This window comes from Streptomyces sp. NPDC048142, from assembly GCF_043202835.1.
GTDB lineage: Bacteria > Actinomycetota > Actinomycetes > Streptomycetales > Streptomycetaceae > Streptomyces.
Genome location: NZ_JBIDBC010000024.1, coordinates 57,449 through 113,010 on the forward strand (window position 1 = coordinate 57,449; position 55,562 = coordinate 113,010).

Sequence of the window (55,562 nt, forward strand, 5' to 3'; positions counted from 1 at the left end):
GGCTTCGAGGGCGGAGGCGGCGGGGGCCTGGTCCCAGGAGTCCATGGAGGGGTTGAGGGCGCTGGCGGCGAGGTCGGCGGCGGCGGCCAGGGCGAGGGGCGGGGTGTGGAGGTGCGCGGCGCAGTGGGGGTGGGCGGGGTCGGCGGCGCCTGCGGTGAGGGCGGTGACGAGGGAGCGCAGGGCTTGGTGGGCGCCGGTGCCGTGGTCGGGGATGAGGGGGTGGGCGGCGGTGCGGGTGCGGGGGGTGACGGTGTCGGGTCCGCCGGCGGGGAGGGGGCCGCCGCGGAGGGCCGCGCCGTCGTGGAGTGCGGTGAGGACGGTGTCGATGAGGGGGCGCAGTGCGGCGGGGCCTGCGGTGCCTCCGGCGAGGGGCGGGGTGGGCATGGGTGGGGTGGTCCTTCGGGTGCGCGGGGGTGGACATGCCAGCTTGTCCCGGGTTTCGGGTGGCGCGGCCGAAGAGCCCAACGATCTGAACTCGAAAGGGGTACTGGCGGCCGGTGTGGCCCGGCCGGGGAGGCTGGGGATGGTAGGGGTGTGCGGTTGTTGGATGGGTGTACGGAGGGGGCGGGGGCGGACCCGGAGCCGTACCCGGGGCCGGGTCGAAGGCGTGGGCGGGGCCAGGTCGAAGACGCGGGGCCGGGGCCGGAAGGCGTAGTCGAAGGCGTGGGCGGGGCCGGGGCCAGGTCGAAGACACAGCCGGGGCCGGGGCCGAGTCGGAGGCGTACCCGAAGGCCGGGGCGGCCTCTCCCGTTGTTGCTCAGCGGTCTCCCGCCGGCGGCCTCTCCCGCTGTCGCCCGAGCGGTGTCCCGCTACCACTCAAGCGCTCCCCCACCGCCACCCAATGAGTGAATTGCGAATTTCTGCAATTCACTACATGCTGTGAGGGTCATTCCGTGCCGAGGAGAGGCCCCGCCGTGCCGGTCCCCCTGCATCAGGCCCAGGCAGAGTTCTTCCGGATGCTCGGGCATCCGGTGCGCATCAAGGGCCTGGAGTTGCTTCGGGCGCGGCCATGACCCGCGCTCCGCGCCGTGACCTGCCCGCCGGTCCGATGGTGGCGGCCGTGGCGCTCCTGGCCGGGGAGCCCGCCCGATGATCACACCGCCGGACTCGTTTCCGTACCGGCATGTGGTGACGCTGCCCGCGATGGGGGCGGCCGTGCGCATCGCCCGGGAGACCGCCGAGCAGGTGCTGGCGGAGTGGGGGGTGGGGCCGCAGGATCCATGCCGGAATCCGGCGCTGCTGATCCTCAGCGAGCTGGTGGCCAACAGTGTGCGCCACGCGGCGGTGCTCTCGCCGAACGTGACGGTCCTGTTCGCGGGCGGTCCTGACACGTTCGCGTTCGGTGTGCACGACCGCCATCCGTACCGGCCGGCCCTGTTCGCGTCCGCCGGAATAGCGCCGGGCCGGGGTCTGGCGACCGTGATGGAGCTGACCCATGGTCTGGGCGGCAGCGCGGTGGTGCGGGGCGATGTCGACGAGGGCGGCAAGAGTATCTGGATAACGCTTCCGCTGCGGCGGGGCGGCGGGTCCCGTGATCGTTGAGGAATGTCCGGTGCAAGAGCTGTACCGGGTGGAGAAGGGCAGGAACGCACCATGAGCGACATCGTCGTGAAGGACAGTAACGGGACCGTACTGGCGGACGGTGACTCCGTGACCACGGTCAAGGATCTGAAGGTCAAGGGAACGTCGGAGACGCTCAAGCGCGGCACGCTGGTGAAGAACATCCGGCTCACCGGTCGTGCCGGTGAGATCGAGTGCAACACGAAGAAGGTCAAGGGGCTCGTGCTGCGGACCGAGTTCCTGAAGAAGGCCTGACCCGGCCGGTCCCCGGGTTCATCCTCGTGGTGCGAAGGCGCGAGGATGAACCCATGGAGAAGAGTTCTGGTCAGCTGTGGTGTGCCGGGTTCCCGGCGTGCGGAACGGGGCCCCGCCGGTGAGTACGCCGCTGTACCGATTGAAGGCGGAGTTCTTCAAGACGCTGGGGCATCCGGTCCGGATCAGGGTGCTCGAACTGCTCAGTGAGCGTGAGCGCGCGGTCTCGGAGATGCTGAACGAGGTGGGGGTCGAGGCCGCCCATCTCTCGCAGCAGCTGGCCGTGCTGCGCCGCGCCGGTCTGGTGACGGCCCGGCGGGAGGGCTCGGCGGTCCATTACACGCTGGCCGATCCTGGAGTGGCTGAGCTGCTGCGCGTCGCGCGGAAGATTCTGTCCGGAGTGCTGGCGGGCCAGGCGGAACTGCTCGCCGACCTGCGGGCGACGGGCGGCTCCGGGGACGACGCCCCGGACGACGACATCGACGGCGGGGCGGGCGGCAGCGGCTGATCCGCCTCCGTACGGTGCCGGGTTCCGCTACGGCCGCCCGGCGGGACCGGCCGGCCCCCCTGCCGTGTTCCGTACGGTCGCGGGGCGGGGAGCGGTCCTCGCCCCGCGACCGTACGCGTACGGGTCAGTCGGCGAGGGCGACGGCCGATCGTACGGCGAGGGCGCGGCGCAGGTCGTCGAGCTGGTCGACGAGCTTGCGGCGCAGGGCCGGGATGAGGTCCGGGTCCTCCAGGGCGCGGATGCCGGTGCCGAGGCTCATGGGGTCGATGGCGTACGCGGGGAAGGCGTGGCGTCCGGCGGCCTCGGCGATGGCGGGGCCCCGGCGGGCGGCGAGGGCGATGGCTTCCGGATAGAAGCGGGACACGTACGGGCCGAGGAGTTCTTCCTGGCCGGGCTGCCAGAAGCCCTGGGCGGTGGCGGTGAAGAGGTAGTTGGACAGGGTGTCGTCGGTGAACAGGGCGTCCCAGGCGGCGGCCTTGGCCTCGGCGGTGGGCAGCGCGGCTCGGCAGCGGGCGGCGCCCTCGCGGCCGGTGGCGCTGGGGTCGGCTTCGAGCGCGGCGGCGATGGCGGTCTCGTCGGTGGCGCCGAGGGCGGCGAGCCGGGTGAGGATGCGCCAGCGCAGTTCGGGGTCGAGTTCGGGTCCGCCGTGGACGGTGCCTTCGTCGAGCCAGCTGCGGAGCGTGTCGGGCTGGGTGGCGGCGTCGATGAAGTGGCGTACGGCGATGAGGCGCAGGCCCGGCTGTGAGCCGTCCTCGGTGCGGCGGATGAGGTCGCGGCAGAGGTCGGTGAGGGTGGCGCGGGCGGCGGGCAGGTCCTCGGGAACGACGTAACGGTCGACGACCTGGCCGGCGGCGAAGGACAGGACGCCCTGGACGAGCGCGAGGTCGGTCTCGTGCGGGAGGTGCGTGCGGACGGTCGCGAGGTAGGTGGCGGGAGGGAGCTGCGCGTCGCGGACCATGTCGCGCGCGGTGTTCCAGAGGACGGCCCGGGTGAGTGCGTCGGGGATGCCGGAGAGACCGGTCAGGACGGTGTCCCAGGAGGCGGTGTCCAGGCGGATCTTGGCGTAGGTGAGGTCGCCGTCGTTGAGGACGACGAGGGCGGGGCGGCGGCCGGGGCGGACCGTGGGCGTCCCGTCGCCGGGCAGGTCGATGTCAAAGCGGTCGCGCAGGGCGAGGTGGCCGGGGCCGGCCTGGGTGTTGAGGGCGTGGTCGTAGGCGCCGACGGTGACGCGGTGGGGGCGGGAGCCGTCGCGGGTGACGGCGAGGGACCAGGACTGTCCACTGCCGCTGCCGTCACCTCTTCCGTTGCCGCTGCCGTTCGCTGCGAGCTCGGCGGGCGAGGAGGGCTCGGGGGTGCCGGTCTCGGCGGTGAGGGTGTCGATGCCGGTGGTGCGCAGCCACTGCTCGGCCCAGGCGTGGACGTCGCGGTCGGTGGCGGAGGCCAGGTTGTCGATGAAGTCGGCGAGGGTGGCGTTGGCGAACCTGTGGCGGGCGAAGTGGGTGTTGATGCCGGCCAGGAAGTCCTTCTCGCCGAGCCAGGCGACGAGTTGGCGCAGTGCGGAGGCGCCCTTGGCGTAGCTGATGCCGTCGAAGTTGAGGAGGGCGGAGGCGGTGTCGGGGACGGCGTCGGGGTCCGGGGCGACGGGGTGGGTGGAGGGTCGCTGGTCGGCGTCGTAGCCCCAGCCCTTGCGGGTGACGCCGAAGTCGACCCAGGTGTCGGGGAACGGGGACTTCCCTGCTCGGCCGGAGTCGAGAGCTCGGGGAAGGGTCACTTCGGTGAGCGTCTGGTAGCCCATGTACTCGGCGAAGGACTCGTTGAGCCAGATGTCGTCCCACCAGGTCAGGGTGACGAGGTCGCCGAACCACATGTGGGCCATCTCGTGGGCGATGACCATGGCGCGGGTCTGGCGCTCGGTGTGGGTGACGGCGGAGCGGTAGACGAACTCGTCGCGGAAGGTGACGAGTCCGGGGTTCTCCATGGCGCCCGCGTTGAACTCGGGGACGAAGGCCTGGTCGTAGGAGTCGAACGGGTAGGGCTCGTCGAACTTCTCGTGGTAGCGGTCGTAGCAGGCACGGGTGATGTCGAGGATCTCGTCGGCGTCGGCGTCCAGGTACGGCGCGAGGGAGCGGCGGCAGTGGATGCCGAAGGGCAGTCCGGCGTGTTCGGTGGTGACCGAGTGCCAGGGTCCTGCGGCGACCGCGACGAGGTAGGTGGAGACGAGGGGCGTGGGGGCGATGCTCCAGTGCCCCTCCCCCGTGTGTTCGGCGACGCCGTTGCCGAGGACGGTCCAGCCCTCGGGGGCGGTGACGTCGATGGCGAAGACGGACTTGAGGTCGGGCTGGTCGAAGGCGGCGAAGACGCGCTGTACGTCCTCCATGAACAGCTGGGTGTAGACGTAGGTCTCGCCGTCGGTGGGGTCGGTGAAGCGGTGCATGCCCTCGCCGGTGCGGGAGTAGTGCATCGTGGCGTCGATGCGCAGCTCGTGGGGGCCGGCGGCGAGTCCGGTGAGGGGGTAGCGGTTGCCGTCGAGGAGGGCGGGGTCCAGGGATTGTCCGTCGAGGCTGACCGAGCGCAGGGTGGCGGGCTTGACCTCGACGAAGGTGTCTCCGGCCGCGCGGGCGGTGAACCGGATGGCGGTGCGGGAGTCGAAGGTCTCCTCGCCGGTGGTGAGGTCGAGGGCGATCGTGTACCGCTCCACGTCGAGGGTCTGGGCTCGGGTCTGCGCTTCGTCGCGCGTCAGTACGGACATGGCCCCATGCTGCCGTACGGGGCGCGGCGGGCGCAGTGGGGTTCTCCCTGGGCGGACGGGGCCGGTCTGCGGTGGGCGGGGTGGAGGGGTGGTGCTCGCTGCGCTGGGGGCGGCGGCCGGTGGGAGGCGCGAAGGTGGTGGAGGGAGGGGCTGCGTTCGGGGGTGGGCGCGGGGCCCTGGGGGGCTCGGCGGGTGGCCCCCAGGGCGGTTCAGGCTCCGGAATCCGTAGCGCGTCGGCCGGTGCCGCCGTCTCCCGCTTCGTCGGCGATGCGCTCGTGGTGGCGGATCACCTCGGCGATGATGAAGGTCAGCAGCTTCTCGGCGAACGCCGGGTCCAGGTTCGCGCTCTGCGCCAGCTGCCGGAGCCGGGCGATCTGGCGGGTCTCGCGGGCGGGGTCGGCGGGCGGCAGTTTGTGGTCCGCCTTGAGGCGGCCGACCTGCTGGGTGGCCTTGAAGCGCTCGGCCAGCATGTGGACGACGGCGGCGTCGATGTTGTCGATGCTCTCGCGCAGCCGGTTCAGCTCGGTCTGGACGGACGCGTCGATTTCGCTCGTACTCATGGTCAGCGAGCTTAGACCCACCGGCGATTGGGGGGTGGGAGAAGGAGCGGGGCTGGGTGCGTGCAGCTGCAAGGCGGAGGATTGAGGCAGATGGGGTCTCCCCTGGTCGAGCGGAGCCGAGAGCTTGGGGAAGGAGCCATGGTGATTGACGACAACGCCGGAGGGGGCCCCTCCCTGCTCGAGCGAAGCCGAGAGCTTGGGGGAGGGCGTGCCCAGCCCCGTGACGCCGCCCCTCAATCGCCGGTGGGTCTTGGACCGCCGTTGTCAGGTGGTGATCGTCGGCGGGTCATCGGGGTCGGGCACCCGGTCGCTCCAGCCGCCGGGCACGCTGCGGCCCTGCTGTTCACGGAAGCGGACAGGGGCGGTGCCGACGCGGCGGGCGAAGAGCCGGGAGAAGTAGGCGGGGTCGTCGTAGCCGACGCGGCGGGCCACGGCGGCGACGGGGAGGTCGGTGGCGGCGAGGAGTTCCTTGGCCCGGCCCAGGCGGATGCCGAGCAGGTAGTCCTTGGGGCTGCATCCGGCGCCGCGCCGTACGGCGGTGCGCAGTTCGGCGGGGGTCATGCCGTGCCGGGAGGCGTGCTCGGCGACGGTGAGCGGCTGGTACGCGTCGCGGGCCAGCGCCTGGAGCACCGGGTCGCCGTCGGGGCCGATGCCGGCGCGGGCACGGCGCAGGGAGACGAGGAGTTCGTGGACGGCGGCCCCGGTCTCCACCTCCAGGAGGGGGTTGCCGCGCCGGGCGGCGCGCACGATGCGTCCGACCGCCGCGCGGGGGGCGGCGGTGTCGGAGAGCGGGACGAGGGGGCGGGTGGGCTCGATGTAGCCGAGTTCGGTGTACGTGGCGGTGGTGGGGCCGGTGAAGTCGACGAAGCTCTCGTCCCAGCCGGTGCCGGGGTCGGCGCCGTAGTGGTGGGGGGTTCCGGGGGTCAGCCAGATGAGGCTGGGGCCGGTGACGGGGGTGCGGCGGCCGTCGGGGCTCTTGAACCAGCCGGTGCCGGAGTTGACGATGACGGCGACGTGGTGGTCGAGGGTGCGGGGTCCGACGGTGGGCAGCGCGCCGTGCTGGAGGCCGACGCCGAGGCAGACGAGGCCCAGGCGGTGGTGGAGCGGGCTCGGGGTGAAGAAGCGCATCCAGGTGTGGTACATCGCGGTCCTTCCTCTCCCGGCCGGTCCGTCGCGTACGTCCCGGCTGGTCCGTTGTGTCCGTTAACCGGCTGGTCCGTCGCATCCGGGGACCGGCTGGTCCGTCGCGTCCGTCAACCGGCTGGTCCGTTGGGTCCAATCAACGGCGATCTTTGTCCATGGACCCGGTGCGCGCCAGAGGTGAAGGTGGTCGGACCAATTCACCCGAGGGCCGCGGGTGCCGCCGAGCACAGGAGCGTACGAGCACCATGACCGACTTCACCGTGGAGGACGACTGCTTCCGGCTCGACGGGAAGCCCGTACGGCTGCTGTCGGGCGCCCTGCACTACTTCCGGGTGCACGAGGAGCAGTGGGAGCACCGGCTCGCGATGCTCGCCGCGATGGGGCTGAACTGCGTCGAGACGTACGTACCGTGGAATCTGCACGAACCCCGGGAGGGCGACTGCCGGGATGTGGGGGCGCTCGGCCGGTTCCTGGACGCGGCTCGGCGGGCTGGGTTGTGGGCGATCGTGCGGCCGGGTCCGTACATCTGCGCCGAGTGGGAGAACGGCGGGCTTCCGGTGTGGGTGACGGGCCGGTTCGGGCGGCGGGTGCGTACCCGGGACGCGGCGTACCGGGCGGTGGTGGAGCGGTGGTTCCGGGAGCTGCTGCCGCAGGTGGTGCAGCGGCAGGTGTCCCGGGGCGGCCCGGTGATCCTCGTGCAGTCGGAGAACGAGTACGGGAGTTACGGCAGCGACGCGGCGTATCTGGAGTGGCTGGCAGGGCTGTTGCGGCAGTGCGGGGTGACGGTCCCCCTGTTCACGTCGGACGGCCCGGAGGACCACATGCTGACCGGCGGCTCGATGCCGGGTCTCCTCGCGACGGCGAACTTCGGTTCGGGGGCGCGGGAGGGCTTCGAGGTGCTGCGCCGGCATCAGCCGAGGGGCCCGTTGATGTGCATGGAGTTCTGGTGCGGCTGGTTCGACCACTGGGGGGCCGGGCCGGTGCTGCGGGATCCGGAGCAGGCGGCCGGGGCGCTGCGGGAGATCCTGGAGTGCGGGGCGTCGGTGAACATCTACATGGCGCACGGGGGGACGAACTTCGCGGGCTGGGCGGGGGCGAACCGGTCCGGTCCGCTGCAGGACGAGTCGTTCCAGCCGACGGTGACGTCGTACGACTACGACGCGCCGGTCGACGAGTACGGGCGGGCCACGGAGAAGTTCTGGCTGTTCCGGCGGGTCCTGGAGGGTTACGCCGAGGGTCCGTTGCCCGCGCTGCCGCCGGAGCCGGCCGGGCTCGCCGGGCCGGTGCGGGTGGAGCTGGACGGGTGGGCCGGGCTCGGGGACGTACTGGAGACGCTGGGCGGTCCGGAGACGGAGTCGGGGGTGCCGCCGACCTTCGAGGAGCTGGGCGTGGACCGGGGCCTGGTGCGCTACCGGGTGGCGGTGCCGGGGCCGCGCCAGGCGTATCCGCTGGGGGCCTCGGGTCTGCGGGACCGGGCGGTGGTGTACGTGGACGGGGTACGGGCCGGGGTGCTGACCGAGGAGTCCGGCACGCTGCCGGAGCCGGTGGCGGGCCCGGCGGAGGTCGAGCTGTGGGTGGAGTCACTGGGCCGGGTCAACTACGGGCCGCGCCTGGGCGAGCCGAAGGGCGTCACGGGCGGGGTGCTGCACGAGCGGCAGTATCTGCACGGGGTACGGGCCCGGGGGCTGCGGCTGGATGCCTTCGAGGCGGCGGACGCGGTGGCGGCGGTCCCGTTCGGGCCGGTGGCGGCCGCTGCGGGGGCGGGGGACGCGGGGCGGACGGGCCTGTTCCGGGGGACGTTCACCATCGAGGGCGCGGTAGGCACGGCGGGTACTTCGGGCGTGGCGGGCGCGGCAGACACTTCCGGCGCGGCGGGGATCGCTCACGCGGGTCTCGAACTGCCGGGCTGGACGCGCGGGTTCGTCTGGGTGAACGGCTTCTGCCTGGGCCGGTACTGGTCGGCGGGCCCGCAGCGGACCCTGTACGTGCCGGGTCCGGTGCTCCGCGCGGGCGCCAACGAGGTGTGGGTGCTGGAGCTGGAGGACGCGGGCGAGCCGCAGGTGGAACTGGGTCCGGGGGCGCCCGTACGAACGGACACCCCCGGGGTGGTTCAGCCGTGATCACCGGCCGGACATGCGGTGAACCGGTGTCCGGGCCGGTGTCCCGGTCCGGGTCCGGGCCGGTATCCGGATCCAGGCCGGGTCCAGGCCGGTCGCCCGGCCGGGTCCAGGCCGGGTCCAGGCCGGTCGCCCGGCCGTGGGCGGTGCGAGCTACCCGGCCGGGGCCAGAGCGAGTCGGCCGGGGTCAGAGCGAGTCGGCCGCGGAGGCGATGCCGGCCGCGAAGTGCGAGACCTCGGTGTAGACGCCCGGGTAGTCCGGGCGGGCGCAGCCCCGGCCCCAGCTGACGATGCCGACCTGGATCCACTCGTCGGCGTCGTCCTTGCGGAACATCGGGCCGCCGGAGTCGCCCTGGCAGCTGTCGACGCCGCCGGTGTCGAGGAAGCCGGCGCACAGCTCCTCTCCGGGGACGAGGTCCCAGTACGCGCTCCGGCAGTCGGCGTCGGAGACGAACGGGACGTCGGCCTTCAGCAGGTGGCGCTGCTGCCTGCCGCCCTCGCGGTCGGCGCCCCAGCCGGCGACGGTGAAGATGCCCTCGTCGTAGGTGCTGTCGGTGGCGATCTTCAGGGTGGGCTGGTCGATCGGCCGGGCGAGCTTGATCAGCGCCCAGTCCTTACCGGTGCCGTTGTAGCCCGGGGCCTGGAGGACCTTGGTGGACTTCACCCTGATGGCGTCGGGCGACCGGAGGTCGGCGACACCGCCGGTGACCGTGATCGAGGTGTCGTTGCCCGAACCGTCCACACAGTGGGCGGCGGTGAGGACGATGTCCTGGGCGTAGAGCGATCCGCCACAGCCCATGGAGAGCCGGACCATGAAGGGGAACTCGCCCTGTTCGGCGCGTTCGCCGCCGACGATCGGCTGGGGGGCCGCGGAGGCGGGCTGGAGACTGACGGTCGCGAGGGCGACGGCGGCTATGGCGACGGAACACCTTTTCAGCGCGCTCAGAAGCTTCACGGATGCCTTCTTTCGTGGGGGGATTTCGTGGGGGGTGGGGGAAATTCGCGTGGGGGGCGTGGGGGCAGTTCGCGTGGGGGCGGGTGCGGATTCGTGGGGGGAATCCGTGTGGGGGTCGCTGTGGGAGGTTGCCGTGCAGCGTCGTTGCGCAGGAATCCCCGTACAGCTGTGGGGTTGCGTGGTCCGGCACACACGTCCCGGCGGGGTGACGTCCTCCGACGCCGAAGCCAAATTAGTCATGTACCCGTCAAGACGATCTGATTATCGGCACCGGTGACCGCTGCCACAAGGCGCACTTTTCAGCCAGGACCACCGGAGGCTTTCAGGACCCTTCCGGGCCCGCCGCCCGGCCCGGCATACAGTGGAGGTCCGTCGACCGTCGTGGATGGGGTTCCGACGTGGATGGGGGTTCCGACGTGGCGAACGGCCCTCCGGGCGCACCCGTCGTCCATGGCTTTCCGCATCTGGACACGGTCCGCTCCGCCATCACCGCGCTCTACCGGAGGCTCTCCGCGGACGGCGTCCACACCTACGCCACGAGCCTCGCGCCCGCCGACGCCGCGTTCGCGGACCAGGACGATCTGCACCTGGGGGCCCAGCGGGTGGCACGCTCCCTGGTCCAGCACCTCCATCTGCCCGAGGCCCGCATGATCGTCGGCTTCCGGGCGATGGAGCACGCGGCGAGCGTGGAACTCGCCGCGGGCCCCGAGTACTTCATCGAGCTCAACGACCGCTTCCGCACCCACCGCAGGGACATCGGGGCGGCGCTCGCGCACGAGATCACCCATGTGCTGCTGCACCGGCTCGGCCTGGAGTTCCCCGGGACCCCCGCCAACGAGATCCTCACCGACACGACGACGGCCTACCTCGGCGCGGGCTGGCTGCTGCTGGACGCGTTCCGGGAGGACGCCGTGTCCCGGCAGAAGCTCGGCTATCTCACCCCGGAGGAGTTCGGATACGTCCTGGCCAAGCGGGCGTTCGCCTTCGGCGAGGACCCCTCCCCGTGGTTCACCAGCCCCCAGGCGTACACCGCGTACACCAAGGGGCGGGAGCGGGCACTACAGGATCTGCGCAGACCCCCGCTGACCGCCGCCGGCTGGGCGGGCCGCCGCCGCTACGCCAAGGACCGCCGCTACACCCAGGACCATCCCGGCGCCGGCCCGGATCCGAACGTCGCGTACGCCTTCGAGACCGGCGGCCAGGGACTGCGCGTCTCCTTCCCCTGCCCCACCTGCCACCAGCGCATCCGGGTCCCCGTCCGGGGCCGGCTCACCGCGCGCTGCGGGCTGTGCCGGACCGCCCTGGAATGCGACACCTGAGCACGGGCGTTGTCAGCGGCCCACCGTAGGATCGAAGCATGACGAACGAGCCGATCAGGGACGAACCACGCCTGTTCGACGCGCTGTACGAGGACGAGAACGCGGTCGTACGGGCGCTGCGCGCGGGGGCGCGCGCCGAGACGAGCGACGAGGAGGGCACGACCGCGCTCTATCTGGCATCGGTCCAGGACCGCGTGGGAGCGGTGCGCTTGCTGCTCGTCGCGGGGGCCGACCCCGACCGGGCGAGCGGCCCCGGGGCGAGCGATCTGCCGCTGTGCGGGGCGGCGTGCGGCGGGCACACCGAGGTGGTGGAGGCGCTGCTGTCCGCCGGGGCCCGGCCGGATCTGCGCGAGGAGTTCGGCTTCACGGCGCTGCGGTGGGCGGTCGGCCTGGGGCACGCCCCGACGGTGGAACTGCTCCTCGCCCGGGGCGCGGACCCGCTGCTGCCTGGCCCTCAGGGGGAGGCGATGCTGGTGTCGGCGGCGCGGCGCGGATCCCTGCGGACGGTATGGGCGCTGCTCGCGCACGGCGCGGGTGGCGAGGGACAGGAGCCCGTGGTCGCCCTCGCGCTGGCGGAGGCGCGGCGCATCGCCGCACTCGATCCGGAGCGGGAGTTGCGGCGGCAGCTGGAGGAGGCGTACGGCTCCGGCATCGAGACGGTGACGCTCCGCGACCGGAGGGACGGTGAGGAGACGATGGCGGTGGAGGTGCTCCGGGACGGGGTGGCGTCGGCGGGCATGGACCAGCACCTGGGACACGGGGAGATCGCGTCCCTGCTGGCGCGGCCGGAGTAGTTCCGGGCCCGGGTCCCTACCGGCCGCGCTCCCACGCCTCACGCGTGAGTACGTACTCGACCTCGCCGTGCTCGGAGCCCTCGATGGCCTCCGGCCAGTCCTCGGTGTAGTTCCGCAGGAAGGTCAGCCCCGCCTTCTCCATCACGCGCCGGGATCCCGTGTTGACCGCCATGGTGTTCGCGGTGATCCGCTGGACCCCGAGGTCCGCGAACCCCTTGTCCACCAGGGCCCGCGCCCCCTCGGTGGCGTAACCGAGGCCCCAGGCGGCCCGGTTCAGCCGGTAGCCGAGCTCGGCTACGGCGGGGTCGTGATCGTCCAGCGGCCGGAGCTCGAACCAGCCGAGGAACGCGCCGGTGGTCTTCTCCTCGGCGGCCCAGAATCCGCGGGTCCCGGTGCACGGGTGGTCGTGGAGGAGCCTTGGCAGGGTCCGGTCCCGGAGGTCCTCGGGGCTGGTGGGCCGGCCGCCGTTGATGTACCGCATGACGGCGAGGTCGTTGTCGAGGGCGAGGAGGTCGGGGGCGTCGGCGGCCGTGACCGGGCGGAGGACGAGCCGGTCGGTCTCCAGGAAGATGCGCATACGGCGATCCTCACCGCCCGCGGCCGGGCCGCGCCACCCGATTTGCGCGGGGCGTCAGCGGTCCGGGCCGGAGCCGTGGGGGTGTCCGGCGGGTCGGGGCCGGACAGGGCGCGGCGTCCGGTGCGGTGCGTCGCACGACGCGCGTCGCACGACGGAGGGGCATTCGCCTACTGGCATGTACGCGGCTGTTCCGGTACTGGATGCACGCGGACGGGCGTTCCGGTACGCGGACGGCTGTTCCGTACTGGACGCACGCGGACGGCTGTCCCGTACTGGACGCACGCGGACGGCTGTCCCGTACTGGACGCACGCGGACGGCTGTCCCGCCAACGCGGCGAGATGCCGTAGCTGTCGTCGCGCGCCCGCCGCGGACTGCGGGCCAGCCCATGGGCTACCCCTAGGACGCCCCATGGACCCGCCCCGGCTCCTCCGCGTCCGCCAGCAGTCGGCGCACCGTTTCGCCCGCCCCGGCCGGGGACCTGCGCGCGCCCCGGTCGTCGGTGGGGCCGGGGCGCCAGCCCTCCATGACGGTGATGCGGCCCGCCTCGGCCTCGAAGACGCGGCCCGTCACCCCCTCGCTCGCGGCGGAGCCGAGCCAGACGACGAGGGGCGAGACGTTCGCGGGGTCCATCGCGTCGAACTCGCCCGCCCCCGGGGCCGCCATCGCCTCGGCGAAGGTCTGCTCGGTCATCCGGGTGCGGGCGGCGGGGGCGAGGGCGTTGACGTGGACCCCGTACCGGCCCAGCTCGGCCGCCGCGACCAGGGTCAGGGCGACGATTCCGGCCTTGGCGGCGGCGTAGTTGGCCTGGCCGACGCTGCCGAGGAGTCCGGCGCCGGAGCTGGTGTTGATCACCCGGGCGGCCGGTGGGCGGCCCGCCTTCGCCTCGGCCCGCCAGTGGGCGGCGGCGTGCTTGAGGGGCAGGAAGTGGCCCCTGAGGTGGACCCGCATCACCGCGTCCCAGTCGTCCTCGTCGAGGTTGACGAGCATCCGGTCACGCAGGAAGCCCGCGTTGTTGACCAGGGTGTCGAGGCGGCCGAATGCCTCCACGGCGGTGGTGAGCAGGGAGGCCGCGCCCTCGGCGGTGGCGATGTCGCCGCCGTGGACGACGGCTTCGCCGCCCGCCGCCACGATCTCGTCGACGACCTCCCGGGCCGGGCCGGTGGAGTCCCCGTTGCCGTCCGGTCCGACGCCGAGGTCGTTGACGACGACCCGCGCTCCTTCGGCGGCGAAGGCCAGGGCGTGGGCCCGGCCGAGTCCCCGCCCGGCGCCCGTGACGGCGACGACCCGGCCCGCGCAGAGTCCGGCAGCAGAGGGTGAGGTCATCTCATCTCCCTTGGAAGTGGGACCGGTTGGCGGGCGGGGGCGTGACTGCTACCGTCCACCTAACAAATGTTTGGTGGAAAGGTAGCTGATCCTTCGATGACTGTCTCCACCGCGCACCCCGCCGACGGCGTCCGCGTCGTCACCGTCGACCACCCGCCCGTCAACGCGCTTCCCGTACAGGGCTGGTACGACCTGGCCGACGCCGTCCGGGCGGCGGGCCGCGATCCGGAGGTGCGCTGCGTCGTCCTGGCCGCCGCCGGGCGCGGCTTCAACGCGGGCGTCGACATCAAGGAGCTGCGGCGCGATCCGGGGCACAGCGCCCTGATCGGCGCCAACCGGGGCTGCGCCGAGGCGTTCGCGGCGGTGTACGCGTGCGAGGTCCCGGTCGTCGCGGCGGTACGGGGCTTCTGTCTGGGCGGCGGCATCGGGCTCGTCGGGAACGCCGACGCGATCGTGGCGAGCGAGGACGCCGTCTTCGGTCTGCCGGAGCTGGACCGGGGCGCGCTCGGCGCCGCGACGCACCTGGCCCGACTGGTCCCGCAGCACCTGATGCGCACGCTGTACTACACCTCGCGCACGGTCACGGCCGCCGAACTCCTCGCCCACGGCTCGGTATGGCGTGTGGTGCCGACCACGGAACTCCTGGACTGCGCACTGGAGTTGGCAGCGGAGATCGCCGCCAAGGACGGTCACCTGCTGCGCCTGGCCAAGGCCGCCCTGAACGGCATCGACCCCGTCGACGTACAGCGCAGCTACCGCTTCGAGCAGGGGTTCACCTTCGAGGCGAACCTCGCCGGGACCGCCGCCCGGGTCCGCGACACCTTCGGCAAGGAGGCCTGAACCGTGACCACTCCCCCTCATGTGCGCGACAAGACGATGACACCCGAGGAGGTCGTCGACCGGCTGAGCAGCGGCATGACGGTCGGGATCGGCGGCTGGGGGTCGCGCCGCAAGCCGATGGCCCTGGTCAGGGCGCTGCTCCGGTCGCCCGTCACCGATCTCACGGTGATCTCCTACGGCGGCCCGGACGTGGGGCTGCTGGCCGCGGCGGGCCGGATCCGGCGCCTGGTCACGGCGTTCGTGACGCTCGACTCCATTCCGCTGGAGCCGCACTACCGGGCGGCCCGGCAGCGCGGGGCGTTCGCACTGACGGAGATCGACGAGGCGATGTTCATGTGGGGGCTGCACGCGGCGGCGAACCGGCTGCCGTTCCTGCCGGTGCGCGCGGGCATCGGCTCGGACGTGATGCGGGTCAACCCGAAGCTGCGTACGGTGACTTCACCGTACGAGGACGGCGAGGAGTTCGTGGCGATGCCGGCCCTGCGGATGGACGCGGCGCTGGTCCACCTCAACCGGGCGGACCGGCTCGGCAACGGCCAGTACCTGGGCCCCGACCCGTACTTCGACGACCTGTTCTGCGAGGCGGCGGACGCGGCCTATGTCTCCTGCGAACGCCTGGTGGAGACAGTCGAGTTGACGGCGAACTCCACCGCCCCGCAGACCCTCCTCGTCCAACGGCACTGCGTCACCGGTGTCGTGGAGACGCCGGGCGGGGCGCATTTCACCTCGTGCGTCCCCGACCATCCGCGCGACGAGCCGTTCCAGAAGGCGTACGCGGCCGCGGCGGCGGACCCTGCGGCCTGGGCGGAGTTCGCGGCGCGCTTCCTGCCGCCGGACGGTGACGAGAAGGGCTACCAGCAGGCGGTCCGCACCTGGCACGAGGAGCAGAAATGAACGCACCCGGCGGCCGGAGAGCCACCGAAGCCGCGACCCGTGCGGAGTACTGCGTGATCGCCTGCGCGGAGGCCTGGCGGGGCGACGGTGAGATCCTGGCCAGCCCGATGGGCGCGGTGCCGTCCGTCGGCGCGCGGCTGGCCCGGCTGACCTTCGCCCCCGAGCTGCTGCTCACGGACGGCGAGGCGACGCTCGTCGGCCCCAACGGCGAGGCGGAGGGCTGGCTCCCGTACCGCAGACATCTGGCGCTGGCGACCGGGGGGCGGCGGCACGTGATGATGGGAGCGAGCCAGATCGACCGCTTCGGCAACCAGAACATCTCCTGCATCGGCGACTGGGAACGGCCCTCCCGGCAACTGCTGGGCGTACGCGGAGCACCGGTCAACACCCTCAACAACCCGGTGAGTTACTGGATCCCCCGGCACTCCTCCCGGGTCTTCGTCAGCCGTGTCGACATGGTCTGCGGAGTCGGCCACGACAGCGCGCGGGCGGCGGGCCCCTCGGCCACCCGCTTCCATCGCATCCCCCGGGTCGTCAGCGATCTGGGGGTCTTCGACTTCGCGACGCCCGACCGTTCGATGCGGCTGGCCTCGGTCCACCCCGGCGTCACCGTCGAAGCGGTCCGCGAAGCGACGGGCTTCCCGCTCACGATCCCCGACGACGTCCCGTACACCCGCGACCCCTCCCCCGCCGAACTCACCCTGATCCGCGAGGTCATCGACCCGGCCCGCACCCGGGACCGGGAGGTCAGGGCCTGATGCGCACCGCCCTGACCGACCTGGTCGGCGTCCGGCACCCGATCGTGCAGACCGGGATGGGCTGGGTGGCGGGCCCCCGCCTGGTCACCGCGACCGCGCGGGCCGGGGCGCTCGGCATCCTGGCCTCCGCGACCATGACACCGGCTCAACTGCGGGCGGCCGTACGGGAGGTGAAGTCCCGGACGGACGCGCCGTTCGGGGTGAATCTGCGGGCGGACGCGGGGGACGCCCAGGAACGCGTACGGATCATCGTCGAGGAGGGTGTGCGGGTGGCGTCGTTCGCGCTCGCCCCGTCGAAGGAGCTCATCGCGGAGCTGAAGGACGCGGGCGTGGTCGTGGTCCCGTCGGTGGGGGCCCGGCGGCACGCGGAGAAGGTCGCGGCCTGGGGCGCGGACGCGGTGATCGTGCAGGGCGGCGAGGGCGGCGGCCACACGGGCGAGGTCGCCACCACGGTGCTGCTGCCCCAGGTCGTGGACGCGGTGGACATCCCGGTGGTCGCGGCGGGCGGCTTCCACGACGGCCGGGGCCTGGTGGCGGCGCTGGCGTACGGGGCGGCGGGCGTCGCGATGGGCACCCGGTTCCTGCTGACCTCGGATTCGACGGTCCCGGACGCGGTGAAGGCGCGCTACCTGGCGGCGACCGTCCGGGACATCACGCTGACCCGGGCGGTGGACGGGCTCCCGCACCGGATGCTCCGTACGGAGATGGTGGCGGAGCTGGAGGGTGCGGGCAGGCTGCGCTCCCTGTACCGGGCGCTGCGCCGGGCGTCCGGCTTCCGCCGGATCTCCGGCCTGAGCTGGCCGGGCCTGCTCCGCGACGGCCTGGCGATGCGGCACGGCAAGGACCTGAGCTGGAGTCAGATGCTGCTGGCGGCGAACGCTCCGATGCTGCTGAGAGCGTCCATGGTCGACGGCCGCACCGACCTCGGCATCATGGCCTCGGGCCAGGTGGCGGCCCTGATCGAGGACCTGCCGAGCGTGGCGGAGCTGGTGGCCCGGATCCTGGCCGAGGCGGAGGCGGCTCGCGCGGCCCTGGACCGGGCTGCGCACTCAAGCCCGTCCGGCGATTGAGGACAGGTCTTTCGGCCGACGACCGGCGACCGGGCTGCACATTCCAGCCCGTCCGGCGATTGAGGACAAGCCTAGGCCCACATCGGCCCGCACCCGGCGACCGGGCCGGGACTTTCGGGACTCTGCCCCGGACCTCGGTCCTCAACCGCCGGACGGCTTGAAGTGGCGTCGGCCCTCGCGAATCGCCGGACGGCCGGGGACGGCCTTACGCGGCCCGGCGCCCCCGCGCAGGCGCGCCGGAGCGACCCGCGCCGGCGGAGCGACCCGCGCCACCGGAGCGTGCGCCCCCGGCGGAACGCGCCGCGCCGCCACCGCCCTGAGCGCCGGCACCGCCACCGCTGCCGCCTGCACCGCCGGCGCCGCGCCGCCCGCGTCCCCGGCTACCGGAGCGCACCGCGCCCCCGTTGCCGGAGCCGGAACCCGCCGCACCGCCCGACCGCGTCCGCTGCTTCGGCGGCGTCGGCTGCGGCACCTCGATGACGATCGCGACGCCCGACGGCTCACGGGCGCCCGTGATCCGGCTCAGCTCCGCGTCGCTGGAGGTGACCCGCGTGGTGCGCGGCGCGATGCCCGCGTCCTGCATCAGCCGGGTCATCTCGCGCTTCTCCTCGGGCAGCACCAGCGTGACGACGCTGCCGGACTCCCCGGCGCGCGCCGTGCGCCCGCCGCGGTGGAGGTAGTCCTTGTGGTCGGTCGGCGGGTCCACGTTGACGACCAGGTCGAGGTCGTCGACGTGGATGCCGCGGGCCGCGACGTTCGTCGCGACGAGCGCGGTGACCTGTCCGTTCTTGAACTGGTCCAGCGTCCGGTTGCGCTGCGGCTGGGAGCGCCCGCCGTGCAGGGCGGCCGCCCGTACACCGCTGGCGAGCAGCCGCTTGGCGAAGCGGTCGGCGGCGCGCTTGGTGTCGACGAACATGATCACCCGGCCCTCGCGGGCGGCGATCTTCGTGGCGACGGCTTTCTTGTCGGTCTCGTCCAGGACGTGGAGCACGTGGTGCTCCATCGTGGTGACCGCACCGGCGGACGGGTCGACGGAGTGCACGACCGGGTCGGTGAGGAACATCTTCACGAGCCGGTCGATGTTCTTGTCGAGGGTCGCGGAGAACAGCATCCGCTGCCCGTCCGCCTCGACCTGCTTGAGCAGGGCGACGACCTGCGGCATGAAGCCCATGTCGGCCATCTGGTCGGCCTCGTCGAGGACGGTGATGGAGACCTCGTCCAGCCGGCAGTCGCCGCGCTCTATGAGGTCCTTGAGCCGGCCCGGGGTGGCGACGAGCACTTCGGCGCCGCGCCGCAGGGTGGCGGACTGCTTGGTGATCGACATGCCGCCGACGACGGTGGCCATGCGCAGGTTCACGGCGGTCGCGTACGGGGTCAGCGCGTCGGTGACCTGCTGGGCCAGCTCGCGGGTGGGGACGAGGACCATGGCGAGCGGGGCGCGCGGCTCGCTGCGGCGGCCGGCGGTGCGGGCCAGCAGCGCGAGGCCGAAGGCGAGCGTCTTGCCGGAGCCGGTGCGCCCGCGGCCGAGGATGTCGCGGCCGGCCAGCGAGTTCGGCAGGGTCGCGCCCTGGATCGGGAACGGCTCGGTGACGCCCTGCGCGGCGAGGGTCTTCAGCAGCGCGGCGGGCATGTCCAGGTCGGCGAAGGCGTCGACGGACGGCAGTGCGGGCGTCACCGTCTCCGGCAGGGCGAACTCGCCCTGCGGCGGGGTGGCGCGGCGACGGGCCGGGGCCTTGGAGCCCTGGGCCTTGGCGCGGGGAGCGCCGCCCCGGCTGTTCGACGGTGCCTGGGCACCCGTGCCCTGGCCACGGCCTCGGGCCGGGCGCGAGCGGGGGGTGCGGTCCTGGCGTTCTGAGCGAGTCATACGGAATTGCCCTCCTGGGGGATTCCTGGGCAACTGCCGAGTGGGTTTACTGCGATGTGCCGGCCCGGCCGTCTGTGATGCGCCCCCAGGATGTGCGCACGAAACGGGTTGTTGCTCGGACAGCACAAACCGGGGCCCGCACCTTCACGGTGCGGGCCCCGGTCAGCGAGGTACGCGTCCGGCGATTAGGCCGGGACGATGTTCTCCGCCTGCGGGCCCTTCTGGCCCTGCGTGACGTCGAAGGAGACCTTCTGGCCCTCCTGGAGCTCACGGAAGCCCGAGGTGGCGATGTTGGAGTAGTGGGCGAAGACGTCGGCGCCGCCGCCGTCCTGCTCGATGAAGCCGAAGCCCTTTTCCGAGTTGAACCACTTCACGGTTCCAGTAGCCATGTCATTCTCCTAAAAGAGGTGCAGTGCCGAGAATCCGCACTTTACGAATTCCAAGTCGCCGCATTGAGCCCCACCCGGAGAAAGCCGGAAAACAATAAAGCGCCTGAGGAAGCATTCCCGTCAGGCGCACATAAAGTTCATGGGTACCAAAACTGCAACGGGAAACACCCTAGCACGTCCTCTCCTCCAGCGGTGGATCACGCCATGCCGCCGGAGGGAAAACCTGGCTGGCCGGAGGGCGTACGGACGGTGCCGGGCCGGGATACGGCCGGTGTCCTCAGAGCCGCTCGACGATGGTGACGTTGGCCTGTCCGCCACCCTCGCACATCGTCTGGAGCCCGTAGCGGCCGCCGGTGCGTTCCAGTTCGTGCAGCAGGGTCGTCATCAGCCGGGCTCCGGTCGCGCCGAGCGGGTGGCCGAGCGCGATGGCCCCGCCGTTGACGTTGACCCGCTCGGGGTCCGCCCCGGTCTCTTTCAGCCAGGCGAGGACGACCGGGGCGAACGCCTCGTTGATCTCGACGAGGTCGATGGCGTCGATGGTGAGGCCGGTCTTCCGCAGGGCGTACGCGGTGGCCGGGATCGGGGCCGAGAGCATCCGGATCGGATCCTCGCCGCGTACGGACAGGTGGTGGATGCGCGCCCGCGGGGTGAGGCCGTGGTCGGCGACGGCCCGCTCCGAGGCGATGAGCAGGGCGGCGGCCCCGTCGGAGACCTGGGAGGAGCAGGCCGCGGTGATGGTGCCGCCCTCCATGACGGGCTTCAGACGGGCCATTTTCTGCGGGGTGGTGTCGCGGCGCGGCCCCTCGTCGGCGGTGACGTTCCCGTACGCGACGGTCTCGCGGGCGAAGCGGCCCTCGTCGATGGCGCGGACCGCGCGGTGGTGGGAGGTGAGGGCGAAGTCCTCCATGTCCCGTCGGCTGATGCCCCACTTCTCGGCGATCAGCTGGGCGCCGTGGAACTGGTTGACGGGGGCGTCGCCGTAGCGGGCGCGCCAGCCTTCGCTGCCCGCGTACGGTCCCTGGGTGAGGCCGAGGGGTTCGGCGGCCCGGCGGGAGGCGAAGGCGATCGGGATCTGGGTCATGTTCTGGGTGCCGCCCGCGACGACCAGGTCCTGGGTGCCGGAGAGGATGCCCTGGGCGGCGAAGTGGAGGGCCTGCTGGGAGGAGCCGCACTGGCGGTCGATGGTGACGCCGGGGACCTCCTCGGGCAGTCCGGCGGCCAGCCATGACGTACGGGCGATGTCGCCGGCCTGCGGTCCGACGGTGTCGAGGCAGCCGAAGACGACGTCCTCGACGGCCGCCGGGTCGACGCCGGAGCGGGCCATCAGCTCCTTCAGGACGTGCGCGCCGAGGTCGGCGGGGTGGACGGCCCCGAGGCCTCCCCCGCGCCGTCCGACGGGGGTGCGTACCGCTTCGACGAGGTAGGCCTCGGTCATGGCTGCTGCTCCTCGGTGCGCTCGGGGTGGACGGTTACCGGTTACGTACGCGGGGCGATTCCGTCGAGCACCGTCGAGAGGTACTGACGGGCGATCTCTTCGGGGCTGTGGTGTCCGCCGGGGCGGTACCAGGAGGCCGCGACCCAGACGGTGTCGCGGACGAAGCGGTAGGTGAGGCGGATGTCGAGGTCGTCGCGGAAGACGCCTTCGGCGACGCCGCGTTCCAGGGTGCCGAGCCAGGCCTTCTCGAACTTCGTCTGCGAGTCGACGAGGTAGGCGAAGCGCGGCTGGGTGGCGAGGTGCTTGGACTCCTTCTGGTAGATCGCGACGGCGGGGCGGTGCCGGTCGATCTCCCGGAAGGACTCGGTGACCAGGGCCTCGATGGTCTCGCGGGGACCGAGGCCCGCCTCCAGGACCGCGTCGTAGCCGCGCCAGAGCTCGTCGAGGAAGGTGGAGAGGATCTCGTCGATCATCGATTCCTTGGAATCGAAGTGGTAGTAGAGGCTGCCCGCGAGCATCCCGGCCTCGTCCGCGATCCGGCGGACGGTGGTGGCGTTGTATCCCTGGGCCGCGAAGACCTCGGCCGCGGTGGCGAGGAGTTCGCTCCGCCGTTCGGGGGTGGGGGTCACCTGGGGCTTCTTCTTGGTAGGCACCCGGCCATTGTCCGCCTCCCGTCCGCGTGTTCACGCAGGTGCTCACGCATGCTGGCTGCTGACGGGGACGACCTCGCCGGTCATGTACGAGGAGTAGCCGCTCGCGAGGAAGACGATCACGTTGGCGACCTCCCAGGGTTCGGCGTACCGGCCGAAGGCTTCCCTTCCGGTGAGTTCGGCGAGGAGTTCGGCGGAGGTGACCTTGGCCAGGTGCGGGTGCATGGCGAGGCTGGGGGCGACGGCGTTGACGCGTACGCCGTAGTCGGCGGCCTCGACGGCGGCGCAGCGGGTGAGGGCCATGACGCCGGCCTTGGCGGCGGCGTAGTGGGCCTGGCCGCGCTGGGCGCGCCAGCCGACGACGGAGGCGTTGTTGACGAGAACTCCTCCGGTTCCGGCGGCCTTGAGGGAGCGCAGGGCTGCTCGGGTGCAGCGGAAGGTCCCGTTCAGGGTGACGTCGAGGATCTTCGACCACTGGTCGTCGGTCATCTCGGTGAGTTCGGCGGTGCCGCCGAGGCCCGCGTTGTTGACGACGATGTCGAGGCCGCCGTGGGCCTGCTCGGCGTGTGCGAAGAGGGCACCCACCTGCTCCTCGTCGGTGACGTCGCAGGTCAGGTGGGTGACGCGGTCGGGTCCGAACGCGGCAGCGAGGGCGTGCGCGCTCTCCTTCAGCCGGCGGGCGTGGGCGTCGCCGATCACGACGCGGGCGCCCTCCTCCAGGAAGCGGCGGGCGGTCGCGCCGCCGATCCCGGCCCCGGCGGCGGCGGTGACGACGGCGGTGCGACCGGCCAGCAGTCCGTGTCCCGGCAGGTACGGCGGTGTGTTCATGGCGCGGTCCCCCGGCTTCTCGACGGCGTAGGGGTCGTACGTTAACCTACCAAACACTTGTTAGGGAACGGTCGGTCGGCGCCGGCGCCGACCACGCGGGGAAGGCGGGCCCGGTCATGGATCTGACGCACACGGCACGGACGGAATCCCTGCGGTCCGAGGCGCGGGCCTGGCTCCGGGACCACGTACCGGTCCGGCCGCTGCCCTCCCTGGAGACCGGGGAGGGGTTCGCCGCGCACCGGGAGTGGGAGGCGCTGCTGCACACCGGGCGGTGGTCGGCGCTCTCCTGGCCCGAGGAGTACGGGGGCCGGGGCGCGGATCTCTTCGGCTGGCTGGCGTTCGAGGAGGAGTACTGGGCGGCGGGCGCGCCGGGCCGTCTCTCGCAGAACGGGATCAGCCTCCTCGCCCCGACCCTGCTCGCCCACGGCACGGCGGAGCAGCGGGCCCGGGTGCTGCCGCCGATGGCGAGCGGCGAGGTGATCTGGGCGCAGGCCTGGTCGGAGCCGGAGGCCGGGTCCGACCTGGCGGCACTGCGTTCGCGGGCGGTGCGCACGGACGGCGGCTGGCTGCTGTCGGGGCAGAAGACGTGGTCCTCGCGGGCGGCTTTCGCGGACCGGGCGTTCGGCATCTTCCGTACGGACCCGGGGGCCGCGAAGCCGCACCAGGGGCTCACGTACCTGATGTTCGGCCTGAGGGCCGAGGGCGTCACGGTCCGCCCCGTCGGCCGGCTGGACGGGAAGCCCGCGTTCGCCGAGATCTTCCTCGACGAGGTCTTCGTACCGGACGAGGACGTCATCGGGGAGCCGGGGCAGGGGTGGCGGATCGCGATGGCGGCCACCGGCGACGAGCGGGGCCTCACCCTCCGCTCCCCCGGCCGCTTCCTGGCCGCCGCCGACCGCCTGGCGGAGCTGTGGCGGGGGGTGGGCGACCCGGCGGACACGGCACTGCGGGACCGGGTGGCGGACGCGGTGATCGGGGCGCGGGCGTATCAGCTGTTCACGGCCGCCGCCGCGTCCCGGTTCGTGGCGGGGGCGTCGCTGGGGCCCGAGTCGAGCCTGAACAAGGTGTTCTGGTCGCGTTACGACCTCGCGCTGCACGAGACGGCGCTGGACCTGCTGGGCCCGGAGGCGGAGGCGGCGGACGGAGAGTGGGCGCAGGGGTACGTCTTCGCTCTGGCGGGGCCCATCTACGCGGGGACGAACGAGATCCAGCGCGACATCATCGCCGAGCGGCTGCTCGGCCTGCCGAAGGGACGGCGCTGATGCGTTTCCTCCTGGACGACGAGCAGCGGGAGTTCGCCCGGTCGCTGGACGCGATGCTGACGGCGGCCGGTACCCCGCAGGTCCTGCGGGCGTGGGCCGCCGGGGAGCACGGTCCGGGGCGGGCCCTGTGGGGGCGGCTCGCGGACGCGGGGGTGTTCGCGCTCGCGGTCCCTCGGGCGTACGGGGGTCTCGGGCCGCTCCCCGTGGAGCTGGCCGTCGCCTGTGTCGAGCTGGGGCGGCACGCGGTGCCCGGACCGGTGGCGGAGACGCTGGCGGCCGGGGTGCTGCTGGGCGGGGCGGGCGGCCCGGCGGCCGAGAAGTGGCTGCCGAGGATCGCCTCCGGCGGGGCGGTGGTCTCGCTGCGGCTGCCGGAGTACGGCCCGTACGCCCTGGACGCGGACGCGGCGGACGCGGTGTTCACGGTGTCCGGCGACGGACTGCGGCTCGCACCGGGGCCCGGGGAGCTGTCGGTGTCGGCGGACCCGGCGCGGCGGCTGTTCCGGCCGGAGGCGGGCGGCGAGGTGGTGGCGGCCGGGCCGGAGGCGGGCGGGGCGGCGCGGGCGGCGGGCGAGTGGGCGGCGTTCGCGACGGCGGCCCTGGCGCTGGGCTGCGGGGAGGAGCTGCTGCGGGCGACGGTGGCGTACGTGAAGCAGCGCACCCAGTTCGGGGTGCCCGTCGGGTCCTTCCAGGCGGTCAAGCACCGCTTGGCGGACACCCTGCTCGGCCTGGAGTTCGCGCGCCCGCTGCTGTACGGGGCGGCGGTGGAGCTGGCCGGGGGATCGCCCGGGGCGGGGGCCGCGGTCGCGGCGGCGAAGGTGGCGGCGGGCGAGGCGGGGTACGCGGCGGCCCGCACCGCGCTCCAGTCGCACGGCGCGGTCGGCTACACCGAGGAGCTGGACCTCGCGTGGTGGCTGCGCAGGGCCCGGCCGCTGCGGGACGCCTGGGGGACGCCGTCCGCCTGCCGGGCCCGGGTACTGGCGGGTTGAGGGCTGTCCCGGCTCAGGTCGCTTCGGTCGGCGGGGCGTCGTCGCCGGTGCGGCGCACGGTGCGCAGCGGCTGTCCCGGGTGCCAGGACTGGATGACCAGCGCTTCGCCGTCGAGCCCGATGCGGACCACCTCGGTCAGCTCCGCCCGGAAGAGGTGGAACGGCTCGGGCGGGCTCGCCTCCTCGATGAAGCGGGCGATCACCTCGGGGTCGGTGATCTCCACGGCCCGGCCGCCGACGCGGACGTCGCCGTCGTTCATCTCGGCGTCGGGGCCCGGGTTGGCCTGGAGTGCGAAGCGCGGATCGCGCCGCAGGTCCAGGGCCTTGCGGGAGTTCGGCATCATGCCCAGCAGCAGCTCGCCGTAGCGGAAGTCGGCCTCCAGGCCGGTGACCCGGGGCGAGCCGTCCTTCCGCAGGGTGGCCAGGACGTGGTGCTTGTAGAGCTGGAAGCGGCGTTGCACGGTGGCGGCGAAGTCGGGCTCGGCGGTGGCGAAGCCGTCCCAGGAAACCGGTGCGGGGGAAGGCGATGAAGGTGTCATGGGCGCTGATGAAGGTGTCATGGGCGCTATGGAACACCGGATACCCGACATCTCCTGTCGGTATTCGGGCGCGACAGGCGGACGTGCCCCGGGATGGAGCCGGGCCGGGCCGTCCGTCGCACCGCTCCGGGCCGGGCTCTCCGGGGCCGGGCGGACGAGCTGGAGCATGACCTCGTCGTACTCCTCGTCGACGCGGCGGCTCACCTCCACGAAGCCCATCCGGGCGTAGAAGCCGCGGGCCCGCGTGTTCTTCTCGTACACCTCCAGGGTCAATGAGCCATGCAGTGCCGCCGCGTGCTCGACGAGACGCCGGCCCACTCCCGTGCCCTGTGCCTCCGGAGCCACGAAGAGGCCACCGATCTCGGCGTCCAGCAGGCCCAGGAGTGCCACCACACGGCCGTTCGACTCGGCGACCCAGTTCTCGGCGTGGACGAGATAGATCTCGCGCATCCTGCGGGCGCGCTCGCCCTCGCCCTCGCCGGGGATGAAGGGATGGGCCAGGCTGCCGGCCCGGGACCAGAGGTCCATCGAGGCGTTCTCGTCCGTGGCGGCATAACGGCGGATCACGGTGGGTCCGGATACGTACGCGGGCATACGGGTGACCGTATCCGGCGGCGGGGAAACCGTCAGCGGGATTTTTCGCGTGCCGCCGGCCGGACGGTCACACGTCCGAGAACGTGATCAGCACCGCCTGGCCCATCGTCCGCAGGACCCCGGGCGACGCCCCGGCCGCCAGCACCGCGTCGTAGCGGTCCAGCCGGACGTCCGGGCCCTCCAACTCCGCGCCGTCGTCCAGGGAGACGGCCAGCACCGCGCCGCCCTCCGGCGGCAGCAGGCGGACCGTGCCGCAGACGACTGCGGTCTCCGCCCGCGTACGGGCTCTGCGGTACATGACGTTGAGATTGACGACGGGGCCGGCCAGCAGGAAGCCCTCGGTGGGCAGGTCGCCGGGGAAGCCGTGCGGCCACAGCGGCTCGTCGACGATGTGGTGCTCGCCGCCGACGACGAGGTCCATGCCCGCGCCCTCGACCACGGTCAGGACGCGCTCCACGCCCGGGAAGGCGGAGAACGGCCCGTCGGCGGTGACGTCCGCGAGGCTCACCCGCCAGTCGAAGGCGTCGGCGCCCGCGTCCTCGGGGCCGGTGGCGATCTCCCGGACGATGCCGCCGCCGTTCTTCCAGGGGACGGGTGCGCGGTCGGCGGCGCGCAGGACGCGCAGGGTCCGGGCCGTCACCGGATGATCCCCTGCGCCTCGGCGGCGGCCAGCCAGAGCGGGAACTCGGCGACGAGCCGGTCGTACAGCTCGGAGTCCGGGACCTTCCGGGGATCCTGGCCGGCGTGGAAGTACCCGGCGTTGTCGACGGCCCGCCTGTCCGGGACGGCCAGTTCGTCGAGCTTGCGCAGGAAGTCGAACTGGCTGCTGCGGGTGTTGCCGAAGCCGACGAACTGCCAGAACAGGGGCAGCCTGGCGGCCTTGCAGACGTAGCGTTCGGCGGCGAGCTTGTTGATCGGCCCGCCGTCCGTCTGGAAGACGACCAGGGCGGGCGCGGTGGAGCCGCTGTCGAGGTAGTGGTCGATGACGGCGTCCATCGCCACGTGGTAGCTGGTCTTCCCCATGTGCCCGAGGCCCGCGAAGATCTCGTCGATCCGGCCGTGGTGGTTGTCGAGGGCGATGTCGGTGACCGCGTCGATGTCGGTGGAGAAGAAGACGACGGGTACCGTGCCGTCGTCGTCGAGGTTGGCCGACAGGCCCAGCACCCGGTCGGCCAGCGCCTGGACGCTGCCGTCCTTGTAGTAGGGCTTCATCGAGCCGGAGTGGTCGAGGACGAGGTAGACGGCCGCGCGGTGACCGCCCAGTCCGTGCTTCTCCAGCGAGATCCTCGCGCTCTCGTAGGCGCCGACCAGGTCCGGAGCCAACTCCCGCACCTTGGTGAGACTGATGGCCGGGCCGGTGCCCACAGCCGTGTTCGCACCGTTCATGACGGCCCCCGTTCTGCGCTCTGCGGACCTTGAGTCTAGAGGTGTCCGGTGGATCAGGGCCGGGCCCCGGGCACACGGTGCACCGCACCGGTTCGCTATCTTGATCGCCGCCGCCCCCACCGGCCCCGTTGCACATCCCCAGTGAAGGAGCCGGCCATGGAGGCCGCCGCCACCGCGTGTTACCGCCATCCGTCCCACGAGACGTATGTCCGCTGCACCCGTTGCGACCGCTACATCTGCCCGGACTGCATGCGGGAGGCGGCCGTCGGCCATCACTGCGTGGAGTGCGTGAAGGAGGGGCAGCGCTCGGTGCGGCAGGCCCGTACGGTTTTCGGCGGCGTGGTGTCCCGGGCGACGGCGCCGATGGTGACGTACGTCCTGATGGCGCTCAACGTCCTGGTCTACGTCGGCGAGGTGGTCAGGCCGGAGATCGTGGACCGGTTCGCGGTGCTCGGGGCGGCGCTGACCGGGCCGGACGGTGAGCGGTACTACTACCGGGGTTCCACCTATCCCGGGTACGAGCTGACGGGCATCGCGGACGGCGAGTGGTACCGGCTGGTGACCGGGGCCTTCCTGCACCTTCCTCCGGACGCCTCGTTCGGGGTGATGCACCTGGTGTTCAACATGTTCGCGCTGTGGAACATCGGCCGGGCGGTGGAGGGGCAGCTCGGCCGGGCCCGTTATCTGGCGCTGTATCTGCTGTCGGCGGTGGGCGGTTCGGTCCTGGTGTACCTGGTGGCCCCGGACACCTCGACGGTCGGCGCCTCCGGTGCGGTCTTCGGGCTGGCCGCCGCGTACTGGGTCATCCACCGGCGGCTCGGCCGGGACATGGCGGCGGTCAACCGCTTCATGGCCGGATTCCTGCTCTGGATGCTGATCTCGGCCGCGTTCACCTCGTGGCAGGGACACCTGGGCGGGCTGCTGACCGGGGCGCTGGTGACGTACGGGCTCGCCTACCCGCCCGCGAGGCTGCGGGGCCGGCCGGTCCAGCTCGCGGGCGGGCTGGTGCTGGTGGGGCTGTTCGCGGTGGCGGTGGTGGTGAAGACCTCGGCGCTGACGGGGGGCTGAGGGCCCCGCAGAGGCCCCCGTGAGGGGATCCGGCCCCGGACGCGCCACGGCGCCCGCTGAGTCCGGTCGGGGACAGGCAGGCGCCGCGTTCAGTTCCGCACGCCGTTGTACGGGACGTATCAAGGGGGTGCCCCCGGGCCGCGTGGCCCAGGGGGAACCCGGGTGGTGCTCAGACCAGCAGGGACCGGTCCGTCGGGCGGATCGGGGCCGGCAGCGCGCTGGTCCCGGTCAGGAAGCGGTCCACGCCGCGAGCGGCGGAGCGGCCCTCGGCGATCGCCCAGACGATCAGCGACTGGCCGCGTCCCGCGTCACCGGCGACATAGACGCCGTCGACGTTGGTCGCGTAGTGCTCGTCGCGGGCGACGTTGCCACGCTGGTCGAGCTCCAGGCCGAACTGCTGGACCAGACCGTTGGACTGGTCGGTTCCGGTGAAGCCCATGGCGAGGGTGACGAGCTGCGCGGGGATGCGCCGCTCCGTGCCGGGCTTCTGCTCCAGCTTACCGTCCTTGAACTCGACCTCGACCAGGTGGAGGGCCGCGACGTTTCCGTCCTCGTCGCCCTCGAAGTGGGTGGTGGAGACGGAGTAGACCCGCTCGCCGCCCTCCTCGTGCGCGGAGGTGACCTTGTAGAGCATCGGGAACGTCGGCCACGGCTGGCCCGGGTTCCGCTCCTCGCCCGGCTTCGGCATGATCTCCAGCTGGGTGACGGAGGCCGCGCCCTGGCGGTGGGCGGTGCCCACGCAGTCCGCGCCGGTGTCGCCGCCGCCGATGACGACGACGTGCTTGCCGCCGGCGTGGATCGGGGAGACTGTCAGGTCGCCCTCCTGCACCTTGTTGGCGAGCGGCAGGTACTCCATCGCGAAGTGGATGCCGCCCAGCTCACGGCCGGGAACCGGCAGGTCGCGGGAGACGGTGGCGCCGGCCGCGATGACGACCGCGTCGTAGCGGCGGCGGAGCTTCGCGGCGTCGATGTCCTTGCCGATCTCCACCTCCGTACGGAACTTGGTGCCTTCCAGCCGCATCTGCTCGATGCGGCGGTTGATGTGCGACTTCTCCATCTTGAACTCGGGGATGCCGTAGCGCAGGAGGCCCCCGATGCGGTCCGCGCGCTCGTAGACGGCGACGGTGTGGCCGGCCCGGGTCAGCTGCTGGGCGGCGGCGAGTCCCGCCGGGCCCGAGCCGATGACAGCGACGGTCTTGCCGGAGAGGCGCTCCGGCGGCTGCGGGGTGACGTCGCCGCTGTCCCACGCCTTGTCGATGATGGAGACTTCGACGTTCTTGATGGTGACGGCGGGCTGGTTGATGCCGAGGACGCACGCCGACTCGCAGGGCGCCGGGCACAGCCGCCCGGTGAACTCCGGGAAGTTGTTCGTGGCGTGCAGCCGCTCGGAAGCGGCGGTCCAGTCCTCGCGGTAGGCGTAGTCGTTCCACTCGGGGATGAGGTTTCCGAGCGGGCAGCCGTTGTGGCAGAACGGGATGCCGCAGTCCATGCAGCGGCCGGCCTGCTTGCTGATGATCGGGAGCAGCGAGCCCGGAACGTAGACCTCGTTCCAGTCCTTGACGCGCTCGGCCACGGGGCGGGTCTGGGCGACCTCGCGTCCGGTGGTCAGGAAGCCCTTGGGGTCAGCCATGGGTCGCCGCCTCCATCATCTTCTCGGTGGTCTCCTGCTCGGAGAGACCGGCGAGCTCAGCGGCGTCCTTGGCGGCGAGCACGGCCTTGTACGTGGACGGGATGATCTTGCTGAAGCGGGTCACGGCGGTGTCCCACTCGGCGAGGAGCTTCTCGGCGACGGTGGAGCCGGTCTCCTCCCGGTGGCGGCGCACGACGTCGTGCAGCCACTGCCGGTCGGTGTCGTCCAGCTCCTCGACCGCGCCGAGGTTGCCGACGTTGACGTCGTCGCGGTTCAGGTCGATGACGTACGCGACACCCCCCGACATGCCGGCGGCGAAGTTGCGGCCGGTCTCGCCGAGGACGACGGCCCGGCCGCCGGTCATGTACTCGCAGCCGTGGTCGCCGACGCCCTCGGAGACGACGAGCGCACCGGAGTTGCGGACGCAGAAGCGTTCGCCGGTGCGGCCGCGGAGGAAGATCTCGCCGCCGGTCGCGCCGTAGCCAATGGTGTTGCCGGCGATGGTGGAGTACTCGGCGAGGTGGTCGGCGCCCCGGTCCGGGCGGACGACGACCCGGCCGCCGGAGAGACCCTTGCCGACGTAGTCGTTGGCGTCGCCCTCCAGGCGCAGGGTGACCCCGCGCGGCAGGAACGCGCCGAAGGACTGGCCGGCCGAGCCGGTGAAGGTGAGGTCGATGGTGTTCTCGGGCAGGCCCGCACCGCCGAACTTCTTGGTCACCTCGTGGCCGAGCATGGTGCCGACCGTGCGGTTGATGTTGCGGATCGCGACCTGGGCGCGGACCGGCTGGGCGGCCTCGGGGCTGGTCGCTCCGAGCGCGTCGGCGGCCAGCTTGATCAGCTGGTTGTCGAGCGCCTTCGTCAGTCCGTGGTCCTGCTCGACGATGCGGTGGCGTACCGCGCCCTCGGGCAGTTCGGGGACGTGGAAGAGCGGGGCCAGGTCCAGGCCCTGCGCCTTCCAGTGGGTGATCGCCCGGTCGGTGTCGAGGAGCTCGGCGTGGCCGACGGCCTCCTCGATGGAGCGGAAGCCCAGCTCGGCGAGGATCTCGCGGACCTCTTCGGCGATGAACTGGAAGAAGTTGACGATGTACTCGGCCTTGCCGGAGAAGCGGTCACGCAGGACCGGGTTCTGGGTGGCGATGCCGACCGGGCAGGTGTCCAGGTGGCAGACGCGCATCATGACGCAGCCGGAGACGACGAGCGGCGCGGTCGCGAAACCGAACTCCTCGGCGCCCAGCAGCGCGGCGATGACGACGTCGCGGCCGGTCTTGAGCTGGCCGTCGGTCTGCACGACGATGCGGTCGCGCAGGCCGTTGAGCAGCAGGGTCTGCTGGGTCTCGGCGAGGCCGAGCTCCCAGGGGCCGCCCGCGTGCTTGAGCGAGGTGAGCGGGGAGGCGCCCGTTCCGCCGTCGTGGCCGGAGATGAGGACGACGTCCGCGTGGGCCTTGGAGACACCGGCGGCGACCGTGCCGACGCCGACCTCGGAGACCAGCTTCACGTGGATCCGCGCCTGCGGGTTCGCGTTCTTCAGGTCGTGGATCAGCTGGGCGAGGTCTTCGATGGAGTAGATGTCATGGTGCGGCGGCGGCGAGATGAGGCCGACGCCGGGCGTCGAGTGACGCGTCTTGGCGACCCACGGGTAGACCTTGTGGCCGGGCAGCTGGCCGCCCTCGCCGGGCTTGGCGCCCTGCGCCATCTTGATCTGGATGTCGTCCGCGTTGACCAGGTATTCGCTGGTCACGCCGAAGCGGCCGGAGGCGACCTGCTTGATGGACGAGCGGCGCGCCGGGTCGTACAGGCGGTCGGGGTCCTCGCCGCCCTCACCGGTGTTGGACTTGCCGCCGAGCTGGTTCATCGCGATGGCGAGCGTCTCGTGCGCCTCGCGGGAGATCGAGCCGTACGACATGGCGCCGGTGGAGAAGCGCTTGACGATCTCGGAGGCGGGCTCGACCTCGTCGAGGGAGATCGGCTCGCGGCCGGAGTCGAAGCCGAAGAGGCCGCGGAGCGTCATGAGGCGCTCGGACTGCTCGTTCACCCGCTCCGTGTACTGCTTGAAGATGTCGTAGCGCCGGTTGCGGGTGGCGTGCTGGAGGCGGAAGACCGTCTCCGGGTCGAACAGGTGCGGTTCGCCCTCGCGCCGCCACTGGTACTCGCCGCCGATCTCCAGCGCGCGGTGCGAGGCGGCGATGCCGGAGGCGGGGTACGCCTTGGTGTGCCGGGCGGCGACCTCCTTGGCGACGACGTCCAGGCCGGCGCCGCCGATCTTGGTGGCGGTGCCGTTGAAGTACCTCGCGACGAAGGCCTCGTCGAGGCCGACGGCCTCGAAGACCTGCGCGCCCCGGTAGGAGGCGACGGTGGAGATGCCCATCTTGGACATGACCTTCAGGACGCCCTTGCCGAGCGCGTAGATCAGGTTCCGGATGGCCTGCTCGGACTCGATGTTCTCGATGAACGTGCCGGCGCGGACCAGGTCCTCGACGGACTCCATGGCGAGGTACGGGTTGACCGCGGCGGCGCCGTAGCCGATCAGCAGCGCGACGTGGTGGACCTCGCGGACGTCCCCGGCCTCGACCAGCAGTCCCACCTGGGTGCGCTGCTTGGTGCGGATGAGGTGGTGGTGGACGGCCGAGGTGAGCAGCAGCGAGGGGATCGGCGCGTGCTCGGCGTCGGAGTGCCGGTCGGAGAGGACGACGAGGCGGGCGCCGTCCTCGATGGCGGCGTCGACCTCGGTGCAGATCTCCTCGATCCGGGCGGCCAGCGCTTCGCCGCCGCCGCCGACCCGGTAGAGGCCGGCGAGGGTGGCGGCCTTCATGCCCGGCATGTCGCCGTCGGCGTTGATGTGTATCAGCTTGGCGAGCTCGTCGTTGTCGATCACCGGGAACGGCAGCGTGACGCTGCGGCAGGCCGCGGCGGTCGGCTCCAGGATGTTGCCCTGGGGGCCCAGCGAGGAGCGCAGCGAGGTGACGAGCTCCTCGCGGATGGCGTCCAGCGGCGGGTTGGTGACCTGGGCGAAGAGCTGGGTGAAGTAGTCGAACAGCAGCCGGGGGCGCTCGGAGAGCGCGGCGATCGGCGAGTCGGTGCCCATGGAGCCGAGCGGCTCGCCGGCGGTGCGGGCCATCGGCGCGAGGATGACGCGGAGCTCTTCCTCGGTGTAGCCGAAGGTCTGCTGGCGGCGGGTGACCGAGGCGTGGGTGTGCACGATGTGCTCGCGCTCGGGGAGGTCGCCGAGGCCGATCTCCCCGGTCTCCAGCCACTCCTGGTAGGGCTGCTCGGCGGCGAGGGACGCCTTGATCTCGTCGTCCTCGATGATGCGGTGCTCGGCGGTGTCGACGAGGAACATCTTGCCGGGCTGGAGGCGGCCCTTGCGGACGACCTTCGCCGGGTCGATGTCCAGGACGCCGACCTCGGAGGAGAGCACGACGAGTCCGTCGTCGGTGACCCAGTAGCGGCCGGGGCGCAGACCGTTGCGGTCGAGGACCGCGCCGACCTGGACGCCGTCGGTGAAGGTGACGCAGGCCGGGCCGTCCCAGGGCTCCATCATCGTGGCGTGGTACTGGTAGAAAGCCCGGCGTGCCGGGTCCATCGAGTCGTGGTTCTCCCACGCCTCGGGGACCATCATCAGCACCGAGTGCGGCAGCGAGCGGCCGCCGAGGTGGAGCAGCTCCAGGACCTCGTCGAAGGAGGCGGAGTCGGAGGCGTCCGGGGTGCAGACGGGGAAGATCCGGCTCAGCTGCGCCTGGCCGAAGAGTTCGGAGGCGAGCTGGGACTCGCGGGCCTTCATCCAGTTGCGGTTGCCCTTGACCGTGTTGATCTCGCCGTTGTGCGCGACGAAACGGTACGGGTGGGCCAGCGGCCAGCTGGGGAAGGTGTTGGTGGAGAAGCGCGAGTGGACCAGCGCGACCGTGGAGGCGAAGCGGCGGTCGGAGAGGTCCGGGAAGAACGGCTCCAGCTGCCCGGTGGTGAGCATGCCCTTGTAGACGATGGTGCGGGCGGAGAGCGAGGGGAAGTACACCCCGGCCTCACGCTCGGCACGCTTGCGCAGGACGAAGGCCTTGCGGTCCAGGACGATGCCGGTGGACTCGCCGTCGGCGACGAAGACCTGGCGGAATTCGGGCATGGTGGCGCGGGCGCCGTTGCCGAGCAGTGCGGGGGTGATCGGGACGTCACGCCAGCCGAGGACCTTCAGGCCCTCCTGGGCGGCGATCTTCTCGATCGTGCGGACGGCCTCGGCGGAGTCGTCCGCGGGGAGGAAGGCGATGCCCACGGCGTAGGAGCCGGCCTCGGGAAGTCCGAAAGGGGTCTCGGCGCGCAGGAAGGCGTCGGGGACCTGGCAGAGAATGCCGGCGCCGTCGCCGGAGTCGGGCTCGGAGCCGGTGGCGCCGCGGTGTTCGAGGTTGCGCAGTACGGTCAGCGCCTGCTCGACCAGCTCATGGCTGGCCACACCGGTCAGAGTGGCCACGAACCCGACGCCACAGGCGTCGTGCTCGTTACGGGGGTCGTACATCCCCTGCTGGGCGGGGCGACCGTCCATGGGCGACCAGGCGTCGATACGCATCGGCTCTCCCGTCGTCGTCGTGGCATTTGCGGTGCCGAGGGACGACGTTGGCCCTCTGCGAAATTTCGTGCAGGTTACATGATGGGGCGCTTCTCAAGAAGCGGAAGGCTCATTCCAACATACGGACACCGCGGTGACCGGAAGTGACTGGGTGACCAGAGGCGACCGGCTCGACCAGGGGGTGGGTCGCTGTCGAAAGGATCGGCGCCCGGGAGTCGCAGAGAGCAGGCGTCGTTGCCTGCGGTGCTTACGGCTCATGCCCGGCGGCGAAGGAAACGAAACCACCGAGTAACGACTACTTATGTGCGGCCCCGCATAGAGCCTCATTTTACGGCCGTGGCGCCCGTTCCGCCCAGTGGGCGCCGTCAGGACGTACGTCACACGGGTTGCCGCACTGTTACGCCGCTCGGGCGGCCCGGCTACTCCGTTCGCCGGGCCGCGTCGCGCCGCGCCGGAGTCAGCCGACCGCCACGCCGAACAGGGTGCCGAGTCCGTACGTCAGTGCCGCCGCCGCACCACCCAGGGCGAGCTGCCGCAGTCCGCTGAACCACCAGCTGCGGGCCGTCACCCGGGCCACCACCGCGCCGCAGCCGAAGAGGCCGAACAGTGCGAGCAGCACCGAGGGCCACAGGGCGCTCGCGCCGAGGAGGTAGGGCAGGACGGGCAGCAGGGCGCCGAGTGCGAACGCGCCGAACGACGAGACGGCGGCCACGAGCGGCGAGGGCAGGTCGCCCGGGTCGATGCCGAGCTCCTCGCGGGCGTGGATCTCCAGCGCCTGCTCCGGGTCCCGCGACAGCTGCCGGGCGACCTCGCGGGCCAGCGGGGCGTCGACCCCGCGGGACTCGTAGAGCGCGGCCAGCTCCGCCATCTCGTCCTTGGGGTGCTTACGGAGTTCGCGGCGCTCGACGTCCAGCTCGGCCTCGACCAGTTCGCGCTGCGAGGCGACGGAGGTGTATTCGCCCGCCGCCATGGAGAAGGCCCCGGCCGCGAGCCCCGCCAGGCCGGTGATCACGATGGTCTGCTGGGAGACCGCACCGCCCGCGACCCCGGTCATCAGGGCGAGGTTGGAGACCAGGCCGTCCATCGCGCCGAAGACGGCGGGGCGCAGCCAGCCGCCGTTCACATCCCGGTGGGTGTGGTTGTCCCGGTGCGCCTCGTGCAGGACGGCTTCGGTTTCGATGATGGCCACGGCGTGCTTCTCCCCTTCGCCCGGTCGCCCGGTTCCGCCCCGGTTGCCCGGTTCGCTCCGGCGGGGCAACTCCCCGCCTCTCTTCCCGTCGAGTACAACTTTCGACACAGTCCAAACTACGCCGTTCGAGCGACCTCCGCCAGGAAGGCAAGGCTGCCCTAGCACCGCTCTGACCTGCAAAGAAAGGCCAGCCTCAGCTATCCCGGCCGTCATCCGCCCGGCCCCTTTCCCGGCGTTTCCCGCCTCCCCCCGCCCTCCGCGTGGCACAGATGCGGACAGGGCCCGGAAGCGGAATCGGATTCGGACTCGCCGGACGAGCGGAAGGGCGACGCGATGAACACGGCCGTCGGCAGTGACCGGGCCAGGGGTGCGCTGCTGGGACTGGCGGTCGGGGACGCGCTCGGCGCCCCGGCGGAGAATCTGCGGCCCTCCGAGATCCGCCGCCGCTGGGGGCGGATCGAGGGCTTCGTGAGCGATGACCCGGCGGGCACCGACGACACGGAGTACGCGATCTTCTCCGGGCTGCTGCTGGCCCGGCACGGCTCGGCGCTCGACGTCTCCCATGTGGAGCGGGCCTGGCACCACTGGATCGCCGATCTGGACGAGGGCCCGTTCCGGGGGGCCGGGTTCAGCGAGCGCGGCACCCTGGAGAACCTGCGCCGGGGCCTGGCAGCACCTATTTCGGCGCAGCACCGGCACGCCTGGAGCGACGGCCTCGCGATGCGGGCGGCGCCCTTCGGGGTGTTCGCGGCGGGCCGCCCCGCCGAGGCGGCCCGGCTGGTCGCGGTGGACGGCCGGGTCAGCCACGAGGGCGAGGGGATCTACGGGGGCCAGGCGGTGGCGGCCGGGGTCGCGGCGGCCATGGTCGGCTCGGGCCTCGCCTCGGTGATCGCGGCCGCGCTCTCGGTGGTCCCGATGGACTCCTGGACCGCCCGGTCGCTGCGCCGGGCGGTGGCGGCGGCCCAGCGGCCGTACCCCGACCGGCTCACGATGGAGCGGGCGGTGCGCTCGGCGGTGGTGATCGCCGGCTACCCGTGGACGGACCTCGCGCCGGAGGCGGTGGGCCTGGCGTTCGGGGCGTTCACGGCGGCGCGCGGGGACTTCCGGACGGCGGTGCTCACGGCCGTCAACATGGGCCGCGACGCGGACACGACGGCGGCGGTGGCGGGCGCCCTGGCCGGGGCGCTGAACGGGGAGAGCTCCATCCCGCCGGACTGGGCGGCCGCGATCGGCCCGGTCCGGGGCAGCTGCCTGCCCTCGATGCGCGGCTACCACGTGCTGGACATCGCGGAGCTGCTGACCCCGGAGGCGGCCGAGGCCCCGGAGACGGCCGAGGCGGCAGGGCCGGCGGGGACCGCGCAGGAGCGGGGCGGTGGTCGCGAGCCCTCGGCCGTACGGGACATGGCGTCCGTGGCGGCTTCCTTCGAGCCCGTCCGGGAGGAGCAGCGATGACGACGGCAGGCGAAGCGGCCATGGGCGCGCGGGCCACGAGGACCGCGCACGAAGCGGCTACAGGAAGCCCGGCGATGACCACAGCCCGCCAAGCCCCCGGCGCTCCCGGTACGCCCGGCGCCCCCGCCACGGCGACCGCACGAGAAGCAACCAGGACCACCCCGGCACCCACGATCGCGCACCGAGCGCCCAGGGCCACCCCCGCACCGACGACCACACACGAAGCAGCCGCAGGAGACCCGGCGATGACCGCAGCCCGCCAAGCCCCCGGCGCGCCCGCCTCCTCCCCCGCCCCCTCCCGCCGCGCCCGGATCGAGGGGCTGCTGCTCGGGCTCGCGGCGGGTGACGCCGCCGGGTGGCCCGCCGCTCGGCACCGGGCGGCCCGGATGCCCGAGTGGACCCGGCGGCTCACCCGGGAGCTGGACACCTTCGCCGAGCAGAACGCCACCACCACGCTCCCGGTGCCCATCGCCCTCAACCAGCCGCCCGAACCACTGCGGCTCGGCCCGTCCGACGACGCCGAGTGGGCCGCGTTCGCCGCCCGTACGGTGCTGGCGGCGGCCGACGACGCGGTGGGCCTGGCCCCCGGCCGCCGGATGCGGGACGCGGTCGACCGGGCCTGGAACGCGCTCGCCGCCACCGTCGCCGCCGCCAGCGCCCGCGCTCCCGAGGTCGAGGCCGCGGTGCTCCCGCTGCGGGCCCGCATCTCGGTACGGGCCGGGCTCGGCAACCTGGCCGCCGGGCTGCGGCCGCCCGCCACCGGGCACGACAACCCGCACTACTTCGACGACGCCGCCTGCGTACGGGCCGCCGTGCTCGCCGTGGTCCACCCGGGCGACCCGGAGGAGGCCGCCGCGCTCGCCGAGTTCGACGCCCGCTACACCCAGGACGGCGACGGGGTGCACGGGGCGCGGGCCATGGCCGCCGCAGTTGCCATGGCGCTGGCCGGGGCGGACGTCGACACCGTGGTGAACGCCGCTCTGGACCGGCTCCCCGAGGGCACCGAGATCGCCCGTAACGCCGCGCACGCGGTCCGCCTGGCCCGGGAGTTCGCGGACGAGCCGGCCGGGGCTTTCGCCCTGGTCCCGGTGCTGGAGCACCAGATCGTGGACCACGTCTACAGCTACGGGATCGCGGCGGCGGAGACCGTGCCGGTCGCCCTGGCCCTCACCACCGCCGCCCGGGGCGAGATCGCCCAGGCGGTCCCGGCCGCCGCCTGCCTGTCCCGGGTCGCGGACTCCGCGCCCGCCCTGGCCGGGGCGCTGACCGGGGCGATCGGCTCGGTCACCGCCGTACCGGCGGGCTGGCGTGAGGCGTGCCGCACCCTGGCGGGCTGTGCGCTGCCCCGGCTCGCGGGCACGGACCTGATCGAACTCGCCGGGCTGCTCGCAGCCACGGAACCGGCCACCCCGGGTGGACAATTCCGGCATGACGCCCACAACGGCCAGGGCGGCCGCACCCGCCCCCTCGACGCCGGCCCCCTTCCCGCCCACGCCCGGACTCGATGACCGCATCACCCGGGCCCTCGTCGGAGCCGCCGTCGGCGACGCGCTCGGCGGCCCGGTCGAGGGCTGGACCCCCGAGCAGATCGCCGAGCGCCACGGCGGCCGGGTGACCGGGATCGTCGGCCCCTGGTACGGCGATGACTGGCGCACCGCGCGCCCCGTCGCGCCGTACCACAAGGGCGACGGGCACGTCACCGACGACACCCTGATGACCCATGCGCTGATCCGGGTCTACGACCGGGTCCGCGACCACCTCGACGCGTACGCCGTCGCGGACCACCTCGTACCGGATCTGCTGTCCCCCCGCTGGATCCCGGAGCTGGAGGCCGAGGCGCTGCCGCTCCAGCGGATCTTCCTGGCGGAGAAGTGGATCGTGGCCCGGCTGCACTACGGGCACGTGGACCCGCGCGAGGCCGGTGCGGGCAACATCGTCAACTGCGGGGCGGCGATGTACATGGCGCCGGTCGGCCTGGTCAACGCCGGCCACCCGGAGGCCGCGTACACCGAGGCGCTGGAGGTCGCGGCTCCCCACCAGTCCTCCTACGGGCGGGAGGCCGCCGGGGTCTTCGCGGCCGCCGTCGCCGCCGCCTGCGTTCCGGGCGCCACCCCCGAAGCGGTGATCGACGCCGCCCTCGCCCTGGCGAAGGACGGCACCCGGTCCGCGATCGAGGCGGTCTGCGAAGTGGCCGCGGGACACCACGACTTCGAGTCGGCGCTCGCCCCGCTGCGGGCGGCGGTGGAGCCTTTCGACACGGTCGGCCCCGACTACCGGAGCCCCTCGCTCGGCGCGCGCCGCCCCTCCCGGCTGCACGCCATCGAGGAACTGCCCATCGCCCTGGGCCTGTTGCTGACCGGGCGCGGCGACTACCGGCGAACGGTGCTGGGTTCGGTGAACTACGGGCGGGACTGCGACTCCATCGCGACGATGAGCGGTGCCGTCGCGGGCGCGCTGGGCGGCGAGGTCCCGGCCGACTGGGCGGCCACGGTGGCACAGGCGAGCCGGCTGGACCTGGAGACCCCGGCCCGCTCCCTGGCACAGGTGGCCCGGGAGGTCTTCGCCCGGGACCTGGAACGCCGCCGGGCCCACGAGAGCGCCTTCACCGCGCTGGCCGGTGCGCGGTGAACGTCCGCCTCACCTGGGTGCAGCCCGAGGACCTGGTCGGGCACGAACTGCGGCAGGCCGCGCAGGACGGCCGGGACGCCCGGGAGATCGGGGAGCGGTGGTACGCGGCCGGGGGCTCCCCCGTCCCGGACCGCGCGGGCGCATCCGAGCCGCCCGCGCCGCCCCGGCTGCGGGCGCTGGCCGAGCACCTCCTCCATGAACTCGCCCTGCTGGACTCCCCGTTGACCGCCGACGAGCCCACCGAACTGGACGAGATCGTGGCCGCCTGCCCGCACTGGCCGGGCCCGGTGGACGCCGCCCCCGTCGTCGGCCGGGACCGGCTGCACGCGGCCTGGCTCGGCCGGGCGGCGGGCTGCCTGCTCGGGAAGCCGGTCGAGAAGCTGCCGCTGACCGGCATCCGCGCCCTGGCCCGCGCCACCGGCAACTGGCCCCCGGCCACCTGGTTCACCGCGCGCGGGGTGCCCGCCGAACTGCTCGCCGCCCACCCCTGGAACCGCCGCTCGGCCCTCACCTCCCTGGCCGAGAACATCGACGGCATGCCCGAGGACGACGACCTCGACCACCCGCTGCTGACTCTGCTGTTGCTCCAGCGGCACGGCCGCTCCTTCACCACGGCCGACCTGGCCCGGCTCTGGCTGGACGCGTTGCCGGCCGGGCGCGTCTTCACCGCCGAGCGGATCGCGTACGGCAATCTCCTCGCGGGCGTCGAGCCCCCGGAGACCGCCCGCTTCCGCAACCCGTTCCGGGAGTGGATCGGCGCCCGGATCCGGGCGGACGTGCACGGCTGGACCCACCCCGGCGACCCGGCCGGGGCCGCCGTCCAGGCCCATCGCGACGCGGTCCTCACCCACACCGGCAACGGGGTGTACGGCGCGATGTTCACCGCCGCCGCGCTGGCCGTCGCGGCCGGGGGCGAGAGCGATGTGCACGGCTGCCTGGCGGCCGGGCTGCGGGTGGTGCCGCCGCACTCGCGGTACGCCCGCGCGGTCCGCCTCGGCGTCGAAACGGCCCGTACGGAAGGGGACTTCGACACCGTCGTGGACCGGCTGCACGCCGTCTACGGGGACACCCACCACTGGGTGCACGTGCTGCCCAACACCGCGCTGCTGGCCGCCGCACTCACCCACGCCGACGGCGACTTCACCCGGTCCGTCGGCCTCGCGGTCTCCGGCGGCTGGGACACCGACTCCAACGGGGCGACGGCGGGGTCACTGGCCGGACTGCTCGCGGGCGGGCCGGACGCCCTGCCCGAGCACTGGACGGCTCCGCTGAAGAACCGGCTCGCCACCTCCGTACCCGGCTTCGACCGGACCGGGTTCGACACCCTCGCCGCACTGACCCACCAGGAGGCTCTGCGCCCATGACCCGCATCGCGGTGCTCGGCAGCACCCATATGGACCTCGTCGCCCACGCGGCCCGCGCGCCCGGCAGCGGCGAGACCGTCACCGGACGGGAGTTCCGGACGATCCCCGGCGGCAAGGGCGCCAACCAGGCCGTCGCCGCCGCCCGCGCAGGCGGCGAGGTGACGATGATCGGCGCGGTCGGCGACGACCTGTACGGGGCCCTGCTGCGCGACGGCCTCGACCACGCGGGGGTGGACACCGACCTCCTGCACACCGCCGAGGGCCCCAGCGGCACCGCGCACATCGTGGTGGACGACACCGGGGCCAACTCGATCGTGGTGATCCCCGGCGCGAACGGCGTCGTGACCGCGCTCGGTCCCGGGGAGATCGCGGCGGTCGCCGCCGCCGACCTGCTGCTGATGCAGCTCGAACTCCCCCTGTCCGCCGTCGTCGAGGGAGCCCGCGCGGCCCGTGCCCAAGGCGTACGGACCATCCTCACCCCCTCCCCCGCGAGACCCCTGCCCGACGAACTCCTCGACCACATCGACCTGCTGGTCCCCAACGAGCACGAGGCCGCCGAACTGTCCGGGCAGGCCGAACCGCACGCCGCCGCCCAGATCCTGCTGCGGCAGGTGCCCGAGGTCATCGTCACGCTCGGCGCGAAGGGCTGCCTGTACGCGGCCCGGGGCGGTGAGCCGGTGCTCTTCGAGGCCCCCGCGGTGAAAGCCGTCGACACGACCGGGGCCGGGGACACCTTCGTCGGGACGCTGGCCGTGGCGCTCGGCGAGGGGCGGCCGGTGGCCGAGTCCGTCGCCTGGGCGTCGGCGGCGGCCGCCCTGTGCGTCCAGAAACCCGGCGCGTCCACGTCCATGCCCTACCGGAGCGAGATCGAGGCCGTATGAGTACGACAGCAGCAGGACTGCCGGTCGGCGCCCACCCGCCTGCCGGCCCGCCCTCACCGACCGGCGCAGGGCCCCTGACCGGGCTGAAGGTCATCGACCTGGCCACCCTCTTCGCCGGACCGCTCGCGGCCACCATGCTCGGGGACTTCGGCGCCGATGTGATCAAGGTCGAGCACCCCCGTAAACCGGACCCCTCGCGCGGGCACGGGCCCGCCAGGGACGGGGTCGGCCTGTGGTGGAAGCTGCTCGGCCGCAACAAGCGCACCCTGACCCTCGACCTGTCCGCGCCCGGCGGCCGGGATGTGCTGCTCCGGCTGGCCGCGGAGACGGATGTGATCGTCGAGAACTTCCGGCCCGGGACCCTGGAGCGCTGGGGCCTCGGCCCCGCGGAGCTGCACGCCGTCAACCCGCGCCTGGTGCTGGCCCGGGTCACCGGCTTCGGCCAGTTCGGGCCGTACGCCCACCGCCCCGGCTTCGGGACGCTCGCCGAGGCGATGAGCGGGTTCGCGGCGATCACCGGGGAGCCGGACGGGCCGCCGACGCTGCCGCCGTTCGGGCTCGCGGACTCCATCGCGGCGCTGGCGACGGCGTACGCGGTGATGGCCGCGCTCGCGGGGCGGGAGAAGACCGGCGAGGGGCAGGTGGTGGACCTGGCGATCATCGAGCCGATCCTCACCGTGCTGGGCCCGCAGCCGCTCTGGTACGACCAGCTCGGTTACGTCCAGCCGCGCACCGGCAACCGCTCCCGCAACAACGCCCCGCGCAACACCTACCGCACCGCCGACGGCCACTGGGTCGCGGTCTCCACCTCCGCCCAGTCCGTCGCCGAGCGGGTGATGCGGCTGGTCGGCCGCCCGGACCTGATCGACGAGCGCTGGTTCGGCGCGGGCAGCACCCGGGCCGAGCACACCGAGGAGCTGGACGGGGCCGTCGGCCACTGGATCTCCCGGCACAGCCGCGAAGAGGTCCTGAACGGCTTCGAGAAGGCGGAGGCGGCCGTCGCGCCGATCCATGACGTACGGGAGGTGATGGAGGACCCGCAGTACCGGGCGCTGGACACCATCACCGAGGTCGATGACCCGGAGCTGGGGCCGCTGCGGATGCAGAACGTCCTCTTCCGGCTCTCACGGACCCCCGGCGGAATCCGGTGGGCGGGCCGTCCGCACGGCGCCGACACCGACGAGATCCTGGCCGGGCTCGGCCTCTCGGAGACGCGGATCGCGGCGCTGCGGGACCAGGGGGCGCTGTGACCGGCCGGCCGATCCCGGCCCCGCCGCTGCCGGAGGGCCCGCCGCCGCCCGCCGGCCGGCCGCCGCTGACCTGGCTGTACGTGCCCGGGGACCGGCCGGAGACGGTGGCCAAGGCACTGGGGTGCGGGGCGGACGTGGTGATCGTCGACCTGGAGGACGCCGTCGCCCCGGACCGCAGGCAGTACGCGCGCTCCGCCACCGCCGAGCTCCTCGCGGACCAGGTCACGGCGGCCCCGGACGCGGTGCCGGTCCATGTCCGGGTGCACGGCGAGGACGACATCCGGGCGCTGGCGAAGCTGCCGGGCCTGGCCGCGTTCCGGCTGCCGAAGATCACCCACGCGGTCTCGGTGCACCATGTGGCGGCCGTGGCCCCGGGCGTGGCGCTGTATCCGCTGCTGGAGTCGGCGCTCGCGATCGAGCACGCGTACTCGATCGCCTCGGCCCATCACGCCGTACGCGGCATCGCGCTGGGCGAGGCGGACCTGCGGGCTGATCTGGGCGTACGGGAGGACGCCGGGCTCGACTGGCCGCGCAGCCGGATCGTGGTGGCGGCCCGTGCCGCGGCCCTTCCGCCGCCCGCCCAGTCGGTGTTCCCGGACGTCCGGGACCTGGACGGGCTGCGGGTGTCGTGCGGGCGGGGGCGGGCGCTCGGGATGCTGGGCCGGGCGGCGATCCACCCGCGCCAGCTGCCGGTGATCGAGCAGGCGTTCCGGCCGACGGCCGAGGAGATCGAGGCGGCCGAGGAGATCGTCGCGGCCTCGGCGGTGGAGGCGGGGGCGCTGGCGCTGCCGGACGGGAGGTTCGTGGACGCGGCGGTGGTGGCGGCCGCCCGCAGAACGATCGCGCTCGCCGGGCGGGCCTGAGATTCGGGCCCGCCCGGCGAGCGGGAGGTGTGCGGGGGACGCGCCTGCCGAGGCGCGGGAGGCGCGCCGGGGCGCGGCCGGTCAGCTCTTCTCGGCTGCTTCGGCCGCTTCGGCTGCTTCTGTGCGCTCGGCGGTGGCGCCCTTGCCGGGCTCGTCCTTCGTGAGCGGGTCCTTCTTCCCGGCGGTGTCCGCTTCCTCGGAAGCGTCCTGCCCGGCCGGTCCGTCCGTCTTCCCGGGGACGACGGCGTCCCGGTCGGGCTCGACGATCTCCTCGCGGCCCGGACGGATCTTCGCGGAGACCACGATGTAGGCGACGGCGAGGACGAAGACGATGATCGCGGTCCACACGTTCAGGCGGAGGCCCAGGATGTGGTGGGCCTCGTCGACCCGCATGTACTCGATCCAGCCGCGCCCCGCGCAGTAGGCCGCGACGTACAGCGCGAACGCCCGTCCGTGGCCGAGCTTGAAGCGGCGGTCGGCCCAGATGACCAGCAGCGCGACGCCGATGCACCACAGCGACTCGTACAGGAAGGTCGGGTGGTACGTCCCGGCGACCCGGTTCGGGCCCTCGCTGATCTCCAGCGCCCAGGGGAGGTCGGTGGGCTTGCCGTACAGCTCCTGGTTGAACCAGTTGCCCCAGCGGCCGATGGCCTGGGCGATGGCGAGGGCGGGGGCCAGTGCGTCCGCCCAGGCGGGCAGCGGAATGCCCCGGCGGCGGCAGGCGATCCAGGCGCCGACCGCGCCGAAGGCCACCGCGCCCCAGATGCCGAGGCCGCCCTCCCAGATCTTGAAGGCGTCGACCCAGTTCTCACCGTCGCTGAAATACAGCTGGTAGTCGGTGACCACGTGGTAGAGCCGGCCGCCGACGAGGCCGAAGGGCACCGCCCAGACAGCGACGTCGGCCACGGTGCCGGCTTTGCCGCCCCGGGCTACCCAGCGCTTGTTGCCGAACCAGACGGCGACGAAGACACCGATGATGATGCAGAACGCGTAGCCGCGGAGCGGGATCGGGCCGAGCTCGATCACGCCGGTCGACGGGCTGGGAATGAAGGCAAGGTTCATGGCTAGGTCGACGCTACCTTGCCGGGTGGTGGGTACGGCAAGCCACCCGGCAACGTCTGGGTAACGAGGGCCGTGTCACAGGGCGGGTGCGGGACCCGGTCAGGAACCGGGGGCGGCCGTCGGGGCGGCCGGGTCGGAGGTCCCACCGGCCGGGGCGGCCGGGTCGGAGGCGCCGCCGGCCGGGTCGGCCGGGTCCGAGGTGCCCGGCTCCTTGCCCTTGTTGGCCTCGGCGACCCACTTCTTCAGGTTCTCCGGGGAGATCTGTTCGTCGCCCTTGCTCGGGAAGACGGACTCCCCGTTGAGCAGGACCGTCGGCGTGCCCTGGAAGCCGCCCTCGCGGAACGCCGTGTCGGACTTCTTCACCCAGCTGTCGTGCTCGCCGTCCTCCACACAGCTGCGGAATCCCGGCGTGTCGAGCCCCTCGACCTCTCCGGCCAGCTCGATCAGCCGGCTGTTCTTGCCGAAGGCGTCGTCCGGCTCGGGAGGCTGGTTGCTGAAGAGCACGTCGTGATACGGCGCGAACTTGCCGGTGTCCTGGGCGCAGGCGGCGGCGTTGGCGGCGCGCAGCGACCCGGTGCCGCCGAGATTGCCGTCGATGATCGTGGCCAGGTGATACTCCACCCTGACCTGTCCGTCGTCCACCAGCTCCGTGACGGTGTCCCGGAAGGCGTTCTCGAACTGGGCGCAGACGGGGCAGCGGAAGTCCTCCCAGATCGTGAGGGTGGACGGGGCGTCGGCGGCGCCGACCGGCAGGGTCAGGGCGTCCTCGCCGATCGCGCCCGACGGGGCGACCGCGGGGCCGCCGGCGGTGCCGCCGTCGTCGTCCTTGCCGGCGTTGGCCGCGATGACGCCGACCACGGCCGCCAGGGCGAGCACCCCGACCACCGCCGAGGCGACGATCAGCGTCCGGCGGCGCTTCTCGCGCCCCTTCTCCCGCTCGCGCTGCTGGGCCAGGCGCTCGCGCGCGCTTCTGTTTCCCTCAGGGATCTTGTCGCTCACACCCAGGGAACGAACCGGGGAGGCGCCACCGCGCCTCCCCGGTCCACAATCCACCCGTTCGGGTGACTCAGGGGCTCAGCGCTTTCGAACACCTTCGGCCAGTTCGCCCGCCAGGGAGCGGACGGCGGCGAGGCCTGCGGCCTCGTCGGGGGCGTCCAGCATGGCCTTGACGAAGGCCGAGCCGACGATCACGCCGTCCGCGAACCCGGCGACCTCGGCGGCCTGCGCCGCGTTGGAGACGCCGAGGCCGACGCAGACCGGGAGGTCGGTGGTGGCGCGGGTGCGCCCCACCAGGTCCTGGGCCTGGACGCCGACGGAGGCGCGGGTGCCGGTGACGCCCATCAGGGACGCGGCGTAGACGAAGCCGCTCCCGGCCGCCGTGATGGTGGCGAGGCGGGCGTCCTGGCTGCTGGGGGCGACGACGAACACGGTGGCGAGGCCGTGCTTCTCGGCGTGTTCGCGCCACAGCGCGGACTCCTGGACCGGCAGGTCGGGCAGGATGCACCCGGCGCCGCCCGCCTCGGCCAGCTCGGCGGTGAAGCGCTCGACGCCGTAGCGGTCGATGGGGTTCCAGTACGTCATGACCAGGATCGGGACACCGGTGGCCTCGTGCGCCTCGCGGACCGTGCGCATCACGTCGGCGATCCGGACACCGCCGCGCAGGGCGATGTCGTCGGCGGTCTGGATGACCGGGCCGTCGAGGACCGGGTCGCTGTGCGGGAGCCCGATCTCGACGACGTCCGCACCGCCCGCGATGACGGCCTTGACCGCTTCGATGCCGCCGTCGACGGTCGGGAAGCCCGCCGGGAGGTAGGCGATGAGCGCCGCCCGGTCCTGTGCCTTCGCGGCGGCCAGGGTGGTGTTCAACAGCTCGATGTTGCCGCTCACTTGGCGTCCCCCTCGATCTCGGCACGGTCGCTGTCGGCGTCCGCTTCGACGGCGGCGTCGGTGTCGTAGAGCCCGAAGTAGCGGGCGGCGGTGTCCATGTCCTTGTCGCCCCGGCCGGACAGGTTGATGAGGATCAGCCCGTCCCTGCCCAGCTCCTTGCCCAGCTCCAGGGCCCCGGCGAGCGCGTGGGCGCTCTCGATGGCCGGGATGATCCCCTCCGTGCGGGACAGCAGGCGCAGGGCCTGCATGGCCGCGTCGTCGGTGACCGCGCGGTACTCGCCGCGTCCGGTGTCCTTGAGGTACGCGTGCTCCGGGCCGATGCCCGGGTAGTCCAGGCCCGCCGAGATGGAGTACGGCTCGGTGATCTGGCCCTCGTCGTCCTGGAGGACGTAGGAGCGCGAACCGTGCAGGATGCCGGGCTCCCCCGCGGTGAGCGTCGCCGCGTGTTCGCCGCTCTCCACCCCGTGCCCGGCGGGCTCGCAGCCCACCAGGCGGACATCCGCGTCGGGGATGAAGGCGTGGAAGAGGCCGATGGCGTTGGAGCCGCCGCCGACGCAGGCGACCGCCGCGTCCGGGAGGCGGCCCGCGCGCTCAAGGATCTGGCGGCGGGCCTCGACGCCGATGACCCGGTGGAAGTCGCGGACCATCGCCGGGAAGGGGTGCGGGCCGGCGACCGTGCCGAAGAGGTAGTGCGTGCGGTCCACGTTGGCGACCCAGTCGCGGAACGCCTCGTTGATGGCGTCCTTCAGGGTCCGCGAGCCGGACTTCACGGCGACGACCTCGGCGCCGAGCATCCGCATCCGGGCCACGTTCAGCGCCTGGCGCTCGGTGTCGATCTCTCCCATGTAGATGGTGCAGTCGAGGCCGAAGAGGGCGCAGGCGGTCGCGGTGGCGACGCCGTGCTGGCCGGCTCCGGTCTCGGCGATGACGCGGGTCTTGCCCATGCGCTTGGTGAGGAGCGCCTGGCCCAGCACGTTGTTGATCTTGTGCGAGCCGGTGTGGTTCAGGTCCTCGCGCTTGAGGAACATCCGGGCGCCGCCCGCGTGCTCGGCGAAGCGCGGGACCTCGGTCAGCGCGCTGGGCCGGCCCGTGTAGTCGACCATGAGCGCGTTGAGCTCGGCGGCGAAGGCCGGGTCGGCCTTCGCCTTGTCGTACTCGACGGCGACCTCGTCCACGGCGGCGACGAGCGCCTCCGGGATGAACTTGCCGCCGTACGCGCCGAAGTAACCCTCGGCGCTGGGGATCAGACCCTCGGGGTCCGGGATGAAGAAGTCGGACGACATGCGACGTGCTCCTTGGCATGGCAACGGATGGATGCACCGTATGCGCGGAGCGGCGAGCGCCACCGGGACCGGCGTGCGGACGCGGTGGTGCGGTCGTACGTACGAGTGGAGTGAGGTGTGGTACGTCGGCCGGGGCTCGCCTACAGCGCGGACCCCGGGCGCCATCGCATCCCGTTCACCTGGCCGGGCTCGTCCCCGATGACGTACCGCACGCGCCGGCCGCGCACCCGCCGGGCGGGGGCGCGGCAGCCGCGCGGCCGGCAGCCGCGCGCCAGCGGGGCGTGCGGGTCCCGGGCCGGGGCCCCGGCGGGGCTAGGGCCTGTCGTCAAACTGCCGCCTGCCGGGCGACGCCTGGCACGCACGCTCGCGGCGTTGCCGAAATGCCCTAGTAGCTCCGCTACGAGACCATTCCGGCGCCTTGCGATCGCACGCACCAGACGCCGCTCGGCCGCCCTTCGGGCGACGACAGCAGTTTGACGACAGGCCCCACCCGGCCGGGTGCGGGGCACGGGACGGTCGGTCATGGTCGCTGTGTCCCCGGTCAGCCGCGGCCGTGGCGGAGCGCCGGGTGGGCGCCCGCGGCGACCAGGTCGGCGACGGCGGCGCGCGGGTCGCGGCCGGTGACCAGGGACTCGCCGACCAGGACGGCGTCGGCGCCGGCGTTGGCGTACGCGATCAGGTCGTGCGGGCCCCGGACGCCGGACTCGGCGACCTTGACGATGTGGTCGGGGATCTCGGGGGCGACGCGCTCGAAGATGGAGCGGTCGACCTTGAGGTCCTTCAGATTGCGCGCGTTGACACCGATGATCTTCGCTCCGGCGTCCACGGCGCGCTCCGCCTCCTCCTCGTCGTGCGCCTCGACGATCGGGGTGAGCCCGATCGACTCGGCGCGCTCGATCAGGGAGACCAGAGCCTCCTGGTCGAGGGCGGCGACGATCAGCAGGGCGAGGTCGGCGCCATACGCGCGGGCCTCCCACAGCTGGTACGAGGTGACGATGAAGTCCTTGCGCAGGACCGGGATGTCGACCTTGGCGCGGACGGCCTCCAGGTCGGCGAGCGAGCCGCCGAAGCGGCGCTCCTCGGTGAGGACCGAGATGACGGACGCGCCGCCCGCCTCGTAGTCCGCGGCGAGCGCGGCCGGGTCGGCGATGGCGGCAAGGGCCCCCTTGGAGGGGGACGAGCGCTTGACCTCGCAGATGACGGTCACGCCCTCGCCGCGCAGGGCGGCGACTCCGTCCTTGGCCTGGGGAGCGCGGGCCGCGCGCTCCTTCAGCTCGTCGAGGCTGACGCGCGCCTGCCGCTCCGCGAGGTCGGCGCGAACGCCATTGATGATCTCGTCGAGCACACTCACGCGAGCGGCCCCCTTCCGGAACGGTGATGAGGGAACAGGATCAGCCATACCGATGGTATCCGCAGGAGGGCCCGGGGCTCGCATCCGGCCACGCCGCGTCCCACTACCTGGGCATTCAGGGGGCCAGCGCCGAGCCGAACGGCAGATTCCGGACCACGGTGAAGATCAGCAGGACGGCCCCCACACCCCACCACCAGGCGGGTGCCAGAGCGATCCGCAGAGGCTGTCCGCGCCAGGCCCTGGCCAGCAGGAGGGCCCAGACGGCGGCGAAGAGGACGTAGCCGACGGTGGCGATCGCGTTGGCGGAGAACGCCACGCCGAGATCACCGTGGATGAAGGCATGGGCGCTGCGCAGCCCGCCGCAGCCGGGGCAGAGGACCCCGGTCAGCTGGAGCAGCGGGCAGACCGGGTAGTGGCCGGACTCGTTGGGGTCGACGGTACCGACGTAGGCGAAGGCGCCCGCGACGGCGGCGAGGATGCCGACCGGTGTGGCGAGCCTGCGCAGCCGGGAGGCGGGCACGGCGGGGCGCGCGAAGCCGGCGGCGTACGGAGCCGGATGCTCGCCGGGGCCGGGGCCGGGGCCGCCGGGCGGCTCGGGGAGGTCGGCGGCGTACGGGCTCGGCCGGACGCTCAGCGGCGTCGCGACGGCTTCGGGGCCCGGCGGCGGGGCGGATTCGGGGTCCGGCGGCTGGGCTGCGGCGGGGGTAGGCGAGGCGTCCACCCGCTGATTGTCCCCCGCCGATGCGAAAAGGCGCAGCCCCACCGGGGCTGCGCCTGTCTGCGTGTCGGTCGCCGGGACGGGCCGGCGTCCGGGTCAGTGGGAGGTCTGCGCCCGCCCGGCGCGCTCCCTGGCCTCGACCAGCTCGGCCGACTCCTTCGGCATGCCGAGGCCGGCGACCCTCATGGCGAGGCCCACGAGACCGCCGGCGAAGATGACGGCGATACCGGCCCAGAAGCCGAGCGGGTTGGCCGCGACCATGAAGACGCCTGCGACGCAGAAGCCGATGAAAGCAATGGTGACACCGGTCCAGGCGGCCGGGGTGTGTCCGTGGCTGCTGCCCGCCATGAGTTGCTCCTCGTTGGTGTTGCGCTGTGGGTGACGCTGTACGTGTGGCCGCCGCCCGGGGGACGGCTCGGGTCCATTGTCCCGTACGGGGCCGCAGGACGTGAGCGTGGGGTCACGCCTCGCGCGTCGGGTCCTCGCCGCGGTCCAGGGCCTTCCACAGGTCCTCGGGCCGGTCCGGGTCGGGGGCGGTGCGGGGGGCCTTGCCGGGGCGGGGGGTGCCGTCGCGCTCGTACTTTCCGGACATGGCGGGCCAGCGGCTGCCGTAGCGCAGGGCGAGGAGCCCGGCCAGCAGGATCAGCAGGCCGCCGGCCGCGGTGACGTAGGGCCAGGCGGTGTGGCCGATGGCGTGGATGGTGGCCGCCGCGTCGCCGGTGGTCCTGGCGGCCTCCTCGTCGAGGGCCGTGCTGTCGGAGCCGCCGGCCCAGGCGCTGAGCGCGGCCCCGAGGCCGCTGAGGGCGAGGAGGGCGGCGACGATCCGGCGGCCCGCGCCGCGCACCGCGAAGACGGCGACGAGGGCGGCGAGAGAGACGACGGCGAGGGCGGCGGGGACGCCGGTGACGTCCTGGCCGTCGACGGTCAGCGGGAGGGCGCCGCCACCGGTGGCCGCGTCACCCTCGGCCCAGGTCTGCCCGGAGGCGAGGAGGACGACGGTCGCGCCGGCCGCGCCGAGGAGCAGTCCGGCCGCGAGACTGCGACGGCTCCCTGCGGAGTCGGGCGCGGCGCCGGGGACGGAGTCGGCGGTTCGGGCACGGGGCGGGGGTACGGGGACAGCGCTCACGCCCTCCACTATCCCCTACCGGTTCAGCGGCCGTGGAGCCGGTCGGTGTCCCCTACCGGTTCAGCGGCCGTGGAGCCGGTCGGTGTCCCCTGCCGGTTCAGCGGTCGTGGAGCCGGTTGGCCGTGTGGACGGCGCGGAGCACGGCCGCCGCCTTGTTGCGGCACTCGGTGTCCTCGGCGACCGGGTCGGAGTCGGCGACGACCCCGGCTCCGGCCTGGACGTACGCGGTGCCGTCGCGGAGCAGGGCGGTCCGGATGGCGATGGCGGTGTCGGAGTCCCCGGCGAAGTCGAGGTAGCCGACGCAGCCCCCGTACAGTCCCCGGCGGCTCGGCTCCAGCTCCTCGATGATCTGCATGGCGCGGGGCTTGGGGGCGCCGGAGAGGGTGCCCGCGGGGAAGCAGGCGGTGAGCACGTCGAAGGCGGTGCGGTCCTCGGTGACGCGGCCGGTGACGGTGGAGACGATGTGCATCACGTGGGAGTAACGCTCGACCGACATGAAGTCGACGACCTCGACGCTGCCGGGTTCGCAGACCCGCCCCAGGTCGTTGCGGCCGAGGTCGACGAGCATCAGGTGCTCGGCGCGCTCCTTGGGGTCGGCGAGGAGCTCGTCGGCGAGGGCCTGGTCGTCCTGCGGGGTGACGCCCCGGTGCCGGGTGCCGGCGATCGGGTGGACCATGGCCCGGCCGTCCTCGACCTTGACCAGGGCCTCGGGGCTGGAGCCGACGACGTCGAACCCGTCGAAGCGGAAGAGATACATGTACGGGGACGGGTTGGTGGCCCGCAGCACCCGGTAGACGTCCAGGGCGCTCGCCGTGCACGGGGTCTCGAAGCGCTGGGAGGGGACGACCTGGAAGGCCTCGCCCGCCCGGATCCGCTCCTTGATGTCCACGACGGCGTCCTGGTAGGCCTCGCCGCCCCACAGCGCGGTGTACGGCGGCAGTTCGGACGGGGGCAGGACGGCCGGGGCGTTCTCGACCGGACGGCGCAGGTCGCGCTCCATCGCGTCGAGGCGGGCGACGGCGTCCGCGTGGGCCTCGTCGACGCCGGTGTCGAGGTCGTTGTGGTTGATCGCGTTGGCGATCAGCAGGACGGTGCCGTCCCGGTGGTCGAGGACGGCGAGGTCCGAGGTGAGGAGCATGGTCAGCTCGGGCAGCTTCAGATCGTCGCCGCCGTGCGCCTCGATCTTCTCCAGGCGGCGGACGATGTCGTAGCCGAGGTAGCCGACCATGCCGCCGGTGAACGGCGGCAGGCCCGCGCCGCCGACCAGGTCGCGCGGGGTGTGCAGGGTCTCGACGGTGGCGCGCAGCGCGTCCAGCGGGTCGCCGGCCACGGGGACGCCGACGGGCGGGGTGCCGAGCCAGTGGGCCTCGCCGTCGCGGGCGGTGAGGGTGGCGTCGCTGCGGACACCGATGAAGGAGTAGCGCGACCAGGTCCGGCCGTTCTCGGCGGATTCCAGGAGGAAGGTGCCGGTGCGTTCGGCGGCGAGCTTGCGGTACAGGCCGACCGGGGTGTCGCCGTCCGCGAGGAGGCGGCGGCTGACGGGGACGACGCGCCGGTCGACGGCCAGCTTGCGGAAGGTGTCGAGATCCATGGCCGGTGACCTTACCGGGCGGGAGGGAGGAGGACGTCGGCGTCGAAGCAGGTGCGGTCGCCCGTGTGACAGGCGGCGCCGGTCTGGTCGACCTTGACCAGCACGGTGTCGGCGTCACAGTCCAGGGCGACGGACCTCACGTGCTGGACGTGCCCGGAGGTGTCGCCCTTGACCCAGTACTCCTGGCGGCTGCGCGACCAGTAGGTGCAGCGGCCCGTGGTGAGGGTGCGGTGCAGCGCCTCGTCGTCCATCCATCCGAGCATCAGCACCTCGCCGGTGTCGTACTGCTGGGCGATGGCCGGAACCAGGCCGTCGGCGCCGCGCTTGAGGCGGGCGGCGATGGCCGGGTCGAGGCTGCTGGCGGGCGGCGTGGCGCCGGGCGTGCTGGTCATGCGCCCATTGTGCCGTGGTCGGTGGGGGATTCCGGGCGGACGTCCACTGGGCGGACCCCGGGTGACGGTCGTACCCTGGCGAGCATGTCGACCCATGCGAAGCGCGAACGTCTTCTGCTCGCCGATCTGTTGGAAGCGGCCGGTCCCGAGGCCCTGACGCTGTGCGCCGGCTGGAAGACCCGCGATCTGGCCGCCCATGTGGTGGTCCGCGAACGCCGCGCGGACGCGGCGGGCGGGCTGCTGGTGAGCGCGCTGAAGGCCCGGCTGGAGCGCGTGCAGGCGGAGTTCGCGGCGAAGCCGTACGAGGAACTGATCCAGCTGATCCGCACCGGTCCGCCCCGGTTCTCCCCGATGTCCCTCAAGCAGATCGACGAGGCGGCGAACACCGTGGAGTTCTTCGTCCACACGGAGGACGTGCGGCGGGCCCAGCCCGACTGGTCGCGCCGCGAGCTGGACCCGGTCTTCACCGATGTGCTCTGGTCGCACACCGAGAAGACCGCCCGGCTGCTGGGCCGCCGCTCCCCGGTGGGACTGGTGCTGCGCCGCCCGGACGGCCAGACGGCGGTGGCCCACAAGGGGACCCCGGTGGTGACGGTGACCGGGGAGCCCGCCGAGCTGCTGCTGTTCGCGTACGGCCGGCAGAGCGCGGCGGACGTCGAGGTGGAGGGCGACAAGGACGCGGTCGAGCGGGTGGGAACGGCCGAGCTGGGGATGTAGGGCCCGGGTCCCAGGGGCTCCGGGGCGGTTGCGGGCCCGGCGTGGGGCTGCGGGTCAGCGGGGCAGTTCGGCGCGACGGAGCGCGGCGAAGGCGAGGCCCGCCGCGCCACCCGTCGCGCACACGGCCGCGCTGACCGCGAAGACCGGCCCGGCGCCCCAGAGGGCGATGGCGGACCCGGTGACGGGGTGGCTGAGCCATGGCCGGGGCGAGGGCCATGAAGGAGATGCTGCTGCGGACGTCCTCCGTTGCGGAGTCCGCTCAGGCCCCGAGCAGCCGCCGTGCCGCCAGGGCGAGCGAGACCTCGACCGCGTCCCGGGGGCGGGTGAGGCAGCGGCCGGTGAGCTGTTCGAAGCGGCGGAGGCGGTTGAGGACGGTGTTGCGGTGGCAGTAGAGCTTCGCGCCCGCCCGCTGCGCCGAGCCGTCCGCGTCCAGCCAGGCGGTGAGGGTCTCCACGATGACGTCGCGGTCGGCGGGGTCCAGGCGGTCCAGCGGGCCCAGCACCCGGTCGGCGAGGGCTCCGGCGAGGGCCGGGGAGGACACGACCAGGGCGTCCGGGAGGTGCTCGTCGAGCAGGACGGTGCCCCCGGACGCGGGGCAGGCGCGCAGCGCGGTCTCCGCCAGCCGCCGGGCGTCGCCGAGTGCGGCCAGCCCCTCGACGGCGGAGCCGATCCCGGCCCGGGTGCCGGCCGGCACCTCCAGTGCGGCGGCCAGCGCGCTCAGCTCGCCGGGCGGGCCCGCCAGCGGCAGGATCGCGAACTCGGCCTCCGGGCCCGGGTGCCAGAGCACCGCCGTGTCCGGGACGGCGGCGGGCAGCGTCAGCGGCGGGCGGGCGGCGGCCCCCGGACCGCGCGGGGCGGCAGCCACCGCGAGGACGGCGTAGCGGCCCTGCTCCGGCAGGCCCAGCATCGCGGCCGCCTCGGCGAGGTCCGCGATGCGGGCGGTGCCGTCCAGCAGGGCGGCGACCATGAGCCGCTGCCGGTTCTCGCGCCGCCAGGACAGCCGCCGCTCGGCCTGCCGGTAGGCGTCCGCGACGATCCCGCAGTGCTCGTCGACGAAGTTCCACACGTCGGCGGCGACATGGACGAGCAGCCGGACGTCGTCGGGGTCGCGCCGGGCGGTCTCGTCCACGAGGTCCTGCCAGACCATCGCGCCGCCCAGCCGGAAGGCGTGCAGGACGGCGTCGAGCGGTACGCCCTGCTCGGCGC

Annotated in this window: 51 protein-coding genes and 3 pseudogenes (2 of these 54 running past the window's edge); 22 read left to right on the forward strand and 32 right to left on the reverse strand. The window is 73.2% G+C overall.

Going from position 1 to position 55,562, the window contains the following annotated elements:
• On the reverse strand, window positions 1-384 hold the beginning of the coding sequence (locus tag ACGF2Y_RS26215; RefSeq protein ID WP_392952067.1) for a pyridoxal phosphate-dependent decarboxylase family protein. The gene continues 1,140 nt to the left of window position 1, outside the view; the window shows 384 of its 1,524 coding nt (coding positions 1-384); the start codon lies at window positions 382-384; its stop codon lies beyond the left edge, outside the window.
• Between the two features lie 530 nt (window positions 385-914).
• On the opposite strand from ACGF2Y_RS26215, the pseudogene ACGF2Y_RS26220 reads away from it, so the two are divergent.
• The 4 genes and pseudogenes from ACGF2Y_RS26220 to ACGF2Y_RS26235 all read left to right on the forward strand — a co-directional run.
• Window positions 915-1,010 (forward strand): annotated as a pseudogene (locus ACGF2Y_RS26220) (transcriptional regulator); the annotation flags it as partial.
• Between the two features lie 79 nt (window positions 1,011-1,089).
• Complete coding sequence (locus ACGF2Y_RS26225) at window positions 1,090-1,542, forward strand: ATP-binding protein (protein WP_392952070.1); 453 nt, start codon at window positions 1,090-1,092, stop codon at window positions 1,540-1,542.
• A 51-nt stretch (window positions 1,543-1,593) separates the two neighbouring features.
• Window positions 1,594-1,815, forward strand: coding sequence for an alkylphosphonate utilization protein (locus ACGF2Y_RS26230; protein WP_031121993.1), 222 nt, complete (start codon window positions 1,594-1,596; stop codon window positions 1,813-1,815).
• Between the two features lie 118 nt (window positions 1,816-1,933).
• Complete coding sequence (locus tag ACGF2Y_RS26235) at window positions 1,934-2,320, forward strand: ArsR/SmtB family transcription factor (protein WP_392952074.1); 387 nt, start codon at window positions 1,934-1,936, stop codon at window positions 2,318-2,320.
• Between the two features lie 124 nt (window positions 2,321-2,444).
• Here ACGF2Y_RS26235 and pepN read toward each other — a convergent pair whose 3' ends face one another.
• The 3 genes from pepN to ACGF2Y_RS26250 all read right to left on the reverse strand — a co-directional run bounded on the left by pepN (window position 2,445) and on the right by ACGF2Y_RS26250 (window position 6,772).
• A complete protein-coding gene (pepN, locus tag ACGF2Y_RS26240) occupies window positions 2,445-5,069 on the reverse strand; it encodes an aminopeptidase N (protein ID WP_392952076.1) in 2,625 nt (874 codons plus the stop codon).
• Between the two features lie 209 nt (window positions 5,070-5,278).
• Entirely contained in the window at window positions 5,279-5,629 is a 351-nt protein-coding gene (locus ACGF2Y_RS26245; protein ID WP_392952079.1) for a chorismate mutase, read from the reverse strand.
• 264 nt (window positions 5,630-5,893) lie between these two features.
• The gene (locus tag ACGF2Y_RS26250; RefSeq protein ID WP_392952082.1) at window positions 5,894-6,772 is read right to left on the reverse strand and encodes an AraC family transcriptional regulator; all 879 of its coding nucleotides are present in this window, start codon (window positions 6,770-6,772) and stop codon (window positions 5,894-5,896) included.
• A gap of 245 nt (window positions 6,773-7,017) precedes the next feature.
• Here ACGF2Y_RS26250 and ACGF2Y_RS26255 point away from each other — a divergent pair, with 245 nt between their 5' ends.
• Window positions 7,018-8,892 carry a beta-galactosidase family protein gene (locus ACGF2Y_RS26255; RefSeq protein WP_392952085.1) on the forward strand — a complete coding sequence of 625 codons (1,875 nt, stop codon included), beginning with the start codon at window positions 7,018-7,020 and terminating at the stop codon, window positions 8,890-8,892.
• Between the two features lie 184 nt (window positions 8,893-9,076).
• On the opposite strand, the gene ACGF2Y_RS26260 is transcribed toward ACGF2Y_RS26255, so the two are convergent.
• A complete protein-coding gene (locus ACGF2Y_RS26260) occupies window positions 9,077-9,844 on the reverse strand; it encodes a S1 family peptidase (protein ID WP_392952088.1) in 768 nt (255 codons plus the stop codon).
• A gap of 416 nt (window positions 9,845-10,260) precedes the next feature.
• On the opposite strand from ACGF2Y_RS26260, the gene ACGF2Y_RS26265 reads away from it, so the two are divergent.
• Together ACGF2Y_RS26265 and ACGF2Y_RS26270 are read left to right on the forward strand one after the other, a co-directional pair.
• Window positions 10,261-11,163, forward strand: coding sequence for a hypothetical protein (locus tag ACGF2Y_RS26265; protein WP_392952090.1), 903 nt, complete (start codon window positions 10,261-10,263; stop codon window positions 11,161-11,163).
• A 38-nt stretch (window positions 11,164-11,201) separates the two neighbouring features.
• Entirely contained in the window at window positions 11,202-11,957 is a 756-nt protein-coding gene (locus tag ACGF2Y_RS26270; protein ID WP_392952093.1) for an ankyrin repeat domain-containing protein, read from the forward strand.
• 16 nt (window positions 11,958-11,973) lie between these two features.
• On the opposite strand, the gene ACGF2Y_RS26275 is transcribed toward ACGF2Y_RS26270, so the two are convergent.
• Together ACGF2Y_RS26275 and ACGF2Y_RS26280 are read right to left on the reverse strand one after the other, a co-directional pair.
• Window positions 11,974-12,534, reverse strand: a complete 561-nt coding sequence (locus ACGF2Y_RS26275; protein WP_392952097.1) for a GNAT family N-acetyltransferase — start codon at window positions 12,532-12,534, stop codon at window positions 11,974-11,976.
• Window positions 12,535-12,931: 397 nt separating this feature from the next.
• Window positions 12,932-13,858, reverse strand: a complete 927-nt coding sequence (locus ACGF2Y_RS26280; RefSeq protein WP_392952100.1) for an SDR family oxidoreductase — start codon at window positions 13,856-13,858, stop codon at window positions 12,932-12,934.
• A 96-nt stretch (window positions 13,859-13,954) separates the two neighbouring features.
• On the opposite strand from ACGF2Y_RS26280, the gene ACGF2Y_RS26285 reads away from it, so the two are divergent.
• Genes ACGF2Y_RS26285 through ACGF2Y_RS26300 form a run of 4 tightly spaced genes read left to right on the forward strand, consistent with a single transcriptional unit; the run spans window position 13,955 to window position 17,420 of the window.
• Window positions 13,955-14,698: an enoyl-CoA hydratase family protein gene (locus ACGF2Y_RS26285; protein ID WP_392952103.1), complete on the forward strand. Its 744-nt coding sequence runs from the start codon at window positions 13,955-13,957 to the stop codon at window positions 14,696-14,698.
• Window positions 14,699-14,701: 3 nt separating this feature from the next.
• Window positions 14,702-15,592 (forward strand): CoA transferase subunit A, encoded by an 891-nt coding sequence (locus ACGF2Y_RS26290; protein WP_392952105.1) that lies wholly within the window; start codon window positions 14,702-14,704, stop codon window positions 15,590-15,592.
• Window positions 15,589-16,350, forward strand: a complete 762-nt coding sequence (locus ACGF2Y_RS26295; protein WP_392952108.1) for a CoA-transferase subunit beta — start codon at window positions 15,589-15,591, stop codon at window positions 16,348-16,350. The genes ACGF2Y_RS26290 and ACGF2Y_RS26295 overlap by 4 nt, the downstream gene beginning before the upstream one ends.
• A complete protein-coding gene (locus tag ACGF2Y_RS26300; RefSeq protein ID WP_392952111.1) occupies window positions 16,350-17,420 on the forward strand; it encodes an NAD(P)H-dependent flavin oxidoreductase in 1,071 nt (356 codons plus the stop codon). Before ACGF2Y_RS26295 ends, ACGF2Y_RS26300 begins: the two co-directional genes overlap by 1 nt.
• A 205-nt stretch (window positions 17,421-17,625) precedes the next feature.
• Here ACGF2Y_RS26300 and ACGF2Y_RS26305 read toward each other — a convergent pair whose 3' ends face one another.
• The 5 genes from ACGF2Y_RS26305 to ACGF2Y_RS26325 form a co-directional block, all read right to left on the reverse strand.
• The gene (locus tag ACGF2Y_RS26305; RefSeq protein ID WP_392952114.1) at window positions 17,626-19,284 is read right to left on the reverse strand and encodes a DEAD/DEAH box helicase; all 1,659 of its coding nucleotides are present in this window, start codon (window positions 19,282-19,284) and stop codon (window positions 17,626-17,628) included.
• A gap of 185 nt (window positions 19,285-19,469) precedes the next feature.
• On the reverse strand, window positions 19,470-19,673 hold the full coding sequence (locus ACGF2Y_RS26310; RefSeq protein WP_003969786.1) for a cold-shock protein: 204 nt from the start codon (window positions 19,671-19,673) through the stop codon (window positions 19,470-19,472).
• Between the two features lie 277 nt (window positions 19,674-19,950).
• Window positions 19,951-21,108 (reverse strand): acetyl-CoA C-acetyltransferase, encoded by a 1,158-nt coding sequence (locus tag ACGF2Y_RS26315; protein ID WP_392952117.1) that lies wholly within the window; start codon window positions 21,106-21,108, stop codon window positions 19,951-19,953.
• Window positions 21,109-21,149: 41 nt separating this feature from the next.
• A complete protein-coding gene (locus ACGF2Y_RS26320; protein ID WP_392952120.1) occupies window positions 21,150-21,761 on the reverse strand; it encodes a TetR/AcrR family transcriptional regulator in 612 nt (203 codons plus the stop codon).
• A 42-nt stretch (window positions 21,762-21,803) separates the two neighbouring features.
• Window positions 21,804-22,586, reverse strand: coding sequence for an SDR family oxidoreductase (locus ACGF2Y_RS26325; protein WP_392952122.1), 783 nt, complete (start codon window positions 22,584-22,586; stop codon window positions 21,804-21,806).
• 116 nt (window positions 22,587-22,702) lie between these two features.
• Between ACGF2Y_RS26325 and ACGF2Y_RS26330 the strand changes: the two genes are divergently transcribed.
• Together ACGF2Y_RS26330 and ACGF2Y_RS26335 are read left to right on the forward strand one after the other, a co-directional pair.
• Complete coding sequence (locus ACGF2Y_RS26330; RefSeq protein ID WP_392952125.1) at window positions 22,703-23,848, forward strand: acyl-CoA dehydrogenase family protein; 1,146 nt, start codon at window positions 22,703-22,705, stop codon at window positions 23,846-23,848.
• Entirely contained in the window at window positions 23,848-24,834 is a 987-nt protein-coding gene (locus tag ACGF2Y_RS26335) for an acyl-CoA dehydrogenase family protein (RefSeq protein WP_392952128.1), read from the forward strand. The genes ACGF2Y_RS26330 and ACGF2Y_RS26335 overlap by 1 nt, the downstream gene beginning before the upstream one ends.
• Window positions 24,835-24,847: 13 nt before the next feature.
• Here the strand turns inward: ACGF2Y_RS26335 and ACGF2Y_RS26340 are convergent, their stop codons facing one another.
• From ACGF2Y_RS26340 to ACGF2Y_RS26355, 4 genes and pseudogenes are all read right to left on the reverse strand, one after another.
• Window positions 24,848-25,372: a pyridoxamine 5'-phosphate oxidase family protein gene (locus ACGF2Y_RS26340; RefSeq protein WP_392952223.1), complete on the reverse strand. Its 525-nt coding sequence runs from the start codon at window positions 25,370-25,372 to the stop codon at window positions 24,848-24,850.
• 129 nt (window positions 25,373-25,501) lie between these two features.
• Window positions 25,502-25,966, reverse strand: a pseudogene (locus tag ACGF2Y_RS26345) (GNAT family N-acetyltransferase); the annotation flags it as partial.
• 67 nt (window positions 25,967-26,033) lie between these two features.
• Window positions 26,034-26,606: a HutD family protein gene (locus ACGF2Y_RS26350; protein WP_392952131.1), complete on the reverse strand. Its 573-nt coding sequence runs from the start codon at window positions 26,604-26,606 to the stop codon at window positions 26,034-26,036.
• A complete protein-coding gene (locus ACGF2Y_RS26355; protein ID WP_392952134.1) occupies window positions 26,603-27,352 on the reverse strand; it encodes a vWA domain-containing protein in 750 nt (249 codons plus the stop codon). The genes ACGF2Y_RS26350 and ACGF2Y_RS26355 overlap by 4 nt, the downstream gene beginning before the upstream one ends.
• Before the next feature lie 156 nt (window positions 27,353-27,508).
• Between ACGF2Y_RS26355 and ACGF2Y_RS26360 the strand changes: the two genes are divergently transcribed.
• The gene (locus ACGF2Y_RS26360) at window positions 27,509-28,420 is read left to right on the forward strand and encodes a rhomboid family intramembrane serine protease (RefSeq protein ID WP_392952136.1); all 912 of its coding nucleotides are present in this window, start codon (window positions 27,509-27,511) and stop codon (window positions 28,418-28,420) included.
• A gap of 169 nt (window positions 28,421-28,589) precedes the next feature.
• On the opposite strand, the gene ACGF2Y_RS26365 is transcribed toward ACGF2Y_RS26360, so the two are convergent.
• The 3 genes from ACGF2Y_RS26365 to ACGF2Y_RS26375 form a co-directional block, all read right to left on the reverse strand.
• A complete protein-coding gene (locus ACGF2Y_RS26365) occupies window positions 28,590-30,050 on the reverse strand; it encodes a glutamate synthase subunit beta (RefSeq protein ID WP_097870396.1) in 1,461 nt (486 codons plus the stop codon).
• Window positions 30,043-34,602 carry a glutamate synthase large subunit gene (gene gltB, locus ACGF2Y_RS26370; protein WP_392952140.1) on the reverse strand — a complete coding sequence of 1,520 codons (4,560 nt, stop codon included), beginning with the start codon at window positions 34,600-34,602 and terminating at the stop codon, window positions 30,043-30,045. Before gltB ends, ACGF2Y_RS26365 begins: the two co-directional genes overlap by 8 nt.
• A gap of 457 nt (window positions 34,603-35,059) precedes the next feature.
• Window positions 35,060-35,791: a VIT1/CCC1 transporter family protein gene (locus tag ACGF2Y_RS26375; RefSeq protein WP_392952142.1), complete on the reverse strand. Its 732-nt coding sequence runs from the start codon at window positions 35,789-35,791 to the stop codon at window positions 35,060-35,062.
• Window positions 35,792-36,124: 333 nt separating this feature from the next.
• Between ACGF2Y_RS26375 and ACGF2Y_RS26380 the strand changes: the two genes are divergently transcribed.
• From ACGF2Y_RS26380 to ACGF2Y_RS26410, 7 genes are all read left to right on the forward strand, one after another.
• A complete protein-coding gene (locus ACGF2Y_RS26380; protein WP_392952145.1) occupies window positions 36,125-37,243 on the forward strand; it encodes an ADP-ribosylglycohydrolase family protein in 1,119 nt (372 codons plus the stop codon).
• A gap of 245 nt (window positions 37,244-37,488) precedes the next feature.
• Window positions 37,489-38,751, forward strand: coding sequence for an ADP-ribosylglycohydrolase family protein (locus tag ACGF2Y_RS26385; protein WP_392952226.1), 1,263 nt, complete (start codon window positions 37,489-37,491; stop codon window positions 38,749-38,751).
• Window positions 38,672-39,871, forward strand: coding sequence for an ADP-ribosylglycohydrolase family protein (locus tag ACGF2Y_RS26390; protein WP_392952148.1), 1,200 nt, complete (start codon window positions 38,672-38,674; stop codon window positions 39,869-39,871). Before ACGF2Y_RS26385 ends, ACGF2Y_RS26390 begins: the two co-directional genes overlap by 80 nt.
• Window positions 39,868-41,235: an ADP-ribosylglycohydrolase family protein gene (locus ACGF2Y_RS26395; RefSeq protein WP_392952151.1), complete on the forward strand. Its 1,368-nt coding sequence runs from the start codon at window positions 39,868-39,870 to the stop codon at window positions 41,233-41,235. The genes ACGF2Y_RS26390 and ACGF2Y_RS26395 overlap by 4 nt, the downstream gene beginning before the upstream one ends.
• Window positions 41,232-42,116, forward strand: a complete 885-nt coding sequence (gene rbsK / locus ACGF2Y_RS26400) for a ribokinase (RefSeq protein ID WP_392952154.1) — start codon at window positions 41,232-41,234, stop codon at window positions 42,114-42,116. Before ACGF2Y_RS26395 ends, rbsK begins: the two co-directional genes overlap by 4 nt.
• On the forward strand, window positions 42,113-43,366 hold the full coding sequence (locus ACGF2Y_RS26405; RefSeq protein WP_392952157.1) for a CaiB/BaiF CoA transferase family protein: 1,254 nt from the start codon (window positions 42,113-42,115) through the stop codon (window positions 43,364-43,366). The genes rbsK and ACGF2Y_RS26405 overlap by 4 nt, the downstream gene beginning before the upstream one ends.
• Window positions 43,363-44,229, forward strand: a complete 867-nt coding sequence (locus ACGF2Y_RS26410) for an HpcH/HpaI aldolase/citrate lyase family protein (RefSeq protein ID WP_392952160.1) — start codon at window positions 43,363-43,365, stop codon at window positions 44,227-44,229. Before ACGF2Y_RS26405 ends, ACGF2Y_RS26410 begins: the two co-directional genes overlap by 4 nt.
• An 81-nt stretch (window positions 44,230-44,310) precedes the next feature.
• Here the strand turns inward: ACGF2Y_RS26410 and lgt are convergent, their stop codons facing one another.
• From lgt to hisI, 11 genes are all read right to left on the reverse strand, one after another.
• Window positions 44,311-45,291: a prolipoprotein diacylglyceryl transferase gene (lgt, locus tag ACGF2Y_RS26415; protein ID WP_392952163.1), complete on the reverse strand. Its 981-nt coding sequence runs from the start codon at window positions 45,289-45,291 to the stop codon at window positions 44,311-44,313.
• Window positions 45,292-45,390: 99 nt separating this feature from the next.
• A complete protein-coding gene (locus ACGF2Y_RS26420; RefSeq protein ID WP_392952165.1) occupies window positions 45,391-46,290 on the reverse strand; it encodes a DsbA family protein in 900 nt (299 codons plus the stop codon).
• A 75-nt stretch (window positions 46,291-46,365) separates the two neighbouring features.
• Window positions 46,366-47,178, reverse strand: coding sequence for a tryptophan synthase subunit alpha (trpA, locus tag ACGF2Y_RS26425; RefSeq protein WP_392952168.1), 813 nt, complete (start codon window positions 47,176-47,178; stop codon window positions 46,366-46,368).
• Entirely contained in the window at window positions 47,175-48,461 is a 1,287-nt protein-coding gene (gene trpB / locus ACGF2Y_RS26430) for a tryptophan synthase subunit beta (protein WP_392952171.1), read from the reverse strand. Before trpB ends, trpA begins: the two co-directional genes overlap by 4 nt.
• 140 nt (window positions 48,462-48,601) lie before the next feature.
• Entirely contained in the window at window positions 48,602-48,790 is a 189-nt protein-coding gene (trpM, locus tag ACGF2Y_RS26435; protein WP_392952174.1) for a tryptophan biosynthesis modulator TrpM, read from the reverse strand.
• Window positions 48,791-49,002: 212 nt separating this feature from the next.
• Entirely contained in the window at window positions 49,003-49,812 is an 810-nt protein-coding gene (gene trpC / locus ACGF2Y_RS26440) for an indole-3-glycerol phosphate synthase TrpC (protein ID WP_392952177.1), read from the reverse strand.
• A gap of 115 nt (window positions 49,813-49,927) precedes the next feature.
• Entirely contained in the window at window positions 49,928-50,446 is a 519-nt protein-coding gene (locus ACGF2Y_RS26445) for a DUF2752 domain-containing protein (RefSeq protein ID WP_392952229.1), read from the reverse strand.
• Between the two features lie 180 nt (window positions 50,447-50,626).
• Window positions 50,627-50,878, reverse strand: coding sequence for an HGxxPAAW family protein (locus ACGF2Y_RS26450; protein WP_392952179.1), 252 nt, complete (start codon window positions 50,876-50,878; stop codon window positions 50,627-50,629).
• Between the two features lie 112 nt (window positions 50,879-50,990).
• The gene (locus tag ACGF2Y_RS26455; protein ID WP_392952181.1) at window positions 50,991-51,665 is read right to left on the reverse strand and encodes a TIGR02234 family membrane protein; all 675 of its coding nucleotides are present in this window, start codon (window positions 51,663-51,665) and stop codon (window positions 50,991-50,993) included.
• Window positions 51,666-51,753: 88 nt separating this feature from the next.
• Window positions 51,754-53,247 (reverse strand): anthranilate synthase component I, encoded by a 1,494-nt coding sequence (locus ACGF2Y_RS26460; protein WP_392952184.1) that lies wholly within the window; start codon window positions 53,245-53,247, stop codon window positions 51,754-51,756.
• An 11-nt stretch (window positions 53,248-53,258) separates the two neighbouring features.
• Complete coding sequence (hisI, locus tag ACGF2Y_RS26465; RefSeq protein WP_392952187.1) at window positions 53,259-53,639, reverse strand: phosphoribosyl-AMP cyclohydrolase; 381 nt, start codon at window positions 53,637-53,639, stop codon at window positions 53,259-53,261.
• A gap of 84 nt (window positions 53,640-53,723) precedes the next feature.
• Between hisI and ACGF2Y_RS26470 the strand changes: the two genes are divergently transcribed.
• Window positions 53,724-54,356: a TIGR03085 family metal-binding protein gene (locus tag ACGF2Y_RS26470; protein ID WP_392952189.1), complete on the forward strand. Its 633-nt coding sequence runs from the start codon at window positions 53,724-53,726 to the stop codon at window positions 54,354-54,356.
• 54 nt (window positions 54,357-54,410) lie between these two features.
• On the opposite strand, the pseudogene ACGF2Y_RS26475 reads toward ACGF2Y_RS26470, so the two are convergent.
• A pseudogene (locus tag ACGF2Y_RS26475) lies at window positions 54,411-54,551 on the reverse strand (MFS transporter); the annotation flags it as partial.
• Window positions 54,552-54,615: 64 nt separating this feature from the next.
• A protein-coding gene (locus tag ACGF2Y_RS26480) for a PucR family transcriptional regulator (RefSeq protein ID WP_392952191.1) crosses the window boundary here: on the reverse strand, window positions 54,616-55,562 show its 3' portion. 337 nt of this gene lie beyond the right edge of the window; 947 of the gene's 1,284 nt are visible here — the last part of the coding sequence; the start codon falls outside the window, past its right edge; the stop codon is at window positions 54,616-54,618.

Excerpts from the sequence above, each read along its gene's own strand:
- ACGF2Y_RS26225 (WP_392952070.1), top strand. The coding sequence starts at position 1,090 with ATGATCACACCGCCGGACTCGTTTCCGTACCGGCATGTGGTGACGCTG.
- ACGF2Y_RS26230 (WP_031121993.1), top strand. The coding sequence starts at position 1,594 with ATGAGCGACATCGTCGTGAAGGACAGTAACGGGACCGTACTGGCGGAC.
- pepN (WP_392952076.1), bottom strand. The coding sequence starts at position 5,069 with ATGTCCGTACTGACGCGCGACGAAGCGCAGACCCGAGCCCAGACCCTC.
- ACGF2Y_RS26245 (WP_392952079.1), bottom strand. The coding sequence starts at position 5,629 with ATGAGTACGAGCGAAATCGACGCGTCCGTCCAGACCGAGCTGAACCGG.
- ACGF2Y_RS26250 (WP_392952082.1), bottom strand. The coding sequence starts at position 6,772 with ATGTACCACACCTGGATGCGCTTCTTCACCCCGAGCCCGCTCCACCAC.
- ACGF2Y_RS26255 (WP_392952085.1), top strand. The coding sequence starts at position 7,018 with ATGACCGACTTCACCGTGGAGGACGACTGCTTCCGGCTCGACGGGAAG.
- ACGF2Y_RS26270 (WP_392952093.1), top strand. The coding sequence starts at position 11,202 with ATGACGAACGAGCCGATCAGGGACGAACCACGCCTGTTCGACGCGCTG.
- ACGF2Y_RS26275 (WP_392952097.1), bottom strand. The coding sequence starts at position 12,534 with ATGCGCATCTTCCTGGAGACCGACCGGCTCGTCCTCCGCCCGGTCACG.
- ACGF2Y_RS26280 (WP_392952100.1), bottom strand. The coding sequence starts at position 13,858 with ATGACCTCACCCTCTGCTGCCGGACTCTGCGCGGGCCGGGTCGTCGCC.
- ACGF2Y_RS26285 (WP_392952103.1), top strand. The coding sequence starts at position 13,955 with ATGACTGTCTCCACCGCGCACCCCGCCGACGGCGTCCGCGTCGTCACC.
- ACGF2Y_RS26295 (WP_392952108.1), top strand. The coding sequence starts at position 15,589 with ATGAACGCACCCGGCGGCCGGAGAGCCACCGAAGCCGCGACCCGTGCG.
- ACGF2Y_RS26300 (WP_392952111.1), top strand. The coding sequence starts at position 16,350 with ATGCGCACCGCCCTGACCGACCTGGTCGGCGTCCGGCACCCGATCGTG.
- ACGF2Y_RS26305 (WP_392952114.1), bottom strand. The coding sequence starts at position 19,284 with ATGACTCGCTCAGAACGCCAGGACCGCACCCCCCGCTCGCGCCCGGCC.
- ACGF2Y_RS26310 (WP_003969786.1), bottom strand. The coding sequence starts at position 19,673 with ATGGCTACTGGAACCGTGAAGTGGTTCAACTCGGAAAAGGGCTTCGGC.
- ACGF2Y_RS26315 (WP_392952117.1), bottom strand. The coding sequence starts at position 21,108 with ATGACCGAGGCCTACCTCGTCGAAGCGGTACGCACCCCCGTCGGACGG.
- ACGF2Y_RS26325 (WP_392952122.1), bottom strand. The coding sequence starts at position 22,586 with ATGAACACACCGCCGTACCTGCCGGGACACGGACTGCTGGCCGGTCGC.
- ACGF2Y_RS26330 (WP_392952125.1), top strand. The coding sequence starts at position 22,703 with ATGGATCTGACGCACACGGCACGGACGGAATCCCTGCGGTCCGAGGCG.
- ACGF2Y_RS26335 (WP_392952128.1), top strand. The coding sequence starts at position 23,848 with ATGCGTTTCCTCCTGGACGACGAGCAGCGGGAGTTCGCCCGGTCGCTG.
- ACGF2Y_RS26340 (WP_392952223.1), bottom strand. The coding sequence starts at position 25,372 with ATGACACCTTCATCGCCTTCCCCCGCACCGGTTTCCTGGGACGGCTTC.
- ACGF2Y_RS26355 (WP_392952134.1), bottom strand. The coding sequence starts at position 27,352 with ATGAACGGTGCGAACACGGCTGTGGGCACCGGCCCGGCCATCAGTCTC.
- ACGF2Y_RS26360 (WP_392952136.1), top strand. The coding sequence starts at position 27,509 with ATGGAGGCCGCCGCCACCGCGTGTTACCGCCATCCGTCCCACGAGACG.
- ACGF2Y_RS26365 (WP_097870396.1), bottom strand. The coding sequence starts at position 30,050 with ATGGCTGACCCCAAGGGCTTCCTGACCACCGGACGCGAGGTCGCCCAG.
- gltB (WP_392952140.1), bottom strand. The coding sequence starts at position 34,602 with ATGCGTATCGACGCCTGGTCGCCCATGGACGGTCGCCCCGCCCAGCAG.
- ACGF2Y_RS26380 (WP_392952145.1), top strand. The coding sequence starts at position 36,125 with ATGAACACGGCCGTCGGCAGTGACCGGGCCAGGGGTGCGCTGCTGGGA.
- ACGF2Y_RS26385 (WP_392952226.1), top strand. The coding sequence starts at position 37,489 with ATGACCGCAGCCCGCCAAGCCCCCGGCGCGCCCGCCTCCTCCCCCGCC.
- ACGF2Y_RS26390 (WP_392952148.1), top strand. The coding sequence starts at position 38,672 with ATGACGCCCACAACGGCCAGGGCGGCCGCACCCGCCCCCTCGACGCCG.
- rbsK (WP_392952154.1), top strand. The coding sequence starts at position 41,232 with ATGACCCGCATCGCGGTGCTCGGCAGCACCCATATGGACCTCGTCGCC.
- ACGF2Y_RS26405 (WP_392952157.1), top strand. The coding sequence starts at position 42,113 with ATGAGTACGACAGCAGCAGGACTGCCGGTCGGCGCCCACCCGCCTGCC.
- lgt (WP_392952163.1), bottom strand. The coding sequence starts at position 45,291 with ATGAACCTTGCCTTCATTCCCAGCCCGTCGACCGGCGTGATCGAGCTC.
- trpB (WP_392952171.1), bottom strand. The coding sequence starts at position 48,461 with ATGTCGTCCGACTTCTTCATCCCGGACCCCGAGGGTCTGATCCCCAGC.
- ACGF2Y_RS26450 (WP_392952179.1), bottom strand. The coding sequence starts at position 50,878 with ATGGCGGGCAGCAGCCACGGACACACCCCGGCCGCCTGGACCGGTGTC.
- ACGF2Y_RS26460 (WP_392952184.1), bottom strand. The coding sequence starts at position 53,247 with ATGGATCTCGACACCTTCCGCAAGCTGGCCGTCGACCGGCGCGTCGTC.
- hisI (WP_392952187.1), bottom strand. The coding sequence starts at position 53,639 with ATGACCAGCACGCCCGGCGCCACGCCGCCCGCCAGCAGCCTCGACCCG.
- ACGF2Y_RS26470 (WP_392952189.1), top strand. The coding sequence starts at position 53,724 with ATGTCGACCCATGCGAAGCGCGAACGTCTTCTGCTCGCCGATCTGTTG.